Source organism: Salmonella sp. SAL4457, assembly GCF_046548235.1.
Lineage (GTDB): Bacteria > Pseudomonadota > Gammaproteobacteria > Enterobacterales > Enterobacteriaceae > Salmonella > Salmonella enterica.
Window position 1 is genome coordinate 1 of the sequence record NZ_JBGDZO010000013.1, and the last position, 46,223, is coordinate 46,223.

At 52.4% G+C, this 46,223-nt stretch carries 41 protein-coding genes; 21 read left to right on the forward strand and 20 right to left on the reverse strand.

Going from position 1 to position 46,223, the window contains the following annotated elements; translation table 11 throughout:
• Positions 1 to 753 precede the first annotated feature (753 nt).
• The 3 genes from ACLJNW_RS22445 to ACLJNW_RS22455 all read right to left on the reverse strand — a co-directional run bounded on the left by ACLJNW_RS22445 (position 754) and on the right by ACLJNW_RS22455 (position 5,494).
• Positions 754 to 975: a membrane protein gene (locus tag ACLJNW_RS22445; protein WP_000825645.1), complete on the reverse strand. Its 222-nt coding sequence runs from the start codon at positions 973 to 975 to the stop codon at positions 754 to 756.
• 236 nt (positions 976 to 1,211) lie between these two features.
• A complete protein-coding gene (locus ACLJNW_RS22450) occupies positions 1,212 to 4,325 on the reverse strand; it encodes an efflux RND transporter permease subunit (protein WP_001273283.1) in 3,114 nt (1,037 codons plus the stop codon).
• A gap of 11 nt (positions 4,326 to 4,336) precedes the next feature.
• Positions 4,337 to 5,494: an efflux RND transporter periplasmic adaptor subunit gene (locus ACLJNW_RS22455; RefSeq protein WP_000160383.1), complete on the reverse strand. Its 1,158-nt coding sequence runs from the start codon at positions 5,492 to 5,494 to the stop codon at positions 4,337 to 4,339.
• 413 nt (positions 5,495 to 5,907) lie between these two features.
• On the opposite strand from ACLJNW_RS22455, the gene envR reads away from it, so the two are divergent.
• Positions 5,908 to 6,570 (forward strand): acrEF/envCD operon transcriptional regulator, encoded by a 663-nt coding sequence (envR, locus tag ACLJNW_RS22460; protein ID WP_023203934.1) that lies wholly within the window; start codon positions 5,908 to 5,910, stop codon positions 6,568 to 6,570.
• Positions 6,571 to 6,572: 2 nt separating this feature from the next.
• Here the strand turns inward: envR and ACLJNW_RS22465 are convergent, their stop codons facing one another.
• From ACLJNW_RS22465 to ACLJNW_RS22525, 13 genes are all read right to left on the reverse strand, one after another.
• Positions 6,573 to 8,672 carry a putative bifunctional diguanylate cyclase/phosphodiesterase gene (locus ACLJNW_RS22465; protein WP_024154856.1) on the reverse strand — a complete coding sequence of 700 codons (2,100 nt, stop codon included), beginning with the start codon at positions 8,670 to 8,672 and terminating at the stop codon, positions 6,573 to 6,575.
• Between the two features lie 150 nt (positions 8,673 to 8,822).
• Positions 8,823 to 8,987, reverse strand: coding sequence for a DUF2556 family protein (locus ACLJNW_RS22470; protein ID WP_000620015.1), 165 nt, complete (start codon positions 8,985 to 8,987; stop codon positions 8,823 to 8,825).
• Between the two features lie 82 nt (positions 8,988 to 9,069).
• On the reverse strand, positions 9,070 to 9,954 hold the full coding sequence (gene yhdJ / locus ACLJNW_RS22475; protein ID WP_000642611.1) for an adenine-specific DNA-methyltransferase: 885 nt from the start codon (positions 9,952 to 9,954) through the stop codon (positions 9,070 to 9,072).
• 85 nt (positions 9,955 to 10,039) lie between these two features.
• On the reverse strand, positions 10,040 to 10,336 hold the full coding sequence (gene fis / locus ACLJNW_RS22480) for a DNA-binding transcriptional regulator Fis (RefSeq protein ID WP_000462905.1): 297 nt from the start codon (positions 10,334 to 10,336) through the stop codon (positions 10,040 to 10,042).
• A 25-nt stretch (positions 10,337 to 10,361) separates the two neighbouring features.
• Complete coding sequence (dusB, locus tag ACLJNW_RS22485; protein WP_001219664.1) at positions 10,362 to 11,327, reverse strand: tRNA dihydrouridine synthase DusB; 966 nt, start codon at positions 11,325 to 11,327, stop codon at positions 10,362 to 10,364.
• A 661-nt stretch (positions 11,328 to 11,988) separates the two neighbouring features.
• Entirely contained in the window at positions 11,989 to 12,870 is an 882-nt protein-coding gene (gene prmA / locus ACLJNW_RS22490; protein WP_001145849.1) for a 50S ribosomal protein L11 methyltransferase, read from the reverse strand.
• Between the two features lie 11 nt (positions 12,871 to 12,881).
• On the reverse strand, positions 12,882 to 14,333 hold the full coding sequence (gene panF / locus ACLJNW_RS22495) for a sodium/pantothenate symporter (protein WP_001175741.1): 1,452 nt from the start codon (positions 14,331 to 14,333) through the stop codon (positions 12,882 to 12,884).
• Positions 14,323 to 14,565 carry a YhdT family protein gene (locus ACLJNW_RS22500; protein ID WP_000340018.1) on the reverse strand — a complete coding sequence of 81 codons (243 nt, stop codon included), beginning with the start codon at positions 14,563 to 14,565 and terminating at the stop codon, positions 14,323 to 14,325. The genes panF and ACLJNW_RS22500 overlap by 11 nt, the downstream gene beginning before the upstream one ends.
• A 108-nt stretch (positions 14,566 to 14,673) precedes the next feature.
• Positions 14,674 to 16,023, reverse strand: a complete 1,350-nt coding sequence (accC, locus tag ACLJNW_RS22505) for an acetyl-CoA carboxylase biotin carboxylase subunit (protein WP_000884627.1) — start codon at positions 16,021 to 16,023, stop codon at positions 14,674 to 14,676.
• 10 nt (positions 16,024 to 16,033) lie between these two features.
• Positions 16,034 to 16,504, reverse strand: coding sequence for an acetyl-CoA carboxylase biotin carboxyl carrier protein (gene accB / locus ACLJNW_RS22510; RefSeq protein ID WP_000354626.1), 471 nt, complete (start codon positions 16,502 to 16,504; stop codon positions 16,034 to 16,036).
• Positions 16,505 to 16,896: 392 nt separating this feature from the next.
• Positions 16,897 to 17,496, reverse strand: coding sequence for a protein-methionine-sulfoxide reductase heme-binding subunit MsrQ (gene msrQ, locus ACLJNW_RS22515; protein WP_023204194.1), 600 nt, complete (start codon positions 17,494 to 17,496; stop codon positions 16,897 to 16,899).
• On the reverse strand, positions 17,497 to 18,501 hold the full coding sequence (gene msrP / locus ACLJNW_RS22520) for a protein-methionine-sulfoxide reductase catalytic subunit MsrP (RefSeq protein WP_000723876.1): 1,005 nt from the start codon (positions 18,499 to 18,501) through the stop codon (positions 17,497 to 17,499).
• Positions 18,502 to 18,618: 117 nt separating this feature from the next.
• Complete coding sequence (locus ACLJNW_RS22525; protein ID WP_001148240.1) at positions 18,619 to 19,593, reverse strand: MDR family oxidoreductase; 975 nt, start codon at positions 19,591 to 19,593, stop codon at positions 18,619 to 18,621.
• A gap of 203 nt (positions 19,594 to 19,796) precedes the next feature.
• Between ACLJNW_RS22525 and csrD the strand changes: the two genes are divergently transcribed.
• The 8 genes from csrD (at position 19,797) to tldD (ending at position 32,254) form a co-directional block, all read left to right on the forward strand.
• Positions 19,797 to 21,737 (forward strand): RNase E specificity factor CsrD, encoded by a 1,941-nt coding sequence (gene csrD / locus ACLJNW_RS22530; protein ID WP_001620457.1) that lies wholly within the window; start codon positions 19,797 to 19,799, stop codon positions 21,735 to 21,737.
• Positions 21,738 to 22,044: 307 nt separating this feature from the next.
• The gene (mreB, locus tag ACLJNW_RS22535; RefSeq protein ID WP_000913396.1) at positions 22,045 to 23,088 is read left to right on the forward strand and encodes a rod shape-determining protein MreB; all 1,044 of its coding nucleotides are present in this window, start codon (positions 22,045 to 22,047) and stop codon (positions 23,086 to 23,088) included.
• Between the two features lie 64 nt (positions 23,089 to 23,152).
• The gene (gene mreC, locus ACLJNW_RS22540) at positions 23,153 to 24,205 is read left to right on the forward strand and encodes a rod shape-determining protein MreC (RefSeq protein WP_000802538.1); all 1,053 of its coding nucleotides are present in this window, start codon (positions 23,153 to 23,155) and stop codon (positions 24,203 to 24,205) included.
• 2 nt (positions 24,206 to 24,207) lie between these two features.
• Complete coding sequence (gene mreD, locus ACLJNW_RS22545; RefSeq protein WP_000179403.1) at positions 24,208 to 24,696, forward strand: rod shape-determining protein MreD; 489 nt, start codon at positions 24,208 to 24,210, stop codon at positions 24,694 to 24,696.
• A gap of 8 nt (positions 24,697 to 24,704) precedes the next feature.
• A complete protein-coding gene (locus ACLJNW_RS22550; protein WP_000210306.1) occupies positions 24,705 to 25,298 on the forward strand; it encodes a Maf family protein in 594 nt (197 codons plus the stop codon).
• Positions 25,288 to 26,757: a ribonuclease G gene (gene rng, locus ACLJNW_RS22555; RefSeq protein WP_000123188.1), complete on the forward strand. Its 1,470-nt coding sequence runs from the start codon at positions 25,288 to 25,290 to the stop codon at positions 26,755 to 26,757. Before ACLJNW_RS22550 ends, rng begins: the two co-directional genes overlap by 11 nt.
• A 106-nt stretch (positions 26,758 to 26,863) precedes the next feature.
• On the forward strand, positions 26,864 to 30,664 hold the full coding sequence (yhdP, locus tag ACLJNW_RS22560) for an AsmA2 domain-containing protein YhdP (protein ID WP_023204192.1): 3,801 nt from the start codon (positions 26,864 to 26,866) through the stop codon (positions 30,662 to 30,664).
• Between the two features lie 144 nt (positions 30,665 to 30,808).
• Positions 30,809 to 32,254, forward strand: a complete 1,446-nt coding sequence (gene tldD, locus ACLJNW_RS22565) for a metalloprotease TldD (RefSeq protein WP_000055936.1) — start codon at positions 30,809 to 30,811, stop codon at positions 32,252 to 32,254.
• Positions 32,255 to 32,376: 122 nt separating this feature from the next.
• Here tldD and aaeR read toward each other — a convergent pair whose 3' ends face one another.
• Complete coding sequence (gene aaeR, locus ACLJNW_RS22570) at positions 32,377 to 33,306, reverse strand: HTH-type transcriptional activator AaeR (RefSeq protein WP_000440300.1); 930 nt, start codon at positions 33,304 to 33,306, stop codon at positions 32,377 to 32,379.
• A gap of 181 nt (positions 33,307 to 33,487) precedes the next feature.
• Here aaeR and aaeX point away from each other — a divergent pair, with 181 nt between their 5' ends.
• The 4 genes from aaeX (at position 33,488) to ACLJNW_RS22590 (ending at position 37,048) form a co-directional block, all read left to right on the forward strand.
• Positions 33,488 to 33,691, forward strand: coding sequence for a p-hydroxybenzoic acid efflux pump operon protein AaeX (gene aaeX, locus ACLJNW_RS22575; RefSeq protein WP_000051840.1), 204 nt, complete (start codon positions 33,488 to 33,490; stop codon positions 33,689 to 33,691).
• A gap of 7 nt (positions 33,692 to 33,698) precedes the next feature.
• On the forward strand, positions 33,699 to 34,631 hold the full coding sequence (gene aaeA / locus ACLJNW_RS22580; protein WP_000855134.1) for a p-hydroxybenzoic acid efflux pump subunit AaeA: 933 nt from the start codon (positions 33,699 to 33,701) through the stop codon (positions 34,629 to 34,631).
• Positions 34,632 to 34,636: 5 nt separating this feature from the next.
• Complete coding sequence (gene aaeB, locus ACLJNW_RS22585; protein ID WP_000510913.1) at positions 34,637 to 36,604, forward strand: p-hydroxybenzoic acid efflux pump subunit AaeB; 1,968 nt, start codon at positions 34,637 to 34,639, stop codon at positions 36,602 to 36,604.
• Between the two features lie 171 nt (positions 36,605 to 36,775).
• Entirely contained in the window at positions 36,776 to 37,048 is a 273-nt protein-coding gene (locus tag ACLJNW_RS22590) for a hypothetical protein (protein WP_001103887.1), read from the forward strand.
• 59 nt (positions 37,049 to 37,107) lie between these two features.
• Here the strand turns inward: ACLJNW_RS22590 and yhcN-B are convergent, their stop codons facing one another.
• The 3 genes from yhcN-B to argR form a co-directional block, all read right to left on the reverse strand.
• Positions 37,108 to 37,374, reverse strand: coding sequence for a DUF1471 family stress response protein YhcN-B (gene yhcN-B / locus ACLJNW_RS22595; RefSeq protein ID WP_000853277.1), 267 nt, complete (start codon positions 37,372 to 37,374; stop codon positions 37,108 to 37,110).
• 103 nt (positions 37,375 to 37,477) lie between these two features.
• Positions 37,478 to 37,741, reverse strand: a complete 264-nt coding sequence (yhcN, locus tag ACLJNW_RS22600; RefSeq protein WP_000695693.1) for a peroxide/acid stress response protein YhcN — start codon at positions 37,739 to 37,741, stop codon at positions 37,478 to 37,480.
• A 364-nt stretch (positions 37,742 to 38,105) separates the two neighbouring features.
• The gene (argR, locus tag ACLJNW_RS22605) at positions 38,106 to 38,576 is read right to left on the reverse strand and encodes a transcriptional regulator ArgR (RefSeq protein ID WP_001257852.1); all 471 of its coding nucleotides are present in this window, start codon (positions 38,574 to 38,576) and stop codon (positions 38,106 to 38,108) included.
• A gap of 414 nt (positions 38,577 to 38,990) precedes the next feature.
• Between argR and mdh the strand changes: the two genes are divergently transcribed.
• The 8 genes from mdh to oadA all read left to right on the forward strand — a co-directional run.
• The gene (gene mdh, locus ACLJNW_RS22610) at positions 38,991 to 39,929 is read left to right on the forward strand and encodes a malate dehydrogenase (RefSeq protein ID WP_000861586.1); all 939 of its coding nucleotides are present in this window, start codon (positions 38,991 to 38,993) and stop codon (positions 39,927 to 39,929) included.
• A 119-nt stretch (positions 39,930 to 40,048) separates the two neighbouring features.
• Positions 40,049 to 40,678: a GntR family transcriptional regulator gene (locus ACLJNW_RS22615; protein ID WP_000723776.1), complete on the forward strand. Its 630-nt coding sequence runs from the start codon at positions 40,049 to 40,051 to the stop codon at positions 40,676 to 40,678.
• The gene (locus ACLJNW_RS22620) at positions 40,665 to 41,330 is read left to right on the forward strand and encodes a GntR family transcriptional regulator (protein ID WP_001171585.1); all 666 of its coding nucleotides are present in this window, start codon (positions 40,665 to 40,667) and stop codon (positions 41,328 to 41,330) included. The genes ACLJNW_RS22615 and ACLJNW_RS22620 overlap by 14 nt, the downstream gene beginning before the upstream one ends.
• Before the next feature lie 210 nt (positions 41,331 to 41,540).
• On the forward strand, positions 41,541 to 42,809 hold the full coding sequence (locus ACLJNW_RS22625; RefSeq protein WP_000433390.1) for an SLC13 family permease: 1,269 nt from the start codon (positions 41,541 to 41,543) through the stop codon (positions 42,807 to 42,809).
• A 32-nt stretch (positions 42,810 to 42,841) separates the two neighbouring features.
• Positions 42,842 to 43,741, forward strand: coding sequence for a L(+)-tartrate dehydratase subunit alpha (gene ttdA, locus ACLJNW_RS22630; RefSeq protein ID WP_024154855.1), 900 nt, complete (start codon positions 42,842 to 42,844; stop codon positions 43,739 to 43,741).
• Positions 43,741 to 44,358 carry a L(+)-tartrate dehydratase subunit beta gene (gene ttdB / locus ACLJNW_RS22635; RefSeq protein ID WP_000162405.1) on the forward strand — a complete coding sequence of 206 codons (618 nt, stop codon included), beginning with the start codon at positions 43,741 to 43,743 and terminating at the stop codon, positions 44,356 to 44,358. The genes ttdA and ttdB overlap by 1 nt, the downstream gene beginning before the upstream one ends.
• Positions 44,359 to 44,514: 156 nt before the next feature.
• A complete protein-coding gene (locus ACLJNW_RS22640; protein ID WP_000180123.1) occupies positions 44,515 to 44,757 on the forward strand; it encodes an oxaloacetate decarboxylase subunit gamma in 243 nt (80 codons plus the stop codon).
• 15 nt (positions 44,758 to 44,772) lie between these two features.
• Positions 44,773 to 46,223: sodium-extruding oxaloacetate decarboxylase subunit alpha (gene oadA, locus ACLJNW_RS22645; protein ID WP_369529490.1), on the forward strand; the 1,451-nt coding region annotated here is incomplete at its 3' end.

A 46,223-nucleotide genomic window follows, 5' to 3' on the forward strand; every position in this document is an offset into this window, starting at 1 on the left:
TGCCGAACTCAGAAGTGAAACGCCGTAGCGCCGATGGTAGTGTGGGGTCTCCCCATGCGAGAGTAGGGAACTGCCAGACATCAAATAAAACAAAAGGCTCAGTCGAAAGACTGGGCCTTTTGTTTTGTCGGTGGGCACTCTCCTGAGGAGGACAAATCCGCCGGGAGCGGATTTGAACGTTGCGCAGCAACGGCCCGTAGGGTGGCGGGCAGGACGCCCGCCATAAACTGCCAGACATCAAATAAAGCAAAGGGCCCAATCGAAAGATTGGGCCTTTTTGCGTTTATCTTATCCGCCTGAACCATCGAATGTGAACCGTGCTGAAGTAGATGTACAAACGGCTTTTACTTACGCCTCTAATAAGCAATAGAGATATTCGCTGAGGACTAAAAATCTGGCCCATTAGGCTATTTTATTTGCCAGTTTGGCCCAGGGACAGTGCTCAAAATCCTCATGTATTACGTGTATGTTCCGGTTTATATCCAGACTGTCTGTAATAATTACGCCTAATGATCACGCTCTAAGTCTTACTGTATAAAGCCTGTTTGTAATGCGGCTTACGATGCTATCAAGCTATAATTTTGTCTGCATCGGACAAGGAATAGAATAAATACTATTGGGATGGGCGAGTAAGAAAAGAGAGCGTTTTATCGTGTTAACTTTCGGGGGACAGGCTGAACAGATTACGTCGCTGAGTATCCTTACGACCTTTATATTATTACTGAAAGCGCGGCATTGCCGCGCCTGCATGTATCATTTAGAAAGCGCAATGATACCCATCGTCAACCCTGCTACCGCCGCAGCGCCGCCAGCAATAGCGCCTGCTGTCTCCCAGTTATCCTGCGTAGTACCTTTCATACATGTATTGGTATGAACCAGCCGCCCTTGATCGTCATAAACCGGTACGCAGGGAGAATCATGTGCACAACCTGCCAATAAGGTGGTAAGCAATGCAACTGGAATTAGTCTTTTCATGGTGTTACCTCATTAATCAGCGTTTCGCAAAGTACAGCAACGTAAATGCTGGCTCTAACCGCTGCGAAAACGAGAGTTATTTTACCACCACAGAAAAAATGGCCGACATGAGGAATCATCTCAATTCATGTGAATTGTAAAAACTATGGAGAATGCAGAGGTAAGCGGAGAGGGGGAATAGCGGAGATAAAGACGTACCGTTTAAAAAGGCGTCCGAAGACGCCTCTGTTTACCGGTTAATCATGATGGCGATTAAATCGGCGTTTTACAACAACGAAGAATACTGGCACGAAGAAGATAGCTAATAAGGTTGCGGTTAACATTCCCCCCATAACCCCTGTGCCTACTGCGTTCTGTGCACCACTACCTGCGCCACGACTGATAACTAACGGCATTACCCCGAGAATAAAGGCCAGCGAGGTCATTAGAATAGGACGTAAACGCATACGGGATGCTTCCAGCGTCGCTTCAATCAATCCACGTCCTTCTTTTTCCATGAGATCTTTGGCGAACTCAACAATCAGGATGGCGTTTTTAGCAGAAAGGCCAATAGTGGTTAACAAGCCAACCTGGAAGTAAACGTCATTGTTCAGACCGCGCAATGACGCTGCAAGCAGAGCGCCAACCACGCCGAGCGGTACGACCAGCATTACCGAGAACGGAATTGACCAGCTTTCATACAGAGCGGCAAGGCAGAGGAAAACGACAATGAGTGAGATTGCGTACAGCGCCGGCGCCTGGTTACCTGACAACCGTTCCTGATACGACATACCTGTCCAGTCATAGCCAATACCGTTTGGCAGCTGTGAAGCCAGGTTTTCCATTAACGACATGGCTTCACCGGTACTTCGTCCGGGCGCTGCTTCACCGAGCAGTTCCATTGACGGCATCCCGTTATAGCGTTCCAGGCGTGGCGAACCATAAATCCACCGTGCTGAGCTAAAGGTAGAGAAGGGCACCATCTCGCCATTGGCGCTGCGTACATAAAGATTGTTGATATCTCCCGGCAGCATACGGAACTGAGCGTCAGCCTGAACGTATACTTTTTTCACTCGTCCGCGATCGATAAAGTCGTTAACGTAATAGCCGCCCAACGCCGCGGAGATGGTTTCGTTGATATCAGACAGCGAAACACCGAGCGCCTGCGCTTTTTCTTGATCGACATCCAGCTTGAACTGTGGCGTGTCTTCCAGCCCGTTCGGGCGTACGCGCACTAATAGATCAGGATGCTTCGCGACCATACCCAGGAGTTGATTACGCGCTTTTGTTAACGCATCGTGACCGAGTCCTCCCTGATCAATCAGTTCAAAGTCGAAACCTGTCGCGGTACCTAACTCGACAATTGCCGGCATGTTGAAGGGGAACACCAACCCGTCGCGAATCTGGCTGAAGGCGCGTGTCGCTCTGGCGATAACGGCTTCGACGCTATTTTCTTCACCGTTACGCTCTTCCCAGGGTTTAAGGCTGACAAATGCCATCCCTGAGTTTTGTCCCTGACCGCTAAAGCTAAAGCCGTTTACGGTAAACACGCTTTCGACGTTCGCTTTTTCATTATTCAGGTAGTAATGAGTGACTTGATCCAGCACTTTCTGCGTACGTTCTTGCGTAGCGCCAGAGGGGAGCTGAATCATGGTCAGGAATACCCCCTGATCTTCTTCCGGCAGGAAGGAGGTCGGGAGGCGTAAAAACAGAACCGCCATTCCGACTACAATAAGTAGATAGATAATGAGATAGCGACCCGTATTACGCACGATGCCGCTTACGCTGTTAGTATAGTGGTTAACGCTGTGGTCAAACCTGGTATTGAACCAGCCAAAGAAGCCGCTTTTTTTCTCGTGATGTTCAGCAGATACGGGTTTAAGCAGCGTAGCGCACAGTGCTGGCGTCAGAATCAACGCAACCAGAACGGATAGCGCCATTGCTGAAACAATAGTAATAGAGAACTGGCGATAAATTGCCCCGGTCGAGCCGCCAAAAAAGGCCATCGGGATAAATACCGCAGACAGTACCATCGCGATACCAACCAGCGCTCCCTGAATCTGCGACATGGATTTTTCCGTCGCCTCTCGGGGAGAAAGGTTATCCTCCATCATTACACGTTCAACGTTTTCTACGACCACTATCGCATCGTCAACCAACAGCCCTATCGCCAGTACCATACCAAACATCGTCAGGGTATTGATGGAATAGCCAAAGGCGGCGAGTACCGCAAAAGTGCCTAGCAACACGACAGGAACAGCGATGGTAGGAATCAGGGTTGCCCGGATATTCTGTAAGAACAGATACATTACCAGGAACACCAGAATAATCGCTTCAAACAGCGTTTTTACCACTTCGTGGATAGATATTTTTACGAAGGGCGTTGTGTCATAAGGATAAACCACCTTCATTCCCTGAGGGAAGAAAGGCTGCAGTTCCGCCAGTTTCGCTTTGATTGCGGTTGCGGTATCCAGCGCGTTAGCGCCGGTCGCCAGTTTAATACCGAGACCGGAGGCCGGTTTACCGTTAATGCGCGCTACAACGTTATAGTTTTCACCGCCAAGCTCAATACGCGCGACATCTTTGAGATGAACGACAGAGCCGTCGGTATTGACGCGCAACGTAACTTTGCCGAACTCTTCCGGATCTTTCAGACGCGTTTGGGCGATGATTGAGGCGTTAAGCTGCTGGCCCGGTAATGCTGGCGTGCCGCCCAGTTGGCCTGCCGCAATCTGGTCGTTCTGTACTTTTAACTGGTTGATGACGTCAACTGGCGTGAGCTGGTATTTATTTAGCAGATTCGCATCCAGCCAGATACGCATGGCGTACTGTGCGCCAAATAGCTGAACGTCGCCCACACCATTCAGACGGCTGATAGAATCCTTAATGTTAGAGGCGACATAGTCAGAGATGTCGTCCTGGGTAGTGTTCGGATTATCTGAAACGAACCCGGCGACCATCAAAAAGCTGCTGCTGGACTTTTCAACGCTAATCCCCTGCTGCTGGACTTCTTGCGGCAGTAAAGGCGTGGCGAGCTGCAATTTATTTTGCACCTGAACCTGCGCGATATCCGGATCGGTTCCGGACTGGAAGGTCAGGGTGATGGTCACGCTACCAGCAGAGTCGCTGGTAGAGGACATATACATCAGGTTATCGATACCGTTCATATTTTGTTCGATAACCTGAGTAACCGTATCCTGTACCGTCTGCGCATCCGCGCCAGGATAGGTTGCAGAAATAGAAACCGCTGGCGGCGCAATGGTTGGATACTGCGCAACGGGAAGTTGCATTATTGCCAGTGCGCCAGCCATCATCAGGATAATGGCCAGAACCCAGGCGAAAATAGGACGTCTAATAAAAAAGTTTGCCATGTACGGTTACCTTATTGCGCCGTTTTCGCTGCAGGAGCATCGGTAGTGGCTTTCACCTGGACGCCCGGTCGCGCTTTTTGTAAGCCGCTGACGATGACCTTATCGCCTGGTTTTAACCCTTCGCTGATGAGCCATTTATCGCCAATAGCCTGCGCCGCCACGACATTGCGGGCTTCGACCTGGCTTTTATCGTTAACCACCATCACCATTGCGTCGCCGCGCGGCGTGCGGGTTACGCCCTGCTGGGGGACAAGGATGGCATTGGGCTGGACGCCTTCATCAATGCGGGCGCGAACAAACATACCGGGAAGCAGACTGTGTTGCGGGTTAGGGAACACCGCCCTGAGCGTGATAGAGCCGGTGCTTTCATCTACGGTAACGTCGGAAAATTGCAGCGTGCCTTTAATCGGGTAGACCTGACCATTTTCCATTACCAGTTGAACCGTGCTACTGGCGCTGTCTTTATGCAGGTTACCTTGTTCGACGGATTGCTTGAGTCGCATAAAGTCGTTGCTTGATTGCGTCACGTCGACATAAATCGGGTCGAGTTGTTGCACGGTAGCCAGTTCAGTTGACTGACCATTAGTCACCAGCGCGCCTTCAGTCACATTAGATTTTCCTATACGCCCGCTGATGGGTGAGGTGACTTTGGTATACGCAAGGTTAATACGCGCGCTTTCAACAGCGGCTTTTGCCGCCACAACGGCGGCATCGGCCTGGCGGGCGTCGGCAATCGCCTGATCATATTCCTGTTGGCTGATATATTTTGTGCCGACCAGTGGAACATAGCGTTTGACCGTCAGGTGCGCGATAGCCGCAGCCGCTTCGCTTTTAGCAAGTTCGCCTTTAGCGCTGTCATAATCAGCCTGATAAGTGGCAGGATCGATCTGATAGAGCGACTGCCCGGCCTCTACATCGCTACCTTCGGTGAAGTTTCTTTTAAGCACGATCCCGCTCACCTGGGGGCGAACCTCCGCAATGCGAAATGCGGACGTACGTCCGGGAAGTTCGGTCGTTACGGCTAGCGGCGCTGTTTCGACCACATGGACGGTGACTTGCGGCTCGCCGGCATGAGCCTGGGTATCTCCCTGGTCATTACAACCGGCCAGCAGCGCAGCAGAGAATATGATGAATGAGGGCAGGAGTGAAAACCTGGCATGTTTCGTCATTACTGTTCCTTAAAAAACCGAAAGCTCGTTATTCACCGGATAACGGTAAGGCGTTAACGCGCGAAAAATAGAATAGCAGTGGGGTATCCTACAAATTATTAGCTTGTGATGTAAGCAATACTTATTTTGGGATGGGGTTCACGGCACATAAAAGCAAAAAAAAAGAACTATTCCCTGTCGTTTCATAATGTCCCGATTAGTAAAATCATGATGTTGAATAACATAAATAGAAATATATATTTTATATGAATGTGTTTTATTAATTTATTTGTTTTTATTATTGATTTGGCGATATTGTGCGAAATAAAAATAGCTGTCTCTCGTCTGACTAAAAAGGACATGATAAAGTTGTTTTTTGTGCTGAGTATTTTATCAGCGTATTTATCGTTTTTATGGTCCAGGATATCTTAATTATGGCGAAGAAAACGAAGGCGGATGCGCTTAAAACGCGGCAACATTTGATTGAAACCGCTATTGCGCAGTTCGCTTTGCGCGGCGTTGCCAACACGACGTTGAATGATATCGCTGATGCCGCTGATGTCACGCGGGGCGCCATCTACTGGCACTTTGAGAATAAAACGCAGTTGTTTAATGAGGTTTGGTTACAGCAACCACCTTTACGCGAACTTATTCAGGATAGGCTTACGGGATGCTGGAATGATAATCCCTTACAGGATCTACGAGAGAAATTTATTGCAGCCTTACAATATATTGCGGCAGTGCCTCGTCAGCAGGCATTAATGCAGATTTTATATCATAAATGTGAATTCAATAATGGTATGATATCGGAACAGGCCATTCGGGAGAAGATGGGTTTCCATCATCAGTCGCTGCTTGAAGTATTACAGCGATGTATGGATAAAAAACTGATCTCAGGCAGTCTTGATCTGGATGTCATATTAATTATTCTGCATGGTAGTTTTAGCGGAATAGTAAAAAACTGGTTAATGAATCCCACAAGTTATGATCTTTATAAGCAGGCGCCTGCATTAGTCGATAATGTATTAAAAATGCTAAGCCCGGATGGCAGTGTGAGGCAATTAATGCCAAATGAACAACAGGCGGAAGAAGCCTGAGATTATTTTGAGTTGATATTATATATTGACCTTGTGAATATATTGGCAGAGTCCCGAATATCGCGAGCAATTTCCTCTGCCGTACGCGGCTTGCCAAGCAGGAACCCCTGAAGCGTATGGCATCCTAACTGGGTCAAAAATTGTTGCTGCGTTTCATTTTCTACCCCTTCTGCCACAATTTGCAGATTTAACGCTTTCGCCAGCGCGACAATAGCCGCAACAATGGTCGCGCCGTCGCCTGCCTCGCTGAGTTCATGTACGAAAGCGCGATCAATTTTTAGTTCGCACGCCGGAAGACGTTTCAGATAGAGAAGGCTGGAATAACCGGTGCCAAAGTCGTCAATAGAGGCCTTAACCCCCATTTCCGTTAATCTGGTGAGTATAGCGACGCTTTGCTCTGGCTTGTTCATCGCCGTGGTTTCGGTGATTTCCAGAATCAATAAATCGGGACGGATACTGTGTCGGGCCAGGCTCCGCGTAATGGTGTCCACAAGCCCGGGCTGCTCAAACTGTAAGGCGGACAGATTTACCGCCACTGACCATAAGGCGTATCCCTGTAAGTGCCACTCGCGGAGCTGTCGACACGCCTCGTCTATCACCCAGCTACCGATAGTGACGATAAGACCCGTTTTTTCCGCCAGCGGTAAAAACTGGTCAGGATTCAGTACGCCTTGTTTTGGATGATACCAGCGCAACAGGGCCTCAAATCCTACAATGGGGCCGGCAGGGGCCTGAAATTTAGGCTGGTACACCAGCCTGAGCTCTTGTCTTTCCAGCGCCAGCCACAGGTCATTCATTAGCTGAAGTTGGGTTTGCGCCAGCATATTCATTGATGGCTGAAAGAAATGGTATCCGTTACGCCCCGTATGTTTCGTGTGGTACATTGCGGCATCGGCGTTGAACATCAGTTCCCGTTCGTTTTTTCCGTCCAGCGGATAGAGCGCTATTCCCACGCTAAGGGTGACGACCAGTTCATACGGATCTATCGTAAAGGGCGCATCTATCGAATGTACCAGCGCGCTGGCAAGGGAAGCCGCTTCGTCAGGCGCGCTGACTTCTGCAAGCAGCACAAATTCGTCGCCGCCAATCCGCGCCAGGGTAAACTGACCGCTCAGCGGTTGGTTCAGACGATGCGTGACCGCTACCAGTAGCTTATCGCCGATATCATGACCATAAGCGTCATTAACGGCTTTAAAGCCATCCAGATCCATAAACAGTAGCGCGAAAGACGTGCTTTCCCGATTCGCTTTGCTGATGGCCTGTTCCAGACGATCCTCAAGGAGTACCCGGTTTGGTAAACGGGTGAGCGTATCATGCAGCGCCAACTGCGCCAGTTCCTGGTTCGCCTGCGCCAGCGAAGAGGCAAGTAGTGCGGTACGGGCCTGAAGCCGGGCGTCAAATAAAGAAACCAGCAGAGTAATACCCAGGATAGTCAGCGCGACCACGCTGACAAGAACAGCCAGCCAGTTGCTATCGATGCCACGATGCTCCATCGGCCAGTTTTGGGGAAAGTGTGCGGCCTTCATGCCGGCGTAATGCATGCCGGCGATAGCTATCCCCATTAATACCGCGGCGCCTGCTCGCCTCAGGGCGACATCTGTTCCCTCATGACGCAGGCGGAACGTGAGCCACAGCGCGCCGCAGGACGCCAGTAGCGCGATAATGATAGAGAGGGCAACCCACGCGCTATTCCAGACGATAATGGAAGCAAATTGCAGCGCCGCCATCCCGGTATAATGCATTGCGCTGATGCCCAGTCCCATCACCAGCGCGCCCGGCAGTAAACGGCGCAGGCGCAGTTTTTCAGCGCTAACCAGCCATAGCGCAAACAGGGAGGAGCCGATCGCGATCAGCATGGAGAGGCCGGTGAGGAACGGATCGAAGCGCATGTTCATCGCGTGATCCATCGCCAGCATCCCGACAAAATGCATCGCCCAAATACCGACGCCCAGCGCGAAGCCGCCGCCCATTAGCCATATTCTGGCGTTTGATCGGGCGCTTCCGGCTACGCGTCCGGCCATATTTAATGCGGTATAGGACGCAAAAATAGCGACAGCAAATGAAACCGCCACAAGGATGTGGTTGTACTCACTAACCGGCATGTATCATTAGCTCATTGGTTATGCAGGAAAAGAACAGGACGAGACAGTATCACCCCTTCTTTTATCCTCAACGTGTTTTAATTCCCTGTTTTTATAAGGGATAAAAGAAATCCGGGTGATAAATAATCATAGGTTAAATCGCCCGATTCGCTACTCCAGATCGGTACAATTGATCAATTTAAGAGGGTTAACCGAATCCATGTTTCGGCACTTATCCTGTTCAGTCGCCATCAATTCGATCCATTGCATCAAAAGCGCATCAAAAAGAAAAACGGAGACGGCAAAAACAACCAGCCACCAATACTTACGTATCATCGTCAAATCCTGTGTATTCATGCCCATGCGTGCTGGGAATATACATGAAATTTTGACGCTGAAAAGCGGACTTACAATGCTTTTACTTCTCTGAAGATAGCGCGTTTATCCCGACATTTCGCTGCTTTTTGGACAGGTTTTGTGTTTTTCTCTTTTTGACTTTTGCAAGTTCATTTTCTGAATAATGCGAAGTGACGCTCAATCTTCTGAGCCCCATTTTTACGTACTCATTATTGAGTTCAATACCGATAAACTTACGACCTGACGCCGCTGCGACAGCGCCTGTGGTGAAACTGCCCGCGAAAGGGTCCAATACGGTATCGCTCGGGTTAGAAGAGGCCAGTATGATCCGTTTTAACAGCGCGCTGGGCTTTTGCGTAGGATGGTTTTCATATTCATCCATCAGATAACGTACGCGAGGAAATGACCAGACGTTGCCCGGCACTTTTTTCTGATTGTATGGTTGGGGCGGGTTTTTTCGATAATCGATTAGCGCGCGCTTAGCGCCCGTGGTGGTTTCGACCAGAATCGCATCACGGTTAAAGGTATAGCTTTTCGGGTTTTTTACCATCATCAGGATCGGTTCATACATAGAACCAAAGTATTTTTTCGCCTGCACCCCGGAACTATCATAGGACCAGACGATACGGCTTTTGATGGTAAAAAGCGTTCGGCATTTGAGATCGATATACGGCATATTTTCTGTGCTATTCATGATGTACATGGTGCCGTGTTTCTTCAGTACGCGGTGGCACTCATCAATGCATTCATACAGCCAGGCCAGAAAAGACGCTTCGTCCCAGGATTCCACCATACCGTCGAAATCTTTTCCGATATTGTAAGGCGGATCGGCAAAAATTAAGTCAATGCTTTCAGAAGGCAGTTTTTTAAGTTCTGTTAGCGCGTCACCGTGAATAATCTTCTTCGATTCATCGCCAAAGTACTGAGGTTCACATTCCGCTTTCATGACCAAATTCCATGTGATGCGTATAAAAAAGGCGCTTCCCCATGCCGAGTAGCGCCTTTTTAAACAAGCAGTTAGCTAATCGAAATTAGTTCATGCCGTATTTTTTTAATTTTTTACGCAGCGTACCACGGTTGATGCCCATCATCAGAGCAGCACGGGTCTGGTTACCACGGGTGTATTGCATCACCATGTCCAACAGGGGCTGTTCTACTTCAGCCAGTACCAGCTCATACAGGTCATTAACGTCCTGACCATTCAGTTGAGCAAAATAGTTCTTCAGTGCCTGTTTAACCGAGTCACGCAGGGGTTTTTGGGTTACCTGATCCTGAGAGTTAACGGTAGAAACGGTCAGTACGTCAGAATTTACGCGTTGTTCGAACATAGTTCTGTCAGCTCTTTATTTCTGTTTACGCAAAATTTTCGAAGTATGCCTCCAACGCCTCCAGCTGTTCGCTGGCGTCCTCAATAGCGTTGAATGTGCGCCGAAACTGGTCGTCTGGAGCGTGCTCCTGGAGATACCAGGAGACGTGTTTACGCGCGATTCGGTACCCTTTTGCCTGACCGTAAAAGTCATGCAGTTCCCGAACATGCGTGCAAAGCAAGCGCTTTACCTCTGCCAGCGGCAGCGGCGGAAGCAGCTCCCCAGTGTCCAGATAATGCTGGATTTCCCGAAAGATCCAGGGTCTTCCCTGAGCTGCGCGGCCTATCATCAGGGCATCCGCCCCTGTATAGTCGAGAACAGCTCTGGCTTTATGCGGGTTAGTAATGTCGCCATTCGCGATAATCGGAATGGAAACTTTCTGCTTAACTGCCCGAATACTGTCGTATTCAGCTTCTCCGTTGAACAAACAGGCGCGGGTGCGGCCATGGATGGTCAGAGCCTGAATACCACAATCTTCAGCCAGTTGGGCAATCTCTACGCAGTTACGGTGTTCCGGCGCCCAGCCGGTGCGAATCTTGAGAGTCACAGGAACGTCCACTGCGTTTACGACCCCGATGAGTATAGACTTCACTAAATCCGGGTACTGCAAGAGGGCTGAACCTGCCAGCTTACGATTCACTTTCTTCGCCGGGCACCCCATATTGATATCAATAATCTGGGCGCCGCTTTCCACGTTAATACGTGCGGCATCGGCCATCTCAACAGGGTCGCTACCGGCAATTTGCACCGTGCGAATACCTGGCTCATCAACGTGCACCATCCGTAAACGAGATTTATCGCTTTCCCACACTTGCGGGTTAGAAGACATCATCTCGGATACTGTCAATCCTGCTCCCATCTCATAGCACAGCGTCCGGAAAGGTCTGTCAGTAATGCCAGCCATGGGCGCTGCGATCAGGCGATTTCTGAGCTGATATTGTCCGATGCGCATGAGTTAAGAAATGACCATACTGTGACTGCAAGGCGGCGTATATTACGCATTTTTTGCACGAGATGAAAGGCCAAACTTTGAACAATCCACTGTTGTAGATCAATGAATCGTGCTTAAAAACAGCAAAATAAATTTATAATTCAGTAAAATCATAGGGTTATTTATTGTCGGCGGTTTTGTACGCGCTTACAAATTCCCGTAACTTCTCTCTATTTCTTCGTCCAGAAACAAGATAAGCGGAATAATCTGCTTTTTTTATAAGCTAATTACCCCAAATGAATGGGATCGCAGTCTCGTTTCAGGACAAGATCACTTCCCGCTGCGCGTGATTTTTCTCCATTGCCAGTCGGAAGGGGGCGCACAGATGCGCTTTTGTGTTCATGAACGGCACGCATAAATTTTTCCAGCTGCGTTGAAGAGAGGGTTAGCGGATGCTGCAGAACAACCCGGACAGCATTTACTAAGCACGAGGGCGATGGTTGCGGGCCATTGAAGCGCCAGTACGTTTGTCCGCTGGTAGCAGCTGTTTATCCGGACGGATAGTGACAAAGAAGTCATTTCAGGCATTCATTTGATGAATTTAATGATGTCTCGGTGACAGAAAGGCGTTAAGGCAAGTTGTGTGGAGAAAAGCGTGGCCGGGCGACCACGCTGACAAGAATTATTTCTTACGGCCAGTAATGCGGCACCACTCTTCTTTTTCGACGACCGGGTCGAGAGTAAAAAGCTCGGCGTAAGCATCACAGACGCTTTCCGCCTGGCTGGCGAGAATACCTGAAAGCCCCAGCAGACCGCCCTCAACGGGCAGTACGCTGATTAACGGGGCCAGTTCGCGTAATGGGCCTGCCAGGATGTTAGCGACGACCACGTCGGCTTTCATGGCTTCTGGCTGGTCTTTCGGCAGGTACAGCTCCAGCCGGTCAGACACGCCGTTGCGTTCGGCATTATCGCGACTGGCCTGAATAGCTTGCGGATCGATATCAATACCAATCGCCTTTGCCGCTCCCAGCTTCAGCGCGGCAATCGCCAGAATGCCTGAACCGCAGCCAAAGTCGATCACGGTTTTGCCGTTGAGATCGAGCCCGTCCAGCCATTGCAGACATAAAGAGGTGGTGGGGTGCGTACCCGTACCGAACGCCAGTCCCGGGTCGAGCATCACGTTGACGGCATTCTCGTCCGGAATGTCACGCCAGCTGGGACAAATCCACAGACGCTCGCCAAAACGCATTGGATGGAAATTATCCATCCATTCGCGTTCCCAGTCTTTATCTTCCAGTTGTTCGATTTTATGGGCAAATCCGGCACCCAGCAGCGGATGTTGCTCCAGAATCGCGACAACGTCTTTCATGTCGGTTTCGGCGTCGAACAGACCGATCACATCGGTATCGCCCCACAGACGGGTTTCGCCCGGCAACGGCTCAAAAACCGGCGTATCGTGCGTATCCTGAAAGGTAATGGAAACGGCGCCCGCTTCCATCAGCGCATCACTCAGCTCTTCAGCATTCGCGCCGGTGGTATTCAGTTTCAATTGGATCCATGGCATGGCAAAACTCTTTATTTATCAGTAGACAATACGGTGGCTTGCGAAGCGGAAGAGCCGAATCGGTTTCCGATCAGAAAAGCCAATAAACTTAACAGTAACGCGGGCACAATCGGATGAAAGCCCAGGTACTGAATATTAAATGTGGCAAGCAGGGCATATAGCACGCCGCCCACGATCATGGCGCTTAATGCGCCTGCCGCGTTTGCCCGCTCCCAGTAAAGGCCCAGTACCAGCGGCCATAAGAACACCGCTTCCAGGCCGCCAAACGCCAGCAGGTTGAGCCAAATGATCATCTCTGGCGGTTTCCACGCGGCCAGCAGCAACAGCGCGCCTAGCAGTAATGTAATCGCTGCCGACATACGCTTCAGCCGGATCTCATTTTGCATCTGATCGGGGCGCAGGTTGAGATAGAGATCTTTAATGATCGTCGCGGAACTTTGCAGCAGTTGGGCGTTAATTGTTGACATGATCGCCGCCATTGGCGCAGCGAGGAAGATCCCGGCGGCAAACGGCGGCAAAACTTTCACCATTAGCGTTGGGATCACCAGATCCGGCACCGTCAGATCCGGAAGCACCGCGCGACCCAGCGCGCCGGCAAGGTGCATCCCGAACATTAAAATCGCCACGACAATCGTACCGATAATAATGCCCCGGTGTACCGCTTTACTGTCTTTATAGGAGATGCAGCGCACCGCCGTATGCGGCAGGCCAATCACACCAAAACAGACCAGTACCCAAAAAGAGGTCATAAAGGCGGGAGAAAGTATGTCATCGGCGCCCTGCGGCGTTACCAGTTTGGGGTCGAGAGCGTGCAGCGTGTCAACGGCCTGACTTAGACCGCCCGCCGCATGGATCACGCCCACCAGCAGCACTATCGTGCCGACCAGCATCACCAGGCCCTGTAGCGTATCGTTAAGTACGCTGGCGCGAAAGCCGCCAAACGCCGTATAGAGTGCGATACTGACGCCAAATATCAGCAGGCCGGTTTCGTAGGGAATTCCCGCCGCAGTTTCCAGCAGTCGCGCGCCGCCGATAAATTGTACGGTCATTGCGCCAATAAACGCGACCAATAAACTCAGGCTTGCCAACCACACCAGCAGGCGGCTTTGGTAACGCGCGAATAGCATATCGTTAAGCGTGACGGCATTATAGCGACGCGCCAGGATAGCGAATTTTTTACCCAGAATACCCAGTGAAAGCCAGACGGCGGGAAGCTGGATCATCGCCAGCAAGACCCAGCCCAGACCGTATTTATAAGCCGCGCCGGGACCGCCGATAAATGAACTGGCGCTAATATAGGTGGCGGTAAGCGTCATCGCGAGCACGATCCCGCCCATCGAACGGCTGCCAAGAAAATATTCGTTTAAAAAAGTGCCGGCGGTACGCTTGCGCATAGCGTAAATCGAGACCCCGAAGACCACGACCAGATAGGCTACCAGCGGTAGAATGACCTCAAGCTGCATCGTCATCCTCCAGCGAAATATCGCGATAAATGAATTTCACCATCGCCCAGCACAGCAAAATAAAGACCAGCGGCGTCAATAAGCAGGCCATCTCGAACCAGTGCGGCAGACCGGTAATTCCCGGCGAGTCTCCAGGTAAGTAAGCAGCCACTAACCATGCCGCCAGATAGCAAAGGGTCAGCCACAGCGCCCAGCGCGCCTCTTTATGGGCCTGAACAAAACGAGCGTCCATTTTTTGTCCCTTATGGGTGAAGAAAGCGGGAATTGTACATGATGGGGCATCGCTATCCCCAGAAATAAAAAAGGCCGGATTCACCGGCCTTTTGAGATTAACGTGCGATTACTTTTCCTGAAGACCGAGTTTTTTCTCCAGATAGTGGATGTTGGTTCCACCGTGCTGGAAGTGCTCGTCATTCATGATGCGGGTCTGCAGATCGATATTGGTTTTGATACCATCGATAATCAGTTCCTGCAGGGCATTTTTCATACGGGCAATCGCCACGTCGCGGTTTTCACCGTAGCAGATGAGTTTGCCGATCATGGAATCATAGTACGGCGGCACCGTGTAGCCCGCGTAGATATGAGATTCCCAGCGAACGCCAAAGCCGCCAGGCGCATGGAAGCGCGTGATTTTGCCTGGGCTTGGCAGGAAGGTGTTCGGATCTTCGGCATTGATACGGCATTCTACCGCATGGCCTCGAACGACAACTTCGTCCTGTGTGATCGACAGCGGCTGACCCGCCGCGATGCGCAACTGCTCTTTGATCAAATCGACGCCGGTAATCATTTCAGTCACCGGGTGTTCAACCTGAATACGGGTGTTCATTTCGATGAAATAGAACTCGCCGTTTTCGAACAGGAATTCGAACGTCCCTGCGCCGCGATAGCCGATGTCTACGCACGCTTTCGCGCAGCGTTCGCCGATATAGCGACGCAGTTCCGGCGTAATGCCTGGCGCCGGGGCTTCTTCAACCACTTTCTGGTGGCGACGCTGCATGGAACAGTCGCGTTCCGCCAGATAGATAGCGTTGCCCTGGCCGTCCGCCAGCACCTGAATTTCGATGTGGCGTGGATTTTCCAGGTATTTTTCCATGTATACCATGTCGTTGCTGAAAGCCGCTTTCGCTTCCGCTTTGGTCATGGAGATGGACTGCGCCAGTTCAGCATCGCTACGAACCACGCGCATACCGCGGCCGCCGCCGCCGCCGGACGCTTTGATGATCACCGGATAGCCAATACGTTTGGCATGAGCGCGGTTCGCATTCATATCGTCGCCCAGCGGGCCGTCAGATCCTGGTACGGTCGGCACGCCCGCTTTTTTCATCGCGGTAATCGCGGACACTTTATCGCCCATCAGGCGGATGGTGTCCGCTTTCGGGCCGATAAAGATAAAGCCGGAGCGTTCAACCTGCTCGGCAAAATTGGCGTTCTCAGAAAGGAAGCCGTAACCCGGGTGGATTGCCACCGCGCCGGTGATTTCAGCGGCGCTAATGATAGCCGGGATGTTCAGATAACTTTTTACGGACGGTGCCGGGCCAATACAGACCGTCTCATCCGCCAGCAATACGTGTTTTAAATCGCGATCCGCGCTTGAGTGCACAGCGACGGTCTTGATGCCGAGTTCTTTACAGGCTCGAAGAATACGTAGTGCGATCTCGCCGCGGTTGGCGATGACAATTTTATCCAACATGTTCGCCTCGTTACTCGATGACGACCAGTGGCTCGTCAAATTCTACCGGTTGACCACTTTCGACCAGAATCGCTTTCACAGTACCTGCTTTGTCAGCTTCGATCTGGTTCATCATTTTCATGGCTTCAACGATGCACAGGGTATCGCCCACGTTCACTTTCTGGCCCACTTCGATGAACGCTTTCGCGTCCGGGCTTGGGGTGCGGTAGAAAGTACCAACCATTGGGGAGCGTACGATGTGACCACTGATTTCCGCTGCGGCAGGCGCTTCCATTGCTGGAGTAGCCGCTGGCGCGACAGCGTTAGACAGAGCGGGTTGCTGCATCATCGGCGCCGCATAAGCCTGCTGCATCACCGGAAAACCGGCGTTTGCCGTTGTGCGGCTGATGCGAACAGATTCTTCGCCTTCAGAAATTTCCAGTTCGGAGATACCTGATTCTTCAACCAGCTCGATCAGTTTTTTAATCTTACGAATATCCATGAGTGGGTTCCGTACTCTTTGTTTAGTGTGATTGTGACAGGCGTTTTAGCGCCGTCTGTAAAGCATGTGAATGACTGCCGCGGGTAAAATACCGCGCATCTTTGATTTGCCTGTTATGCCGTAGCACCCGAAGGTGAAATTCATGATTTGCCAGTCATTGTGTGGCTATCTTCTGCCATTTTCGGGCAAAAAACAAAATATACCTTCATTGCTCGATTGTCACCCTTTCTGCGAACGAAAATCGCCGTTGGGCAATGTAAAGTCGCACATTATAACTATTTCGTCGCAATTGGCAGCTAAATACTGGTCTTATCAGGGAAGATAATCAACCCGAAACATAAAAAGGACATTACCTGTTTTGCGTTTTGCAATCGACCGCACAGTTCACCAAACTAGCGCCACCACTGGCGAAACTTCCGGTAACGCAACGCTAAAAGGGCTAACGCTAATGCCGCGTAGATGACCGGTTGCGGTGATAAAATCTTTACCGACCACAGGTAATGTATGGGAGCCAGGATCGCGATAAGATAGACGACGTTATGCAATGTTTGCCAGCGTTTGCCCAATTTACGCTGCGCAAATTGCGTTGAGGTCAACGTCAGCGCCAATAACACCAGCCAGCTAATGATCCCAAGCGTCAAATAAGGGCGTGAAATCAACTCGCTTCCTAACAACGCCAGGTTATGTATCCCCAGTTCCAGTAAGGCATAGCTGGTTAAATGCAGTGTCGCCCAAACGAAACACCATAACCCCAACAGGCGGCGTGTGCGTATCAATAATGGCTGTTTAGCGTAGCGCGCCAGCGGTGAAACCAGCAAGGTGGCGAGCAAAAATTTGAGCGCGGTTCTGCCGGTAAAGTGTTGGATATCCTTTACCGGGTCTGCGCTGAGTCCACCGTGATTTATCGCCCAAAAGAGCCACAGAAGCGGCAAAAAACCGGCAAGATGCAGACAAACTTTTAGCCAGGTTATCTGTTTTACTGTCAGACGCACTTAAAAATTCTCCCGCAAATTGAGACCGCGATACAGCGAAGCGACTTCATTGGCGTAGCCGTTAAACAGCAGCGTCGGCTGCCTTTGCACATCAAGGATACCGCCTGAACCAATAAAGCGTTCGGTAGCCTGAGACCAGCGTGGATGATCCACATGCGGGTTCACATTGGCGTAAAAACCATATTCGTTGGGAGCCGACAAATTCCAGGTGGTTGGCGGACGTTCGCGGGTGAGTTTAATGCTGACAATAGATTTAATACCTTTAAAACCATACTTCCATGGAACGATGAGTCGAATGGGCGCGCCGTTTTGCGGGGGTAACGCCTTACCATAGACGCCAACGGTCATCAGAGTCAGCGGATGCATGGCTTCATCCAGACGTAGCCCTTCGACATAAGGGTATTTCAGTCCGCCGCCAATAAAGCGATCTTTCTGTCCTGGCATATCATCCGGCGCGTATAGCGTTTCGAATGCCACATATTTAGCGTGGCTGGTGGGCTGTGCCTGCGCGAGTAGCTTATATAAAGGGAAACCAATCCACGGCACGACCATGGACCACGCTTCGACGCAGCGCATTCGATAGATACGCTCTTCTAATGGGAAACGATGTGTTAAATCGTCGTAATCCAGCGTAAATGGCTTCGCGACTTCCCCGCTGATTTTCAACGTCCACGGTTCGGTTTTCAGACTTCCGGCATTGGCCGCCGGGTCGGCTTTATCAAGGCCAAACTCATAGAAATTGTTGTAGCCCGTCACCTTATCTTCCGGCGTTAACGCTAAATCGCTTCGCCAGGCGGCAGGCTGACTAAACTCAAGCGGTTTACCGGCAGGCGCTTTCGGACGATCGTTGCCTTTAAACCAACTGAAGAGATCGGCCTGCGCCGTTGAGGGTAAGGATAAGGCGGCCGCGCTGATGCCTAATGCTTTTAGCACCTGTCGGCGCTGCATAAAAAAAGCCGATTCCGCAGTCACATCGGCTTCTGTTAATGGACGTATCTTTTTCATCACAGACTCCCGGTCTACCCACCACAACACAACATAGCGTGTAGTGAATATGACAGGGAGTGTGTCAATGTGTAAAAATAAATAGTTAATTAAGTGTAAATTTTTTTATACGTGACGTTATTTTATCTTCACCAGCGTACGGCCCTGAACCTGATTATTGATGATGGCATCGGCGAACTTCGGCGCATCCGCCAGCGTAATCTCTGTGGCGGCCTGAGCATAGAACGATTCCGGCAGATCCTTAACCAAACGCGCCCAGGCTTCTGCGCGACGTGCCGGTGGGGTCATCACCGAGTCCACCCCTTGCAAACGCACATTACGCAGAATGAATGGCATAACGGTGGTCGGCAGCGCGAAGCCGCCCGCCAGGCCGCAGGCGGCCACGCAACCGCCATAGTTCATCTGTGCCAGGACTTTCGCCAGCACTTTATCGCCAACGGTATCAATTGCACCGGCCCACAGCTGTTTTTCCAACGGGCGAGATTCAGCAAACTCATCGCGGCTGAGAATACGGTTAGCTCCCAGGCTCTTAAGATAGCCGTGGGTGCTTTCACGTCCTGATACTGCTGCAACCTGATAGCCCAGCTTATGCAGTAATGCAACGGCAGTGCTGCCCACGCCGCCGCTGGCGCCGGTGACGACAATCTCACCGTCTTGCGGGCGAATACCTGCATCTTCAAGCGCCATGACGCACAGCATGGCGGTAAAACCGGCGGTGCCGATGATCATGGCGTTACGGCTGCTCAGTCCCGCAGGTAGCGCGACCAGCCAGTCGCCTTTAACGCGTGCGCGTTCGGCCAGGCCGCCCCAGTGGTTTTCGCCCACGCCCCAGCCAGTCAGTAGTACTTCCTGGCCTGCATGAAAGCGAGGATCTTCGCTTGCGTGAACGGTGCCGGCGAAATCAATACCAGGAATCATCGGAAAATGACGGATAATTTTCCCTTTTCCGGTGATAGCCAGAGCATCTTTATAATTCAGGCTGGACCAGTGGACATCCACCGTCACATCACCTGCCGGCAGTTGACTCTCTTCGAGATGTTGCACGGATGCGAGGGTTTTACCGTCCTGCTGTTCTAAGATCAACGCCTGCATAACCTGTCCTCACTTTACATGGTAGATTGGAAAAATAGCTACGAAGACTATACTCGCTAATTAAAACGTGATGCCGATGCAACGCAATAAATTGCCAGATAGATCCATTTTGGTAGTATGCCTGCTTCATTGCGCGCCGTGGCGAATTCCGCCTTCAGATTCGCTTTTTCATACTGTTTATAACCGTCGGAGTTAACTCAAGGATGCGATTAACGACGAAATTCTCAGCTTTTATCACGCTGCTCACGGGGTTAACGATCTTCGTGACTCTGATAGGTTGTTCGCTAAGCTTTTATAACGCCGTACAGTATAAGTATGTCAGCCGTGTGCAGGCGACGGCGACAGCCATTGATACGCACCTGGTGACCCATGATATTGTCTCGCTGACGCCGCGAATCGACGAACTCATGATCGCTTCCGATATTGTGCGTGTCGATCTGTTGCAGGGGGAGCGCAGCGTCTACAGCCATTCTCGCGCCAGAGGTTATCGGCCAGCCGGTACCAGCGACATGTATCGCGAGCTGGTCGTACCGCTGATAAAACATCCAGGAATGTCGCTACGTCTGGTTTATCAGGACCCGATGGGCAACTATTTTCACTCACTGATCACCACGGCGCCGCTGACGCTGGCGATCGGTTTTATCGTTCTGATTTTGTTTTTATCGGTGCGCTGGCTGCAGCGGCAGCTTTCCGGGCAAGAGCTTCTGGAAATTCGCTCCACGCGTATTCTGAACGGCGAACGTGGGGCGAATGTCCGCGGTTCTGTTTACGAATGGCCAGCGCGCACCAGTAGCGCGCTTGATGTATTGCTTTCCGAAATTCAGTTTGCTCACGAACAGCGTAGTCGCCTGGACACCCTCATTCGCTCCTACGCCGCGCAGGACACCAAAACCGGACTCGGTAACCGTCTGTTCTTTGATAACCAACTGGCGACGCTGCTGGAAGATCAGGAAAAAGTGGGAGTGCATGGCGTGGTGATGATGATCCGCTTGCCAGATTTCAATCTTCTGCGCGACAGCCTGGGAGGCAATCAGGCGGAAGAGCAGATGTTTATGCTTATCAATCTGCTATCGACATTTATTATGCGTTACCCAGGCTCGCTGCTGGCGCGTTATCACCGCAGCGACTTTGCCGTGCTGCTACCGCATCGAACGCTGAAAGAAGCGGAAAGTATTGCCGGACAGCTTTTAAAAGCTGTCGATGCGCTACCGGCTAACAAAATGCTCGATCGTGACGATATGGTACATATCGGCATTTGCGCCTGGCGCAGCGGACAGTCCACCGAGCAGGTGATGGAACATGCTGAAGCCGCGGCGCGGAATGCCGCCCTGCAGGGGGGAAATAGCTGGGCTATCTACGACGACACTCTGCCGGAAAAAGGGCGCGGCAATGTGCGCTGGCGCACATTGATTGAGCAGATGCTGAACCGGGGCGGACCGCGACTTTATCAAAAACCGGCGGTCACGCGAGAAGGTCGCGTACATCATCGGGAATTGATGTGTCGCATCTATGACGGTAAAGAAGAGGTGAGCTCGGCGGAGTATATGCCGATGGTGTTGCAATTTGGTTTATCGGAAGAGTATGACAGATTACAAATTAGCCGCCTGATTACGTTGCTGGGCTACTGGCCGGATGAAAATCTGGCAATGCAGTTGACGGTTGAGTCGCTGATTCGTCCGCGTTTTCAGCGCTGGTTGCGCGATACGTTAATGCAGTGTGAAAAATCACAGCGAAATCGCATAATTATTGAACTTGCGGAGGCAGATGTTTGTCAACACATCAGCCGGTTACAACCCATCCTTCGCTTAGTCAATGCGCTTGGCGTTCGGGTGGCGGTGACACAGGCGGGTTTGACGCTGGTTAGCACGAGCTGGATTAAAGCGCTCAATGTGGAATTACTCAAGCTGCATCCGAGTCTGGTCAGAAACATTGAGAAGCGAACGGAAAACCAGCTTCTGGTTCAAAGTCTGGTAGAGGCCTGCGCGGGCACGCCTACGCAGGTTTACGCGACGGGCGTCCGTTCGCGCGGCGAGTGGCAGACGCTGACAAAACGCGGCGTGGCTGGCGGGCAGGGTGATTTTTTTGCCTCCTCCCAACTACTTGACACAAACGTGAAAAAATATTCGCAAAGATACTCGGTTTAACCTGCCGTTTAATTTGTTTTCACGTAGAATAACGCGCGCTGCGCCTCATGGGGGTGTGCTTGTCTGCTCGCCAGATTGTTGCAGCAAATATGCAGGTGAATGACCTTTGACAGGTTGCAAACGAAGGCGAGGATTGCTGCTGATTTTTTCAGCCCTGAGGGACTCAGGCCGAGATTTGTAACAAAGGAAACGAACTGCACTAATTTTCACCGTAGCAGATGATTTTTGCGCCTTGTCGCTGCTGCGTGTGGTTGGTAAAGTAAGCGGATTTTGTTTTCCGCCCCAGCTTTCAGGATTATCCCTTAGTATGTTGAAAAAATTTCGTGGCATGTTTTCCAATGACCTGTCCATTGACCTGGGTACCGCGAATACCCTCATTTATGTAAAAGGACAAGGCATCGTATTGAATGAGCCTTCCGTTGTGGCCATTCGTCAGGATCGTGCCGGTTCGCCGAAAAGCGTGGCTGCAGTCGGTCATGATGCGAAGCAGATGCTGGGCCGTACGCCGGGCAATATCGCTGCGATCCGTCCGATGAAAGACGGCGTTATCGCTGACTTCTTTGTGACCGAAAAAATGCTCCAGCACTTTATTAAACAAGTGCACAGCAACAGCTTTATGCGCCCAAGCCCGCGCGTACTGGTATGCGTGCCGGTCGGCGCGACGCAGGTAGAACGCCGCGCGATTCGTGAATCCGCTCAGGGCGCAGGCGCCCGTGAAGTCTTTTTGATCGAAGAGCCGATGGCGGCCGCGATCGGCGCAGGTCTGCCAGTTTCTGAAGCAACCGGTTCAATGGTTGTGGATATCGGTGGTGGTACCACTGAAGTTGCCGTTATCTCCCTGAACGGCGTGGTTTACTCTTCTTCTGTCCGTATTGGTGGTGACCGCTTCGACGAAGCCATCATTAATTACGTTCGTCGTAACTACGGTTCTCTGATTGGTGAAGCCACCGCAGAACGTATTAAACACGAAATCGGTTCCGCTTATCCGGGCGACGAAGTCCGCGAGATTGAAGTGCGTGGCCGTAACCTGGCGGAAGGCGTTCCACGCGGCTTTACTCTGAACTCAAACGAGATTCTGGAAGCGTTGCAGGAACCGTTGACCGGTATCGTCAGCGCGGTAATGGTGGCGCTGGAACAGTGTCCGCCGGAGCTGGCGTCAGACATCTCCGAGCGTGGTATGGTGCTCACCGGCGGCGGCGCGCTGCTGCGTAACCTTGACCGTCTGTTAATGGAAGAGACGGGCATTCCTGTCGTGGTTGCTGAAGATCCGCTGACCTGTGTGGCGCGCGGCGGCGGCAAGGCGCTGGAAATGATCGATATGCACGGCGGCGACCTGTTCAGCGAAGAGTAGTTGGATACGGGCAGGATTATCCCTGGATTATCCTGCCTCTCCGACGCGAGAATACGCATAGCCTATGAAGCCAATTTTTAGCCGTGGCCCGTCGCTACAGATTCGCCTTATTCTGGCGGTGCTGGTGGCGCTCGGCGTTATCATTGCCGACAGCCGCCTGGGGACGTTCAGTCAAATCCGAACGTACATGGACACTGCCGTCAGTCCTTTCTATTTTATTTCAAACGGCCCTCGTGAACTGCTCGACAGCGTGTCGCAAACGCTGGCTTCTCGCGACCAGCTTGAGCTGGAAAACCGGGCGCTGCGCCAGGAATTACTGCTAAAAAACAGCGACCTGCTGATGCTGGGGCAGTACAAACAGGAGAACGCGCGGTTGCGCGAGCTGCTGGGGTCGCCGCTGCGTCAGGACGAGCAGAAAATGGTGACGCAGGTTATTTCAACGGTTAACGATCCTTACAGCGATCAGGTCGTTATCGATAAAGGCAGCGTTAATGGCGTATATGAAGGTCAACCGGTCATTAGCGACAAAGGTGTCGTAGGGCAGGTTGTCGCCGTGGCGAAACTGACCAGCCGCGTGTTGCTGATTTGCGATGCGACTCATGCGCTGCCGATTCAGGTACTGCGCAATGACATCCGCGTGATTGCCGCCGGTAACGGCTGTACTGACGATCTTCAGCTTGAACATCTGCCCGCCAATACCGATATTCGCGTCGGCGATGTGCTGGTAACGTCCGGACTTGGTGGGCGTTTCCCGGAAGGGTATCCGGTGGCGGTGGTCTCCTCCGTCAAGCTGGACACTCAGCGCGCCTATACCGTCATTCAGGCACGTCCAACCGCGGGTTTGCAGCGTTTACGCTATCTGCTGCTGTTGTGGGGAGCCGATCGTAACGGCGCCAATCCGATGACGCCGGAAGAGGTTCACCGCGTCGCCAATGAGCGCCTGATGCAGATGATGCCGCAGGTGTTGCCTTCTCCGGATGCGATGGGGCCGCCGGCGCCAGTGCCGGACCCGGCGACGGGGATTACTCAGCCATCTGCGGGCCAGACGGCGCCGGTATCAACGCAACCATCGCCTTCGGGCGCGACCACGCCGCCTGCGCGTGCGCCGGGAGGGTAATGGTGGCGAGCTATCGTAGCCAGGGGCGCTGGGTTATCTGGCTCTCGTTTCTTATTGCGCTGTTGCTGCAAATCATGCCCTGGCCGGACGACATCATTGTTTTCCGGCCAAACTGGGTTTTGCTCATCTTACTGTACTGGATTCTGGCCCTGCCGCACCGCGTAAATGTGGGGACGGGATTTGTGATGGGTGCCATACTTGATCTCATCAGCGGTTCCACACTTGGCGTGCGCGCTCTGTCGATGAGTATTGTCGCCTATCTGGTCGCTCTGAAATTCCAGCTCTTCCGTAACCTGGCGCTCTGGCAGCAGGCGCTGGTGGTAATGTTGCTTTCACTGGCCGTGGACATTATTGTTTTCTGGGCCGAGTTTTTAGTGATCAACGTCTCTTTCAGACCGGAAGTGTTCTGGAGTAGTGTAGTCAATGGCGTGCTGTGGCCCTGGCTCTTTTTGCTGATGCGTAAAGTACGCCAGCAGTTTGCTGTGCAATAAAGGTCGATATGACAACTCTGTATCTTGCTTCCGGTTCCCCGCGTCGCCAGGAATTATTGACTCAACTTGGATTTTCATTCGAGCAGGTCGTGCCTGGTATTGAAGAGCAACGGCGTGCTCAGGAAAGCGCGCAGCAGTATGTTGTTCGGCTGGCACGCGAAAAGGCGCAGGCTGGCGTGGCGCTGGTTCCCCGTGATTTGCCGGTGTTGGGCGCGGATACGATAGTCGTGTTAAACGGCGAGGTGCTGGAAAAGCCGCGCGACGCCGCTCATGCCGCAGAAATGCTGCGTTTGCTTTCCGGAAATACGCATCAGGTGATGACTGCTGTTGCGCTTGCGGACTCGCAGCAGACGCTGGATTGTCTGGTGGTAACGGAGGTGACTTTCCGCACGCTTTCTGCGCAGGATATTACTGGCTATGTCGCCAGCGGCGAGCCTTTAGATAAAGCAGGTGCATACGGTATTCAGGGGCGGGGTGGCTGTTTTGTCAGGAAGATAAATGGCAGCTATCACGCCGTGGTCGGCTTACCGCTGGTTGAAACGTATGAGTTGTTGAGTCATTTTAACGCACTGCGTGATAAAAGGGATAAACATGACGGCTGAATTGTTGGTAAACGTAACGCCATCGGAAACGCGCGTGGCGTACATTGATGGCGGTATTCTTCAGGAAATCCATATTGAGCGCGAAGCGCGACGCGGAATCGTAGGCAATATCTACAAAGGTCGTGTAAGTCGTGTACTTCCAGGTATGCAGGCGGCTTTTGTAGATATTGGGCTGGATAAAGCCGCATTTCTTCACGCTTCCGACATTATGCCGCATACCGAATGCGTGGCGGGCGACGAGCAAAAACAGTTTACCGTGCGCGATATCTCCGAACTGGTGCGTCAGGGACAGGATCTGATGGTGCAGGTAGTGAAAGATCCGCTCGGCACGAAAGGCGCGCGTTTGACCACGGACATCACGTTGCCCTCCCGTTACCTTGTTTTTATGCCCGGCGCGTCACACGTTGGCGTTTCCCAGCGTATCGAAAGCGAAAGTGAACGCGAGCGCCTGAAAAAGGTGGTGGCGGAATACTGCGACGAACAGGGCGGGTTTATTATCCGCACCGCGGCGGAAGGCGTGTGTGAAGAGGATCTCGCGTCTGACGCCGCCTATCTCAAGCGCGTCTGGACGAAAGTCATGGAGCGCAAAAAGCGTCCGCAAACACGCTACCAGATGTATGGCGAACTGGCGCTGGCGCAGCGCGTGCTGCGCGATTTCGCCGATGCGCAGTTGGACCGAATTCGCGTCGACTCACGTCTGACCTATGAGTCGCTGCTGGAGTTTACCGCAGAATACATCCCGGAAATGACCAGTAAGCTGGAGCATTACAGTGGCCATCAGCCGATCTTCGATCTTTATGACGTGGAAAATGAGATCCAGCGCGCGCTGGAGCGTAAGGTTGAACTCAAGTCCGGCGGTTATCTGATTATCGACCAAACCGAAGCGATGACGACGGTAGATATCAATACCGGCGCGTTTGTCGGACACCGTAATCTCGACGACACCATTTTTAATACCAATATTGAAGCGACTCAGGCCATTGCCCGCCAGCTACGCCTGCGTAATCTGGGCGGCATTATCATTATCGATTTTATCGACATGAATAATGAAGATCATCGCCGCCGGGTGCTGCATTCGCTGGAACAGGCGTTAAGTAAGGATCGCGTGAAAACCAGTATTAACGGTTTTTCGCCGCTGGGGCTGGTGGAAATGACCCGTAAACGGACTCGTGAAAGCGTGGAACATGTGCTTTGTAACGAATGTCCAACCTGTCATGGCCGCGGGACGGTAAAAACGGTGGAAACCGTCTGCTATGAGATCATGCGTGAAATTGTACGTGTTCATCACGCTTATGACTCCGATCGCTTCCTGGTTTATGCTTCTCCTGCGGTGGCGGAAGCGCTGAAAGGCGAAGAATCACACGCGCTGGCGGAAGTCGAAATCTTTGTCGGCAAACAGGTTAAAGTTCAGGTCGAACCGCTTTATAACCAGGAGCAGTTTGACGTCGTAATGATGTAAAAGACCGCGACCCGTACGAGCATTTGCAGGCCGGATAAGGCGTTCACGCCGCCGTCCGGCAAAGCAAGGTTGTGAGTCGTATTTTTTGGCAGACAAGGAGAGACGCGTGAGGCGATTGCCGGGGATTTTATTGCTCACTGGAGCCGCGCTCATCGTCATTGCAGCGCTGCTGGTTAGCGGGCTGCGCCTGGCGTTGCCTCATCTTGACGCCTGGCGTCCGGCTATCCTGAATAAAATTGAGTCTGTGACCGGCGTGCCGGTGGCCGCCAGCCAACTCTCCGCAAGCTGGCAAAATTTTGGCCCTACGCTGGAAGCGCATAATATTCATGCCGCCCTGAAAGATGGCGGCGAACTGTCGATAAAACGCGTTACGCTGGCGCTGGACGTCTGGCAAAGCCTGTTGCATATGCGCTGGCAGTTTCGCGACCTGACCTTCTGGCAACTCAATTTCCGCACCAACACGCCTCTTCAAAGCAGCGACGGCGAAGGCATCGAAACCAGCCGTTTAAGCGATCTTTTCCTGCGTCAGTTCGATCATTTCGATCTGCGCGATAGCCAAATCAGTTTTCTGACGCTTTCCGGACAACGCGCGGAGCTGGCGATCCCACAGCTTACCTGGCTAAACGGCAAAGAGCGGCACCGCGCCGAAGGCGAGGTCAGTCTCTCCAGCCTGACCGGGCAGCACGGCGTGATGCAGGTGCGGATGGATTTACGCGATGACGACGGTTTGCTGAATAACGGCAGAGTCTGGCTACAGGCCGACGATATTGACGTCAAGCCGTGGCTGGGCAAATGGATGCAGGATAATGTGGCGCTCCAGACGGCGCGTTTCAGTCTGGAAGGCTGGATGACGCTCAGTAAAGGCGAAATCGCCGGAGGAGACGTCTGGCTGAAACAGGGCGGCGCAAGCTGGCTGGGCGATAACACGACGCACACGCTGTCTGTCGATAACCTGACGGCGCAGATTAGCCGCGAGCAGCCGGGCTGGCAGTTTTATATTCCGGACACACGGATTACGCTTGATGGTAAACCCTGGCCGAGCGGAGCCTTAACCGTGGCCTGGCTCCCGCAGCAGGACGTCGGCGGCGAGAATCACACACGTAGCGATGAGCTACGCATTCGCGCCAGTAATCTTGAACTGGCGGGGCTGGAAGCATTACGTCCGCTGGCGGCTAAACTGTCGCCTGTGCTGGGCGAAATATGGCAGGCTACGCAGCCGAGCGGAAAGATCGCCACACTGGCGCTGGATATTCCGCTACAGGCCACCGAAAAAACGCGTTTTCAGGCATCGTGGGAAAATCTTGCCTGGAAACAGTGGAAGCTGTTGCCCGGCGCGGAACATTTTTCCGGTACGCTGGCGGGAAGCGTAGAAGACGGGCAGATGAAGGTTGCGATGCAGCAGGCTAAGATGCCCTATGAAACCGTTTTTCGCGCGCCGCTGGAAATTGAAAACGGCGTCGCGACGCTTAGTTGGTTGAAGAATGAGAACGGCTTTCAGCTTGATGGCCGCGACATTGACGTCAAAGCAAAGGCGGTACATGCGCGCGGCGGGTTCCGCTATCTGCAACCGACGGGCGACGAACCGTGGCTGGGTATTCTGGCCGGAATCAGTACCGACGATGGATCTCAGGCGTGGCGCTATTTTCCGGAAAACCTGATGGGCAAAGCGCTGGTCGATTACCTTAGCGGCGCGATTCAGGGCGGCGAGGCGGATAACGCCACGTTGGTTTACGGTGGTAACCCGCACCTCTTTCCCTATAAGCATAACGAAGGTCAGTTCGAAGTGCTGGTGCCGCTACGCAATGCGACGTTTGCTTTTCAACCCGACTGGCCGGCGCTAAAAAATCTCAACATTAAACTGGATTTCCTGAACGACGGTCTGTGGATGCGTTCGGATAGCGTCGATTTGGGCGGGGTGAAGGCCAGCAAACTCGCGGCGGCGATTCCGGATTATTCCAAAGAGAAACTGCTCATTGATGCCGATATTAACGGGCCGGGAAAAGCCGTTGGGCCTTATTTCGACGAGACGCCACTAAAAGACTCGCTTGGCTCGACGCTGGCGGAGCTCCAATTAGATGGCGATGTGAATGCTCGCTTACATCTTGATATTCCGCTGGACGGAGAACAGGTTACCGCCGAGGGCGATGTCTCGTTGCGTAATAACAGTCTGTTTATTAAGCCGCTAAACAGCACGCTCAAAAATCTGAACGGTAAATTCAGCTTTGTGAATGGCGCGCTAAAAAGCGGGCCGCTGACGGCAAACTGGTTTAATCAGCCGCTTAACCTGGATTTCAGTACGACGGAAGGGGCAAAAGCCTATCAGGTCGCCGTCAACCTGAACGGTAACTGGCAGCCAACGCGTATGGGCGTCTTACCGCCGCAACTGAATGACGCCCTGAGCGGCAGCGTGACGTGGAATGGTAAAGTCGGCATCGATCTTCCGTATCACGCTGACACCACTTATCACATCGAGCTGAACGGCGATCTGAGAAATGTGAGCAGCCACTTACCTTCTCCGCTAAATAAACCCGCAGGCGAAGCCATTCCGGTGAACATTCAGGCTGACGGCAACCTGAAAAGTTTTGCGCTAACGGGGAGCGCAGGGAGTAAAAATCACTTTAACAGCCGCTGGTTATTAAATCAGAAGCTGACGTTGGATCGGGCTATCTGGACGACGGACAGCCGGACGATTCCGCCATTACCTGCTCAACAAGGCGTTGAGCTCAATCTGCCGGCGCTGGATGGCGCGCAGTGGCTGGCGTTATTCCAGAAAGGCGCGGCGGATAACGTGAGCAGTTCGGCCGAGTTTCCTCAACGCGTCACGTTGCGTACTCCCGCGCTATCGCTGGGCGGTCAGCAGTGGAACAATTTGAGCGTCGTTTCAGCCCCCTCGCTGAACGGAACAAAAATTGAAGCGCAGGGCCGTGAGGTGAACGCCACGCTGCTCATGCGCAACCATGCGCCGTGGCTGGCGAACATTAAGTACCTGTACTACAACCCTGGCGTCGCAAAAACGCACGCCTCGTCACCAACGCCGACATCGCCGTTGGCTTCGGCGAACACGATTAGCTTCCGCGGCTGGCCGGACTTACAGCTTCGCTGCGAAGAGTGCTGGCTATGGGGGCAAAAATATGGGCGTATTGATGGCGATTTCGCCATCAAAGGCAATACGCTGACTCTGGCGAATGGCCTGATCGATACCGGATTCGCCCGTTTGAAAGCGAACGGCGAGTGGGTGAATGCGCCGGGTAATGAACGAACCTCGCTGAAAGGTAGTCTGCATGGTAGTAACCTCGACACGGCTGCCGGGTTCTTCGGTATCTCGACGCCAATCCAGAACGCGTCTTTTAACGTAGATTACGATCTGCACTGGCGAAACCCGCCCTGGCAACCTGATGAAGCCACGCTCAACGGGATTTTACGCACGCGTCTGGGTAAAGGCGAGTTTACTGATCTCAGTAGCGGTCATGCCGGACAGCTACTGCGGCTGCTCAGTTTTGATGCGTTGCTGCGTAAGCTGCGGTTTGACTTCAGAGATACCTTTAGCGAGGGCTTCTATTTCGACTCTATTCATAGTACCGCGTGGATTAAAGATGGCGTCCTACATACTGACGATACGCTGGTGGATGGGCTGGAAGCGGATATTGCAATGAAAGGTTTTGTTGATCTGGTGCGTCGTCGTCTTGATATGGAGGCCGTTGTCGCGCCGGAAATTTCCGCCACCGTGGGCGTCGCCGCCGCGTTTGCCGTTAACCCGATTGTCGGCGCGGCGGTATTTGCCGCCAGTAAAGTGTTGGGGCCGCTATGGAGCAAGGTCTCCATTTTGCGATATCGCATTACCGGTCCGGTCGATGCGCCGCAGATCAACGAAGTTCTGCGCCAACCGAGAAAAGAAAGCCAGCAATGATTTGACGGGGGCGAGGAATTGCCCCACTCTCAGTAAATAGTCATGCCGGACGGCGCTGCGTTTATCCGGTTTGTACAATCTAACAACGTAGTCCGGATAAGGCGTGAACCGCCATCCGGCAGAAATCAACGAGTAGCAAAAACGATGAGTCTGAACCTGGTAAGTGAACAATTGCTAGCGGCGAATGGCCTGAACCATCAGGATCTGTTCGCTATTTTGGGCCAACTGGCCGAACGCCGTCTTGATTATGGCGACCTCTATTTTCAGTCGAGCTATCACGAATCCTGGGTTTTAGAAGACCGCATCATTAAAGATGGTTCATATAATATCGACCAGGGCGTTGGCGTTCGCGCCATTAGCGGCGAAAAAACCGGTTTTGCTTATGCTGACCAGATAAGCCTCCTGGCGCTGGAGCAGAGTGCGCAGGCAGCGCGAACCATTGTACGCGAGAACGGCGAAGGCAAGGTAAAAACGCTCGCCGCCGTAGCGCATCAGCCGCTCTACACCACCCTTGATCCGCTGCAAAGTATGAGCCGCGAAGAGAAGCTGGATATCCTCAGACGCGTTGATAAAGCGGCGCGAGAAGCCGATAAACGCGTGCAGGAAGTTAACGCCAGCCTGACCGGCGTATATGAATTAATCCTCGTGGCGGCGACCGACGGGACGCTGGCGGCGGATGTCCGTCCACTGGTGCGGTTGTCCGTTAGCGTGCAGGTGGAAGAAGACGGTAAACGCGAGCGCGGCGCCAGCGGCGGCGGCGGTCGCTTTGGTTATGAGTATTTTCTTGCCGATCTCGACGGCGAGGTGCGCGCCGACGCGTGGGCGAAAGAAGCGGTACGCATGGCGCTGGTTAATCTCTCCGCGGTCGCTGCGCCAGCGGGGACGTTACCGGTGGTTCTGGGCGCCGGGTGGCCGGGCGTATTGCTGCACGAAGCGGTCGGGCACGGGCTGGAAGGTGATTTCAACCGTCGTGGGACGTCTGTGTTTAGCGGTCAGATCGGCGAGCAGGTTGCCTCCGCGCTTTGCACCGTAGTGGATGACGGCACAATGATGAACCGTCGTGGCTCCGTTGCTATCGATGATGAAGGTACGCCAGGCCAGTACAACGTATTGATTGAAAATGGCGTGCTGAAAGGATACATGCAGGACAAGCTGAACGCGCGCCTGATGGGCGCTGCGCCGACCGGTAACGGGCGTCGCGAATCTTATGCGCATCTGCCGATGCCGCGTATGACGAATACCTATATGTTGGCGGGGCAGTCAACGCCGCAGGAAATTATCGAATCCGTTGAATACGGCATCTATGCGCCTAATTTTGGCGGCGGTCAGGTGGATATCACCTCCGGCAAGTTTGTGTTCTCTACCTCGGAAGCGTATCTGATTGAAAACGGCAAAGTCACGACGCCGGTGAAGGGCGCGACGTTGATTGGATCAGGCATTGAAACGATGCAACAGATCTCCATGGTCGGCAACGACCTTAAGCTGGATAACGGGGTGGGGGTCTGCGGTAAAGAGGGTCAAAGTCTGCCGGTAGGCGTAGGCCAGCCGACGCTGAAAGTCGATAACCTGACGGTTGGCGGCACCGCATAACTGTCCGCCTTATCAGGCCTGTGGTGTGTGCCGCCCAGGCCTGATAAGCGCAGCGCCATCAGGCAATGTCTGCGTCGGGTGGCATCTGACCTACAATCGTCTTCAGCAATTACCCGGTGTTTTTATTTTTCTTTCCCTCGCCCGTGCATTCCCTGAAACAGGTGTGCGACATCGACAAAATAGTCAGTTAACGCGTTAATCACTACCTGCACTTTAAGCGGCAGCTTATCTTTTTCGGTGTACAGCGCGTACACCGGACGGGGATCGGACTGATAGCGAGGCAGCAGGATCTCCAGATCGCCACGATTGATCTCATCGATCACCCACATCAGCGGCACATAGGCGATTCCGGTTCCGGCGGTCAGCCAGCGTACCAGCGTCATCGGATCGTTAGTGACGAACCGCCCCTGTGGAATCAGACGGGTAGAAATTCCTTCCGGCGCGATAAGTTCAAACTCATTATCCGGGCGCACGCTATATTCCAGCCAGGAATGGCTACTGAGATCGGCGGGTTTTTCCGGGACGCCGTACTGAGCGAGGTACGGCTTGGCGGCGCACACAACCATCGGCATCGCGCCGAGTCGACGGGAAAACAGGCTGGAGTCTTGCAGCGCGCCCACGCGGATCACCACGTCCAGCCCGTCGGCAATTAAATCCGGGGCCGGAATTCCTGTCACCAGATTGACCGCCAGACCGGGATACTCTTTTAATAATTTTGCGGTAAGCCCGGCCAGCACATTTTGCGCCATGGTTGAAGAACAGCCGATACGCAATGTACCGATAGGCGTGTTATTAAAAGCGTAAAGCTGCTCGTGAACATCCTGCACTTCATGCAGCATACGACGACAGCCCTGATAATAGATTTTTCCAGCCTCGGTGAGCCCAATGCTGCGTGTGCTGCGGTTGAGCAATTTAACCTGAAGCTCATCTTCCAGTTTCGCCACAGTCTGGCTGATGGACGATACGCTCATTTGCAGCTGTCTGGCTGCGGCGGTAAAAGAGCCAAACTCGACAACTTTGGCGAATACCGACATTCGTTTTAATCGTTCCATTATTCACTCTGGCTTAAAAGTGATTTAGATCACATAATATAGATAACAGCATAACAATTACGTTAATATACTATTATTCGAATAAGAGCTATGTCGCTCTCGCCTGGCGTCTCTTGCCCTTCTCTGCGGCGATGTAGCTTAACAATCTATCGCCTGCTCTCTCTCAGAAATCAAGGTCAACATGAGTCTGTTTCCCGTTATCGTGGTGTTTGGTCTTTCCTTCCCACCGATATTTTTCGAATTGCTTTTGTCACTGGCTATTTTTTGGCTGGTGCGTCGGATGCTTGTGCCGACGGGTATCTATGATTTTGTCTGGCATCCGGCTCTGTTCAATACCGCGCTGTATTGTTGTCTGTTTTATTTAATATCGCGCCTGTTCGTTTGAGGTTGAAGTGAAAACACTAACAAGAAAACTCTCCCGTACGGCCATTACCCTCGTACTGGTTATTCTGGCCTTTATCGCCATTTTCCGCGCCTGGGTGTATTACACCGAATCTCCCTGGACGCGCGACGCGCGTTTTAGCGCCGATGTCGTCGCTATTGCCCCGGATGTCGCGGGCCTGATTACCCATGTAAACGTGCATGATAACCAACTGGTGAAAAAGGATCAGGTCCTGTTTACCATCGATCAGCCACGCTATCAAAAAGCGCTGGCGGAAGCGGAAGCTGATGTAGCCTATTATCAGGTACTGGCGCAGGAAAAACGCCAGGAAGCCGGTCGCCGTAATCGCCTCGGCGTACAGGCGATGTCCCGGGAAGAGATCGATCAGGCGAACAATGTCTTGCAGACGGTACTGCATCAACTGGCTAAAGCCCAGGCGACGCGCGACCTGGCTAAACTCGATCTGGAGCGCACCGTTATTCGCGCGCCTGCTGACGGCTGGGTGACTAACCTCAATGTTTATGCCGGTGAATTTATTACCCGCGGTTCCACAGCCGTCGCCCTGGTGAAAAAGAACTCTTTTTACGTGCAGGCCTATATGGAAGAGACCAAGCTGGAAGGCGTGCGTCCGGGATATCGTGCCGAAATCACGCCGCTTGGCAGCAACCGGGTATTAAAAGGTACCGTCGATAGCGTGGCGGCAGGGGTAACGAATGCCAGCAGTACCAGCGATGCGAAAGGGATGGCGACGATAGACTCTAACCTCGAATGGGTGCGTCTGGCCCAGCGTGTCCCGGTGCGTATCCGGCTCGACGAGCAGCAGGGGAATTTGTGGCCTGCCGGTACGACGGCAACCGTCGTGATCACCGGTAAGCAGGATCGTGACGCAAGCCAGGACTCCTTCTTCCGTAAACTGGCGCACCGGCTGCGCGAATTCGGTTAATCGTCATGGGCATTTTCTCCATTGCCAACCAGCACATTCGTTTTGCGGTAAAGCTGGCGTGCGCCATTGTGCTGGCATTATTTATCGGCTTCCATTTTCAACTGGAGACGCCGCGTTGGGCGGTGCTGACCGCCGCGATCGTGGCGGCAGGCCCGGCATTTGCCGCCGGCGGGGAACCCTATTCCGGCGCTATCCGTTATCGCGGAATGTTGCGTATTATCGGGACGTTTATTGGCTGTATCGCCGCGCTTATCATTATTATCTCTATGATCCGCGCGCCGCTATTGATGATTCTGGTGTGCTGTGTCTGGGCCGGTTTTTGTACCTGGATCTCCTCTTTAGTACGGATCGAAAACTCTTATGCGTGGGGACTGTCAGGTTATACTGCGCTGATCATTGTGATTACCATTCAGACGGAGCCGCTACTCACGCCGCAATTTGCGCTTGAACGCTGTAGCGAAATCGTCATCGGCATTGGCTGCGCTATTTTAGCGGATCTGCTTTTCTCGCCGCGATCGATAAAGCAGGAGGTTGATCGCGAACTGGACAGTTTACTGGTAGCGCAATATCAGCTAATGCAACTTTGTATTAAGCATGGCGACAGCGAAGAAGTCGACAACGCCTGGGGCGATCTGGTGCGACGCACGGCGGCGCTGGAGGGAATGCGAAGTAATCTGAATATGGAATCTTCGCGCTGGGTACGCGCTAACCGCCGCCTGAAAGCGTTGAATACGCTTTCGCTCACGCTGATTACGCAATCCTGTGAAACTTATCTTATTCAAAACACGCGGCCGGAACTGATTACCGATACATTCCGGGAACTGTTCGAGACGCCGGTTGAAACGGTACAGGACGTCCACAGGCAGTTAAAACGGATGCGGCGTGTCATTGTCTGGACCGGCGAGCGCGAAACGCCCGTCACGCTTTATAGCTGGGTAGGCGCAGCGACGCGCTATCTGCTGCTTAAACGCGGCGTGATCAGTAACACCAAAATCAGCGCGACGGAAGAAGAGATCCTGCAAGGCGAGCCCGTAGTTAAAGTGGAATCCGCTGAACGTCACCATGCGATGGTGAACTTCTGGCGCACCACGCTTTCCTGCATACTGGGGACATTATTCTGGCTATGGACCGGCTGGACATCGGGTAATGGCGCGATGGTGATGATTGCCGTGGTGACCTCGCTGGCGATGCGTTTACCCAATCCGCGCATGGTCTGCATTGATTTTATTTATGGCACTCTGGCGGCGTTGCCGCTGGGATTGCTCTATTTCCTGGTGATTATTCCCAATACGCAGCAAAGTATGCTGTTGTTATGTTTGAGCCTGGCGGTATTGGGGTTCTTTATCGGCATTGAGGTCCAGAAACGGCGTCTGGGGTCAATGGGGGCGCTGGCCAGTACGATTAACATTATTGTGTTGGATAATCCGATGACGTTCCATTTCAGCCAGTTCCTCGATAGCGCGTTGGGGCAAATTGTCGGCTGTATGCTGGCGTTTATCGTCATCCTGCTGGTGCGTGATAAATCCAAAGATCGAACCGGTCGCGTGCTGCTTAATCAGTTTGTTTCCGCTGCGGTCTCGGCAATGACGACCAACGTGGTACGTCGTAAAGAAAACCGTCTGCCTGCGTTATATCAGCAACTCTTTTTGCTGATGAATAAATTCCCTGGCGATTTGCCGAAGTTTCGCCTGGCGCTAACGATGATCATTGCTCATCAACGTCTGCGCGACGCGCCGATACCGGTTAATGAAGATCTGTCAGTGTTCCACCGTCAGCTTCGTCGTACCGCAGACCATGTTATTTCCGCCGGAAGCGATGATAAACGGCGACGCTACTTTGGTCAGTTGCTGGATGAGCTGGATATCTATCAGGAGAAATTACGTATCTGGGAGGCGCCGCCGCAGGTGACGGAACCGGTTAAACGTCTGACGGGCATGTTACATAAATACCAGAACGCGCTTACCGATAGCTAACCCACAAGAACCGATGCCAAAAGCGTCGGTTTTTTTATGACTATACTTATTTGAGATACAAAAACAGCGCAAGAGTGCTCCGGGGCTAAAAGCGTTTCTGGAAGTGAAACCTCTGCATAATGATGCTTAGTAGTAAAACAGACAATTGTCTGTCGGGGATGGTGGCTGGCTATGAATGTCTATACTTTTGATTTTAATGATATTAAAAACCAAAGCGATTTTTATCGCGAGTTTACGCAGACGTTTGGTCTTGCCAGTGAGAAAGTAAGCGATCTTGATACATTATGGGATGCGGTAATGAGCGATATCTTACCCCTACCGCTAGAGATTGAGTTCGTTCACCTGCCTGATAAACTGCGCAGGCGCTACGGGGCGCTGATTTTACTCTTTGATGAAGCGGAAGAAGAGCTGGAGGGGCGGCTACGGTTTAATGTCCGGCATTGAAAAAGCATAAAAAAGCCCCCGGCAGGCGGGGGCAAGTCGTCGGGTTAGACGACGAGGGTTTACTTATACAACTCGGCGGTGGCGTGCCAGTTATCACCTTCTTTTAATTCGATGATGCGATAGCTATTAGCGCCTGCTTTTTCAGCTTTAGCGACGATCTCCTGGCGCATATCCATTGGCGTACTGCCAATCTGCGAGACGGAAATGGTGCCCATCGGTTGCAGATTCTGCGCCTGTTCCGCGTTGACCTGATGTACTGCGGCATTTGCGCCGAAAGAGAGCAGAGTGGCCAGGCCGAGTGATGCGATAATGTATTTCGTTTTCATGGTCTTTTATTCCTTTATAGGGTCAACCTCGCGGATTAATGGGCTTTTCTTATGCGATATCTCCGCGAAGCAATGACACGTTATATGCGATGGCAGGTGAATTTTATTTGTACAGTTCGGCAGTGGCGTGCCAGTTGCTGCCGCTACGCGCTTCGGTAATGTGGTAGGCCGTAGCGCCTTGTTCATCCGCTTTTTTGCTCAGCATGGCATTCATATCCATAGGCGATGAGCCGATAGCGCTGACTGAAACCGATCCGATTGCTTCACGATTTTGCGCTTGCTCTGCGCTGATAGGTTCTGCGGCGAAAGCGCCAAAAGAGAGAACGGACAGAATACTTAATGTTGCAACAGTGGTTTTGATTTTCATGATTTTTACCTCGTCGAATTCCTTTACTGGGGTCTTTGTTTCGTGACCCTCATCACAAAATTAAGTATACACTAATCACGCGATTAATTAATACCACGCTAATTGTTTCTGTTTTTTAAAGACATTAAAAATTTTATTTTTTATAACGTTATGGAATTAAAATTGCTGTTTTTCGCCGCTGCTGTTTAAAAAATAAAAGAAAATCAATAGGTTAAAAAATTTGACATTTTGTGCGTTTTTTTGATTTGTCATTCATGTGGTGAATGTTTAAGGGCATGATTTGCCAAATGATAGCCGTACAGGAAAGCGGCGAGGGGAGAGGACAAAAAGGTGCCTCCGCCGTACGACGACGGAGGAAGTGGGACTAAAGCTCTTGTTCAAAAAGTTCCAGAATGGCTTCGTACAGATCTCTTACGGAAAAGCCGCTGGCAGGCGTGGTGAAGATAGTATCGTCGCCGGCAATCGTGCCGAGAATACCTTCTGCTTTCCCCAGTGAATCCAGCAGGCGCGCAATGAGTTGTGCCGCGCCGGGGCTGGTATGAATCACCACGACAGCGTCGTTATAGTCGATATCCAGCACCAGATTTTTCAACGGACTGGATGTTGTTGGGACGCCCAGTTCAGCCGGAAGACAGTACACCATTTCCATTTTTGCGTTACGTGTACGCACTGCGCCGAACTTAGTCAACATGCGCGAGACCTTGGACTGATTGATATTTTCAAAGCCCTGATCCTGCAACGCGAGGACGATTTCGCCCTGTGAGCTGAATTTTTCTTCTTTGAGGAGCGCTTTAAACGCTCTTACTAGTTCTTCTTGTTTAGCCGAGCTTCGCATAAGTCACCCGTAATATGGCAGTAGAAACAACATTATTGTGCATACAGATGAATTTTTATGCAAACAGTCTGCCTTGTTTAAGGCTGAAATAATGTTATGAAAGAGCGGAATTTTATCAAATTTCGTTATCAAGAAACATGCCTGTGTCACGCCTCGCAAATAAGATTAAAAGTAAATTAATTGTTATCAAAATGATGTTGTTTTGAGAGGATAGTAGGGTATATTGTCACCACCTGTAGGAACGTTGCTCTCTGGTTGCAGTCGATCCGGATTACGCAAATTAAATGCATAAAAGCCAAAATTGCGCGACTCCGCATTCTTGATGAGTGAGGATTGTAATCATTGAATTTGTGAATTAAGGTCGCCGCCGCGGAGCAATAGACACTTAGCTAATCATATAATAAGGAGTTTAGGATGAAAGTCGCAGTCCTCGGCGCTGCTGGTGGTATCGGTCAGGCGCTGGCATTACTTTTAAAAAACCAACTGCCTTCAGGTTCAGAACTCTCCCTGTACGACATCGCTCCAGTGACTCCCGGTGTGGCCGTTGATTTGAGCCACATCCCCACCGCTGTAAAAATCAAAGGTTTCTCCGGTGAAGACGCAACCCCGGCGCTTGAAGGCGCTGACGTAGTACTGATTTCTGCGGGTGTGGCGCGTAAGCCGGGTATGGACCGTTCCGACCTGTTTAACGTTAACGCTGGCATCGTGAAAAACCTGGTGCAGCAGATCGCTAAAACCTGCCCGAAAGCGTGCGTGGGCATTATCACCAACCCGGTGAACACCACCGTTGCGATTGCGGCGGAAGTGCTGAAAAAAGCAGGCGTATACGACAAAAACAAACTGTTTGGCGTTACCACGCTGGATATCATCCGCTCTAATACCTTTGTCGCAGAGCTGAAAGGTAAGCTGCCAACGGAAGTTGAAGTTCCGGTGATTGGCGGACACTCCGGCGTGACGATTCTGCCGCTGCTGTCGCAGATTCCAGGCGTAAGTTTTACCGAACAAGAAGCGGCCGAGCTGACTAAACGTATTCAGAACGCCGGTACTGAAGTCGTCGAGGCGAAAGCCGGCGGCGGATCGGCAACCCTCTCTATGGGTCAGGCTGCCGCACGTTTCGGTCTTTCTCTGGTTCGCGCTCTGCAGGGCGAAAAAGGCGTGGTGGAATGCGCCTATGTGGAAGGCGACGGTCAGTATGCCCGTTTCTTCTCTCAGCCGCTGCTGCTGGGTAAAAACGGTGTAGAAGAGCGTAAATCCATCGGCACACTGAGCGCTTTCGAGCAACATTCGCTGGACGCTATGCTGGATACGCTGAAAAAAGATATTCAGTTGGGTGAAGATTTTATTAATAAATAAGCTGTTCCTGCCCGATGCCGGGGCTTTTGCTCCGGCTTCTTTGACTGTAAACAAGCCACGAAATCAAGCACTAAATCTGCTAAACTCCTCACGTCTTATCGGTTATTAACGAGAACGTCGTGAAAAAGATCCAAAGAACGCAAACCCGCGATCACATTACGCAAATGCTTCGCTATGAAATTCTTTCCGGCAATATAAAAGCGGGAGAAGAACTCGCGCAGGAAAGTATTGCGGAGCAGCTCGGTCTTTCACGAATGCCGGTTCGAGAAGCGCTACAGTCACTCGAACAGGAAGGTTTTTTAATCCGACTGCCCAACAGGCACATGCAGGTCGCGCATCTTGAGGCCGATCGCGTGAGTCATATTTTTCGCGTGATTGCCGCGATGGCCGCCGAAATGTTTTCGCTGATACCCAGCGAAGTAGGCGATGCCCTCCTGATACGTGCGCAAGCGCTGGCTGTCGCAGAAGACAAATCCTGCGAACTGGAGTGTCATGCGATGCTGATTTCTTATGTGAATAACCGCTATCTGGAAAAGGTGTATCAGCAGTTCCTGGACGGTTATGTCTCTTATGTTATTTTGCATCTGAAAAAAGATAATCAGGAGTCGGCGCAGCTTTTCGCTGAACTGGCTGACGTCATACGCCAGGGGCGGCGTGATGAGATTGGGCAAGTTATGCAGCGTTATTTCCTCTCTTTAGCAGAAATAATGCGTCAACATATGAAGGATTGGGAAAGTGCAGAAGCCTAAGTTAGGGAAGATTAAGCTTCTTTCAGCGAAAGAACAGGTCGCGGCAGTGCTGCGTAAAGCGATTCTTTCGAGGGAGTTAGTGGAAGGGCAGGAGATTACGTTAGAAGGCATTGCCAGAATGGTCGGCGTGTCCAGTATGCCAGTGCGCGAGGCGTTTCAGATTCTGGCGGCGGATGGGCTGATAAAAGTGCGCCCTAATAAAGGGGCGGTGGTGTTGGGCATCAATGAACAAACGATCCGTGAACACTATGAAATTCGCGCGCTGTTAGAAAGTGAGGCGGTGGCTAAAGCTTCTCGTCCTGGCACCGATATCTCGCGGATAGCCCAGGTGCATTATGCCGCTGAAAAGGCTCTCGCGGAAAATAACTCGGCGGAATACTCCGACCTTAATCAGGCATTTCATATGGAAATATGGAATGTTGCTGGCAACGAAAAAATGAAAATGTTGCTCTGTAATATGTGGAACGGCCTGTCGATGGGCCATAAGGTCACCGAAGAAGAGTATGCCGTGATTTCCATTCAGGAACATAAAAGTATTCTGCAAGCTCTTGAACTTCATGATGAAACATTGGCACGCCAGCGCATGCGCGAACACATTATTCGCTCAATGGAGAATATGCTGACCCGCTATGTTGGTGACCCTTCTGCCTGATCTTTTCGCCTGCGTGAGCATCGCAGGCGCTTCAACCAATTCTTCAATTCTATTAATCACGTCCAGTAACGATCTAACCACGATCTTGATGTAGATCCCACTCCTGCATCTTTCCTGAGAAACGATTTGACTTAGTTTTTGTATGGGAATAATTTCTCCCTGTCAATATTGGATACAATATCATATATCATTGATTGGATAATTATAAATATGGAACCCATTACCCTTACCTTATGTTTATTGGTGTTCGCTATCGTCATGTTTGTATGGGAAAAAGTGCCACTGGCCGTCACTTCCATGATTGTCTGCGTGGCCTTAGTGATCACCGGAGTTCTGAATATCAAACAGGCCTTTGCTGGCTTTATCGACACTAACGTCATCCTCTTTGTCGCGATGTTCATCGTGGGCGGCGCGTTGTTCGAGACCGGTATGGCAAACAAAGTGGGCGGCGTCATCACGCGCTTCGCGAAAACAGAAAAACAGCTGATCTTCACCATTATGGTGGTGGTGGGTTTGATGTCTGGCGTCCTTTCTAACACCGGTACCGCTGCGGTTTTGATTCCGGTGGTGATCGGCGTGGCGGCAAAATCGGGCTTCTCGCGTTCTCGTCTACTGATGCCGCTGGTTTTCGCCGCTGCGTTGGGCGGTAACCTGTCGTTAATTGGCGCGCCGGGAAATCTTATCGCGCAGTCTGCGCTACAGAATATTGGCGGCGGCTTTGGCTTTTTTGAATACGCAAAAATCGGTCTCCCGATGCTCATCTGCGGCATTCTCTACTTCCTGACTATTGGCTATCGCTTTCTGCCGAATAATGCGACCGGCGGTGAGGTGGGGAGCGTCGGGGAGCAACGTGACTACAGCCATGTTCCACAGTGGAAACAACGGCTCTCACTGGTGGTGTTGATCGCAACGATCCTCGGCATGATCTTTGAGAAGAAGATCGGTGTCAGCCTGGCCGTGACCGGTTGTATTGGCGCTCTTGTGCTGGTAGTAAGCGGCGTACTCACGGAAAAACAGGCCTATAAAGCCATTGATTCACAGACTATTTTTATCTTTGGCGGCACCCTGGCGCTGGCAAAAGCGCTGGAAATGACCGGGGCAGGCAAGCTGGTTGCGGACTATGTAATCGGCATGCTGGGGCAAAACTCCTCACCGTTCATGTTGCTGATCGCCGTTTTCGCCTTATCCGTTGTGATGACCAACTTTATGTCCAATACCGCAACGACAGCGCTATTGGTGCCGGTGAGTTTGTCCATTGCCGCAGGCATGGGGGCCGACCCGCGTGCGGTTCTGATGGCGACGGTCATTGGCGGTTCCTGCGCCTACGCAACTCCTATCGGTATGCCTGCCAACATGATGGTGCTCTCCGCGGGTGGCTATAAATTTGTCGACTACGCTAAGGCCGGTATCCCCCTGATTATCGTTTCAACCATTGTCAGCTTGATCCTGCTGCCAATCCTTTTCCCTTTTCATCCGTAATTAACGGAAGCTGTTCTGACTAAGGAGCATTTATGAGCAAAAGTGAACAGATATCCCATATGACCGACGTTATGGCCAAGTTTGTGGGATATACCGGCAAAGTTTTGCCTGATGATGTCACTGCAAAACTGGAAGATTTGCATAAGAAAGAGACCAGTAAACTGGCCGACGTCATCTTTACTACCATGATTGAGAACCAGCGGCTGGCGAAAGAGCTGGATCGACCTTCCTGCCAGGACACCGGTGTCATTCAGTTTCTGGTGGAGTGCGGGACGAACTTTCCGCTGATTGGCGAGCTGGAAGCGTTGTTGCGTGAGGCGGTGATCAAAGCAACTGTAGATTCTCCGCTGCGCCACAACAGCGTAGAAACTTTTGATGAATACAACACCGGTAAAAACGTGGGTAAAGGTACGCCGACGGTCTTCTGGGAAATCGTTCCCAATTCCGAACAGTGCAGCATTTATACCTATATGGCAGGCGGTGGTTGTTCTCTGCCGGGGAAAGCGATGGTGCTGATGCCGGGTGCAGGCTATGAAGGTGTGACCCGCTTTGTACTGGATGTGATGACCAGCTACGGCCTCAACGCGTGTCCGCCGCTGCTGGTTGGCGTGGGCGTAGCGACCTCTGTTGAAACGGCGGCACTGCTATCGAAAAAAGCGCTGATGCGTCCGATCGGTTCGCATAACGAGAATGAGCGTGCAGCCTCGCTGGAAAAAATGCTGGAAGACGGCATTAACAAAATTGGCCTGGGGCCGCAGGGGATGTCCGGTAATACCTCCGTTATGGGCGTGAACATTGAAAACACCGCGCGTCATCCTTCTACCATCGGCGTGGCGGTAAACGTCGGCTGCTGGTCGCACCGTAAAGGGCACATCGTTTTCGATAAAGATTTGAATTACACCATTACGTCTCACAGCGGAGTGAATTTCTGATGACTAAAAAAATCCTGACTACGCCAATTAAAGATGAAGATTTAGCGGATATTAAGGCTGGCGATATTATTTATCTCAACGGTCATATTGTTACCTGCCGTGACGTAGCCCATCGCCGTTTAATTGAAGGTGGTCGCGAACTTCCGGTAGATGTTCGCGGCGGCGCTATTTTACACGCTGGCCCCATTGTCCGCCCAATTAAAGGCGAAGACGATAAGTTTGAAATGGTCTCCGTGGGACCAACCACCAGCATGCGTATGGAGAAATTCGAAAAAGAATTTATTGCGCAGACCGGCGTGAAATTAATTGTGGGTAAAGGCGGTATGGGTAAAGGTACCGAAGAGGGCTGTGCTGAACACAAAGCGCTGCACTGCGTATTCCCTGCCGGTTGTGCGGTTGTAGCCGCCGTGTGCGTGGAAGAAATTGAAGATGCCCAATGGCGCGATCTGGGGATGCCGGAAACGCTGTGGGTCTGTCGGGTTAAAGAGTTTGGCCCGCTGATTGTTTCTATTGATACCCATGGGAATAATCTGTTTGAACAGAACAAAATTATTTTTAATCAGCGTAAAGAGATCGTCGCTGATGAAATATGCCAGAACGTAAGTTTTATCAAATAAACCTGATTACGTAAATTGCACGATAATGGTGGTAATACGTTATGACGATAATAATAACCAAGGGCTCTGGCCGGGGGCGGCTCAGGGAAATCCACCCTTATTATTTCATCGTCATAAATAGCCCCATTATCGTGCCTCCTGCCTGAAGGCTATTTTATGACTAATGCAGCTCTGCTATTAGGTGAAGGCTTCACCCTGATGTTCCTCGGCATGGGGTTCGTGCTGGCGTTTCTGTTCCTGCTGATTTTCGCCATCCGCGGCATGTCTGCCGTGATTACTCGCTTCTTCCCGGAACCCGTCGCCGCGCCCGCACCGCGCGCCGTTCCCGTCGTGGACGACTTCACCCGCTTAAAGCCGGTGATTGCCGCCGCCATTCACCATCACCGCCTTAACGCTTAATTCCCGGAGGGATCCATGACCATTGCCATTACCGACGTCGTCCTGCGTGACGCCCACCAGTCCCTGTTCGCCACCCGCCTGCGCCTTGATGACATGCTGCCGATTGCCGCCGCGCTCGATGACGTAGGCTACGGCTCGCTGGAGTGCTGGGGCGGCGCCACCTTTGACGCCTGTATCCGCTTTCTCGGCGAAGACCCGTGGCTGCGCCTGCGCGAGCTTAAAAAGGCCATGCCGAAGACTCCCCTGCAGATGCTGCTGCGCGGCCAGAACCTGCTCGGTTATCGCCATTACGCCGATGACGTGGTGGAACGCTTCGTCGAACGCGCGGTGAAAAACGGCATGGACGTGTTCCGCGTCTTCGATGCCATGAACGACCCGCGCAATATGAAAGCCGCACTGCAGGCGGTGTGCAGCCACGGCGCGCACGCCCAGGGCACCCTCTCCTACACCACCAGCCCGGCGCACACCCTGCAGACCTGGCTGGATTTAACGGAGCAACTGCTGGAAACCGGCGTCGATTCCATCGCCATCAAGGATATGTCCGGTATCCTGACGCCAGTGGCGGCGTATGACCTGGTCAGCGAAATCAAAAAACGCTATGACGTGCGCCTGCACCTGCACTGTCACGCCACCACCGGGATGGCGGAGATGGCCCTGCTGAAGGCTATCGAGGCGGGTGTTGACGGCGTGGACACGGCGATTTCGTCCATGAGCGCCACCTACGGCCACCCGGCCACCGAAGCGCTGGTGGCGACGTTGGCAGGTACTGAGCATGACACCGGGCTGGATATCCTGAAGCTGGAAAATATCGCCGCGTACTTCCGCGAGGTGCGCAAAAAGTACCACGCCTTTGAAGGCCAGCTGAAGGGCTACGACAGCCGTATTCTGGTGGCGCAGGTGCCGGGCGGGATGCTGACCAACCTCGAAAGCCAGCTGAAGCAGCAGAACGCGGCGGACAAACTCGACCAGGTGCTGGCGGAAATCCCCCGCGTGCGCGAGGACCTCGGCTTTATCCCGCTGGTGACCCCGACCTCGCAGATTGTCGGCACCCAGGCGGTGCTCAACGTCCTGACCGGCGAACGCTACAAAACCATCGCCAAAGAAACCGCCGGCATTCTGAAAGGCGAGTACGGCCACACCCCGGTGCCGGTTAACGCCGCGTTACAGGCCCGCGTGCTGGAAGGGGGCGCTCCGGTGACCTGCCGCCCGGCGGATTTACTCAAGCCGGAACTGGCTGAACTGGAAGCGGACGTGAAGCGCCAGGCGCAGGAGAAGGGCATTCAGCTTGCGGGAAACGCCATCGACGACGTGCTCACCGTGGCGCTGTTCCCGCAAATCGGCTTCAAATTCCTCGAAAACCGCCACAACCCGGCGGCGTTTGAGCCGGTACCGCAGGCGGAAGCCGCGCAGCCGGTGGCAAAAGCAGAGAAGCCTGCCGCCTCCGGTATCTACACCGTGGAAGTGGA

Coding starts and splice junctions, on each gene's coding strand:
- ACLJNW_RS22445 (WP_000825645.1), bottom strand. CDS start 975: ATGAAAAGACTAATTCCAGTTGCATTGCTTACCACCTTATTGGCAGGT.
- ACLJNW_RS22450 (WP_001273283.1), bottom strand. CDS start 4,325: ATGGCAAACTTTTTTATTAGACGTCCTATTTTCGCCTGGGTTCTGGCC.
- ACLJNW_RS22455 (WP_000160383.1), bottom strand. CDS start 5,494: ATGACGAAACATGCCAGGTTTTCACTCCTGCCCTCATTCATCATATTC.
- envR (WP_023203934.1), top strand. CDS start 5,908: ATGGCGAAGAAAACGAAGGCGGATGCGCTTAAAACGCGGCAACATTTG.
- ACLJNW_RS22465 (WP_024154856.1), bottom strand. CDS start 8,672: ATGCCGGTTAGTGAGTACAACCACATCCTTGTGGCGGTTTCATTTGCT.
- ACLJNW_RS22470 (WP_000620015.1), bottom strand. CDS start 8,987: ATGATACGTAAGTATTGGTGGCTGGTTGTTTTTGCCGTCTCCGTTTTT.
- yhdJ (WP_000642611.1), bottom strand. CDS start 9,954: ATGAAAGCGGAATGTGAACCTCAGTACTTTGGCGATGAATCGAAGAAG.
- fis (WP_000462905.1), bottom strand. CDS start 10,336: ATGTTCGAACAACGCGTAAATTCTGACGTACTGACCGTTTCTACCGTT.
- dusB (WP_001219664.1), bottom strand. CDS start 11,327: ATGCGCATCGGACAATATCAGCTCAGAAATCGCCTGATCGCAGCGCCC.
- prmA (WP_001145849.1), bottom strand. CDS start 12,870: ATGCCATGGATCCAATTGAAACTGAATACCACCGGCGCGAATGCTGAA.
- panF (WP_001175741.1), bottom strand. CDS start 14,333: ATGCAGCTTGAGGTCATTCTACCGCTGGTAGCCTATCTGGTCGTGGTC.
- ACLJNW_RS22500 (WP_000340018.1), bottom strand. CDS start 14,565: ATGGACGCTCGTTTTGTTCAGGCCCATAAAGAGGCGCGCTGGGCGCTG.
- accC (WP_000884627.1), bottom strand. CDS start 16,023: ATGTTGGATAAAATTGTCATCGCCAACCGCGGCGAGATCGCACTACGT.
- accB (WP_000354626.1), bottom strand. CDS start 16,504: ATGGATATTCGTAAGATTAAAAAACTGATCGAGCTGGTTGAAGAATCA.
- msrP (WP_000723876.1), bottom strand. CDS start 18,501: ATGAAAAAGATACGTCCATTAACAGAAGCCGATGTGACTGCGGAATCG.
- ACLJNW_RS22525 (WP_001148240.1), bottom strand. CDS start 19,593: ATGCAGGCGTTGATCTTAGAACAGCAGGACGGTAAAACCCTCGCATCC.
- csrD (WP_001620457.1), top strand. CDS start 19,797: ATGCGATTAACGACGAAATTCTCAGCTTTTATCACGCTGCTCACGGGG.
- mreB (WP_000913396.1), top strand. CDS start 22,045: ATGTTGAAAAAATTTCGTGGCATGTTTTCCAATGACCTGTCCATTGAC.
- mreC (WP_000802538.1), top strand. CDS start 23,153: ATGAAGCCAATTTTTAGCCGTGGCCCGTCGCTACAGATTCGCCTTATT.
- ACLJNW_RS22550 (WP_000210306.1), top strand. CDS start 24,705: ATGACAACTCTGTATCTTGCTTCCGGTTCCCCGCGTCGCCAGGAATTA.
- rng (WP_000123188.1), top strand. CDS start 25,288: ATGACGGCTGAATTGTTGGTAAACGTAACGCCATCGGAAACGCGCGTG.
- tldD (WP_000055936.1), top strand. CDS start 30,809: ATGAGTCTGAACCTGGTAAGTGAACAATTGCTAGCGGCGAATGGCCTG.
- aaeR (WP_000440300.1), bottom strand. CDS start 33,306: ATGGAACGATTAAAACGAATGTCGGTATTCGCCAAAGTTGTCGAGTTT.
- aaeX (WP_000051840.1), top strand. CDS start 33,488: ATGAGTCTGTTTCCCGTTATCGTGGTGTTTGGTCTTTCCTTCCCACCG.
- aaeB (WP_000510913.1), top strand. CDS start 34,637: ATGGGCATTTTCTCCATTGCCAACCAGCACATTCGTTTTGCGGTAAAG.
- ACLJNW_RS22590 (WP_001103887.1), top strand. CDS start 36,776: ATGAATGTCTATACTTTTGATTTTAATGATATTAAAAACCAAAGCGAT.
- yhcN-B (WP_000853277.1), bottom strand. CDS start 37,374: ATGAAAACGAAATACATTATCGCATCACTCGGCCTGGCCACTCTGCTC.
- yhcN (WP_000695693.1), bottom strand. CDS start 37,741: ATGAAAATCAAAACCACTGTTGCAACATTAAGTATTCTGTCCGTTCTC.
- argR (WP_001257852.1), bottom strand. CDS start 38,576: ATGCGAAGCTCGGCTAAACAAGAAGAACTAGTAAGAGCGTTTAAAGCG.
- mdh (WP_000861586.1), top strand. CDS start 38,991: ATGAAAGTCGCAGTCCTCGGCGCTGCTGGTGGTATCGGTCAGGCGCTG.
- ACLJNW_RS22625 (WP_000433390.1), top strand. CDS start 41,541: ATGGAACCCATTACCCTTACCTTATGTTTATTGGTGTTCGCTATCGTC.
- ttdA (WP_024154855.1), top strand. CDS start 42,842: ATGAGCAAAAGTGAACAGATATCCCATATGACCGACGTTATGGCCAAG.
- ttdB (WP_000162405.1), top strand. CDS start 43,741: ATGACTAAAAAAATCCTGACTACGCCAATTAAAGATGAAGATTTAGCG.
- ACLJNW_RS22640 (WP_000180123.1), top strand. CDS start 44,515: ATGACTAATGCAGCTCTGCTATTAGGTGAAGGCTTCACCCTGATGTTC.